Annotated in this window: 54 protein-coding genes and 2 tRNA genes; 31 read left to right on the plus strand and 25 right to left on the minus strand. The window is 51.4% G+C overall.

The window, feature by feature from the left end; genetic code table 11:
- Positions 1-55: 55 nt before the first annotated feature.
- The 3 genes from ACIDE9_RS00005 to ACIDE9_RS00015 all read right to left on the minus strand — a co-directional run bounded on the left by ACIDE9_RS00005 (position 56) and on the right by ACIDE9_RS00015 (position 2,071).
- Positions 56-484, minus strand: coding sequence for a hypothetical protein (locus ACIDE9_RS00005; RefSeq protein WP_411991832.1), 429 nt, complete (start codon positions 482-484; stop codon positions 56-58).
- A 150-nt stretch (positions 485-634) separates the two neighbouring features.
- Complete coding sequence (locus tag ACIDE9_RS00010; RefSeq protein ID WP_411991833.1) at positions 635-1,837, minus strand: MFS transporter; 1,203 nt, start codon at positions 1,835-1,837, stop codon at positions 635-637.
- Positions 1,838-1,994: 157 nt separating this feature from the next.
- Positions 1,995-2,071: transfer RNA gene (locus ACIDE9_RS00015), tRNA-Met, on the minus strand.
- Between the two features lie 161 nt (positions 2,072-2,232).
- Here ACIDE9_RS00015 and ACIDE9_RS00020 point away from each other — a divergent pair.
- Positions 2,233-2,850 (plus strand): HD-GYP domain-containing protein, encoded by a 618-nt coding sequence (locus tag ACIDE9_RS00020; protein WP_411991834.1) that lies wholly within the window; start codon positions 2,233-2,235, stop codon positions 2,848-2,850.
- 54 nt (positions 2,851-2,904) lie between these two features.
- Here the strand turns inward: ACIDE9_RS00020 and ychF are convergent, their stop codons facing one another.
- Positions 2,905-3,990 carry a redox-regulated ATPase YchF gene (ychF, locus tag ACIDE9_RS00025; protein WP_411991836.1) on the minus strand — a complete coding sequence of 362 codons (1,086 nt, stop codon included), beginning with the start codon at positions 3,988-3,990 and terminating at the stop codon, positions 2,905-2,907.
- A 217-nt stretch (positions 3,991-4,207) separates the two neighbouring features.
- Here ychF and ACIDE9_RS00030 point away from each other — a divergent pair, with 217 nt between their 5' ends.
- Positions 4,208-6,976 (plus strand): EAL domain-containing protein, encoded by a 2,769-nt coding sequence (locus ACIDE9_RS00030; protein ID WP_411991838.1) that lies wholly within the window; start codon positions 4,208-4,210, stop codon positions 6,974-6,976.
- Between the two features lie 3 nt (positions 6,977-6,979).
- Here the strand turns inward: ACIDE9_RS00030 and pth are convergent, their stop codons facing one another.
- The 8 genes from pth to ACIDE9_RS00070 form a co-directional block, all read right to left on the minus strand.
- Entirely contained in the window at positions 6,980-7,552 is a 573-nt protein-coding gene (gene pth / locus ACIDE9_RS00035) for an aminoacyl-tRNA hydrolase (RefSeq protein WP_411991840.1), read from the minus strand.
- Between the two features lie 80 nt (positions 7,553-7,632).
- Entirely contained in the window at positions 7,633-8,241 is a 609-nt protein-coding gene (locus tag ACIDE9_RS00040) for a 50S ribosomal protein L25/general stress protein Ctc (protein WP_194740646.1), read from the minus strand.
- A 111-nt stretch (positions 8,242-8,352) separates the two neighbouring features.
- On the minus strand, positions 8,353-9,288 hold the full coding sequence (locus ACIDE9_RS00045; RefSeq protein ID WP_411992383.1) for a ribose-phosphate pyrophosphokinase: 936 nt from the start codon (positions 9,286-9,288) through the stop codon (positions 8,353-8,355).
- A gap of 126 nt (positions 9,289-9,414) precedes the next feature.
- A tRNA-Gln gene (locus ACIDE9_RS00050) sits at positions 9,415-9,491 on the minus strand.
- Positions 9,492-9,505: 14 nt separating this feature from the next.
- A complete protein-coding gene (gene ispE, locus ACIDE9_RS00055) occupies positions 9,506-10,405 on the minus strand; it encodes a 4-(cytidine 5'-diphospho)-2-C-methyl-D-erythritol kinase (RefSeq protein ID WP_411991842.1) in 900 nt (299 codons plus the stop codon).
- A gap of 40 nt (positions 10,406-10,445) precedes the next feature.
- Positions 10,446-11,849, minus strand: coding sequence for a carbonic anhydrase (locus ACIDE9_RS00060; RefSeq protein ID WP_411991844.1), 1,404 nt, complete (start codon positions 11,847-11,849; stop codon positions 10,446-10,448).
- Between the two features lie 73 nt (positions 11,850-11,922).
- Positions 11,923-12,564: a lipoprotein insertase outer membrane protein LolB gene (gene lolB / locus ACIDE9_RS00065; protein ID WP_411991845.1), complete on the minus strand. Its 642-nt coding sequence runs from the start codon at positions 12,562-12,564 to the stop codon at positions 11,923-11,925.
- Positions 12,564-14,270, minus strand: coding sequence for a tetratricopeptide repeat protein (locus tag ACIDE9_RS00070; RefSeq protein ID WP_411991846.1), 1,707 nt, complete (start codon positions 14,268-14,270; stop codon positions 12,564-12,566). The genes lolB and ACIDE9_RS00070 overlap by 1 nt, the downstream gene beginning before the upstream one ends.
- A gap of 297 nt (positions 14,271-14,567) precedes the next feature.
- Here ACIDE9_RS00070 and ACIDE9_RS00075 point away from each other — a divergent pair, with 297 nt between their 5' ends.
- The 5 genes from ACIDE9_RS00075 to mutM are packed head-to-tail and all read left to right on the plus strand — an operon-like array spanning position 14,568 to position 19,520.
- Positions 14,568-15,518: an ATP-binding cassette domain-containing protein gene (locus ACIDE9_RS00075; RefSeq protein WP_194753000.1), complete on the plus strand. Its 951-nt coding sequence runs from the start codon at positions 14,568-14,570 to the stop codon at positions 15,516-15,518.
- Positions 15,519-15,554: 36 nt separating this feature from the next.
- Positions 15,555-16,298: an ABC transporter permease gene (locus ACIDE9_RS00080; protein WP_194753001.1), complete on the plus strand. Its 744-nt coding sequence runs from the start codon at positions 15,555-15,557 to the stop codon at positions 16,296-16,298.
- Between the two features lie 30 nt (positions 16,299-16,328).
- Positions 16,329-17,723: a GldG family protein gene (locus ACIDE9_RS00085; RefSeq protein ID WP_411991849.1), complete on the plus strand. Its 1,395-nt coding sequence runs from the start codon at positions 16,329-16,331 to the stop codon at positions 17,721-17,723.
- A 31-nt stretch (positions 17,724-17,754) separates the two neighbouring features.
- Entirely contained in the window at positions 17,755-18,663 is a 909-nt protein-coding gene (locus ACIDE9_RS00090) for a DUF4340 domain-containing protein (protein ID WP_411991851.1), read from the plus strand.
- A 5-nt stretch (positions 18,664-18,668) separates the two neighbouring features.
- Complete coding sequence (gene mutM / locus ACIDE9_RS00095; protein ID WP_411991853.1) at positions 18,669-19,520, plus strand: bifunctional DNA-formamidopyrimidine glycosylase/DNA-(apurinic or apyrimidinic site) lyase; 852 nt, start codon at positions 18,669-18,671, stop codon at positions 19,518-19,520.
- 20 nt (positions 19,521-19,540) lie between these two features.
- Here mutM and ACIDE9_RS00100 read toward each other — a convergent pair whose 3' ends face one another.
- The 7 genes from ACIDE9_RS00100 to ACIDE9_RS00130 all read right to left on the minus strand — a co-directional run bounded on the left by ACIDE9_RS00100 (position 19,541) and on the right by ACIDE9_RS00130 (position 26,475).
- Positions 19,541-20,998: a sensor domain-containing diguanylate cyclase gene (locus ACIDE9_RS00100; protein ID WP_194740655.1), complete on the minus strand. Its 1,458-nt coding sequence runs from the start codon at positions 20,996-20,998 to the stop codon at positions 19,541-19,543.
- Between the two features lie 117 nt (positions 20,999-21,115).
- The gene (locus ACIDE9_RS00105; RefSeq protein WP_411991854.1) at positions 21,116-22,585 is read right to left on the minus strand and encodes a sodium:solute symporter family protein; all 1,470 of its coding nucleotides are present in this window, start codon (positions 22,583-22,585) and stop codon (positions 21,116-21,118) included.
- Positions 22,586-22,712: 127 nt separating this feature from the next.
- Positions 22,713-23,156 (minus strand): DUF2147 domain-containing protein, encoded by a 444-nt coding sequence (locus ACIDE9_RS00110; RefSeq protein WP_411991856.1) that lies wholly within the window; start codon positions 23,154-23,156, stop codon positions 22,713-22,715.
- A 26-nt stretch (positions 23,157-23,182) separates the two neighbouring features.
- A complete protein-coding gene (gene ubiB / locus ACIDE9_RS00115) occupies positions 23,183-24,730 on the minus strand; it encodes a ubiquinone biosynthesis regulatory protein kinase UbiB (RefSeq protein ID WP_411991858.1) in 1,548 nt (515 codons plus the stop codon).
- Between the two features lie 3 nt (positions 24,731-24,733).
- Complete coding sequence (locus ACIDE9_RS00120; RefSeq protein WP_411991860.1) at positions 24,734-25,324, minus strand: SCP2 domain-containing protein; 591 nt, start codon at positions 25,322-25,324, stop codon at positions 24,734-24,736.
- A gap of 4 nt (positions 25,325-25,328) precedes the next feature.
- Positions 25,329-26,096 carry a bifunctional demethylmenaquinone methyltransferase/2-methoxy-6-polyprenyl-1,4-benzoquinol methylase UbiE gene (gene ubiE, locus ACIDE9_RS00125; RefSeq protein ID WP_411991862.1) on the minus strand — a complete coding sequence of 256 codons (768 nt, stop codon included), beginning with the start codon at positions 26,094-26,096 and terminating at the stop codon, positions 25,329-25,331.
- On the minus strand, positions 26,080-26,475 hold the full coding sequence (locus ACIDE9_RS00130) for a gamma-butyrobetaine hydroxylase-like domain-containing protein (RefSeq protein WP_194740661.1): 396 nt from the start codon (positions 26,473-26,475) through the stop codon (positions 26,080-26,082). The genes ubiE and ACIDE9_RS00130 overlap by 17 nt, the downstream gene beginning before the upstream one ends.
- Before the next feature lie 234 nt (positions 26,476-26,709).
- Here ACIDE9_RS00130 and ACIDE9_RS00135 point away from each other — a divergent pair, with 234 nt between their 5' ends.
- Entirely contained in the window at positions 26,710-28,665 is a 1,956-nt protein-coding gene (locus ACIDE9_RS00135) for a dynamin family protein (protein ID WP_411991863.1), read from the plus strand.
- Positions 28,666-28,727: 62 nt separating this feature from the next.
- Here the strand turns inward: ACIDE9_RS00135 and rpoH are convergent, their stop codons facing one another.
- Complete coding sequence (rpoH, locus tag ACIDE9_RS00140) at positions 28,728-29,585, minus strand: RNA polymerase sigma factor RpoH (RefSeq protein WP_194753848.1); 858 nt, start codon at positions 29,583-29,585, stop codon at positions 28,728-28,730.
- 198 nt (positions 29,586-29,783) lie between these two features.
- On the opposite strand from rpoH, the gene ACIDE9_RS00145 reads away from it, so the two are divergent.
- On the plus strand, positions 29,784-30,473 hold the full coding sequence (locus ACIDE9_RS00145) for a hypothetical protein (protein ID WP_411991865.1): 690 nt from the start codon (positions 29,784-29,786) through the stop codon (positions 30,471-30,473).
- A 216-nt stretch (positions 30,474-30,689) separates the two neighbouring features.
- Positions 30,690-31,283, plus strand: a complete 594-nt coding sequence (locus tag ACIDE9_RS00150; protein WP_411991867.1) for a hypothetical protein — start codon at positions 30,690-30,692, stop codon at positions 31,281-31,283.
- A gap of 108 nt (positions 31,284-31,391) precedes the next feature.
- On the opposite strand, the gene ACIDE9_RS00155 is transcribed toward ACIDE9_RS00150, so the two are convergent.
- On the minus strand, positions 31,392-32,048 hold the full coding sequence (locus tag ACIDE9_RS00155; RefSeq protein WP_411991869.1) for an SDR family NAD(P)-dependent oxidoreductase: 657 nt from the start codon (positions 32,046-32,048) through the stop codon (positions 31,392-31,394).
- 160 nt (positions 32,049-32,208) lie between these two features.
- Between ACIDE9_RS00155 and ACIDE9_RS00160 the strand changes: the two genes are divergently transcribed.
- Entirely contained in the window at positions 32,209-33,090 is an 882-nt protein-coding gene (locus tag ACIDE9_RS00160; RefSeq protein WP_411991871.1) for a LysR family transcriptional regulator, read from the plus strand.
- Between the two features lie 464 nt (positions 33,091-33,554).
- On the opposite strand, the gene ACIDE9_RS00165 is transcribed toward ACIDE9_RS00160, so the two are convergent.
- Together ACIDE9_RS00165 and ACIDE9_RS00170 are read right to left on the minus strand one after the other, a co-directional pair.
- Complete coding sequence (locus ACIDE9_RS00165; protein WP_194753849.1) at positions 33,555-34,004, minus strand: hypothetical protein; 450 nt, start codon at positions 34,002-34,004, stop codon at positions 33,555-33,557.
- A 168-nt stretch (positions 34,005-34,172) separates the two neighbouring features.
- The gene (locus ACIDE9_RS00170) at positions 34,173-34,781 is read right to left on the minus strand and encodes a hypothetical protein (RefSeq protein ID WP_194753016.1); all 609 of its coding nucleotides are present in this window, start codon (positions 34,779-34,781) and stop codon (positions 34,173-34,175) included.
- A gap of 162 nt (positions 34,782-34,943) precedes the next feature.
- Between ACIDE9_RS00170 and ACIDE9_RS00175 the strand changes: the two genes are divergently transcribed.
- The 19 genes from ACIDE9_RS00175 to ACIDE9_RS00265 all read left to right on the plus strand — a co-directional run bounded on the left by ACIDE9_RS00175 (position 34,944) and on the right by ACIDE9_RS00265 (position 54,301).
- Positions 34,944-36,119, plus strand: a complete 1,176-nt coding sequence (locus tag ACIDE9_RS00175; protein WP_194753017.1) for a porin — start codon at positions 34,944-34,946, stop codon at positions 36,117-36,119.
- Positions 36,120-36,160: 41 nt separating this feature from the next.
- Positions 36,161-37,384, plus strand: coding sequence for a formamidase (fmdA, locus tag ACIDE9_RS00180; protein WP_194740674.1), 1,224 nt, complete (start codon positions 36,161-36,163; stop codon positions 37,382-37,384).
- A 62-nt stretch (positions 37,385-37,446) separates the two neighbouring features.
- A complete protein-coding gene (locus ACIDE9_RS00185) occupies positions 37,447-37,785 on the plus strand; it encodes an FmdB family zinc ribbon protein (RefSeq protein ID WP_194740675.1) in 339 nt (112 codons plus the stop codon).
- Positions 37,786-37,854: 69 nt separating this feature from the next.
- Positions 37,855-39,093, plus strand: a complete 1,239-nt coding sequence (gene urtA, locus ACIDE9_RS00190) for an urea ABC transporter substrate-binding protein (protein WP_194740676.1) — start codon at positions 37,855-37,857, stop codon at positions 39,091-39,093.
- A 117-nt stretch (positions 39,094-39,210) separates the two neighbouring features.
- Positions 39,211-40,128, plus strand: a complete 918-nt coding sequence (gene urtB / locus ACIDE9_RS00195; RefSeq protein ID WP_194753019.1) for an urea ABC transporter permease subunit UrtB — start codon at positions 39,211-39,213, stop codon at positions 40,126-40,128.
- A gap of 112 nt (positions 40,129-40,240) precedes the next feature.
- Positions 40,241-41,527: an urea ABC transporter permease subunit UrtC gene (gene urtC, locus ACIDE9_RS00200; protein WP_411991873.1), complete on the plus strand. Its 1,287-nt coding sequence runs from the start codon at positions 40,241-40,243 to the stop codon at positions 41,525-41,527.
- Entirely contained in the window at positions 41,524-42,267 is a 744-nt protein-coding gene (gene urtD, locus ACIDE9_RS00205; RefSeq protein ID WP_194753021.1) for an urea ABC transporter ATP-binding protein UrtD, read from the plus strand. Before urtC ends, urtD begins: the two co-directional genes overlap by 4 nt.
- Positions 42,268-42,296: 29 nt before the next feature.
- Entirely contained in the window at positions 42,297-42,986 is a 690-nt protein-coding gene (gene urtE, locus ACIDE9_RS00210; RefSeq protein ID WP_024929619.1) for an urea ABC transporter ATP-binding subunit UrtE, read from the plus strand.
- Positions 42,987-43,100: 114 nt separating this feature from the next.
- Positions 43,101-43,970 (plus strand): urease accessory protein UreD, encoded by an 870-nt coding sequence (locus ACIDE9_RS00215; RefSeq protein ID WP_411991876.1) that lies wholly within the window; start codon positions 43,101-43,103, stop codon positions 43,968-43,970.
- 27 nt (positions 43,971-43,997) lie between these two features.
- Complete coding sequence (gene ureA, locus ACIDE9_RS00220; protein WP_194753023.1) at positions 43,998-44,300, plus strand: urease subunit gamma; 303 nt, start codon at positions 43,998-44,000, stop codon at positions 44,298-44,300.
- Positions 44,301-44,472: 172 nt separating this feature from the next.
- Entirely contained in the window at positions 44,473-44,781 is a 309-nt protein-coding gene (locus ACIDE9_RS00225) for an urease subunit beta (protein ID WP_194753024.1), read from the plus strand.
- The gene (gene ureC / locus ACIDE9_RS00230; protein ID WP_411991878.1) at positions 44,778-46,481 is read left to right on the plus strand and encodes an urease subunit alpha; all 1,704 of its coding nucleotides are present in this window, start codon (positions 44,778-44,780) and stop codon (positions 46,479-46,481) included. Before ACIDE9_RS00225 ends, ureC begins: the two co-directional genes overlap by 4 nt.
- A 2-nt stretch (positions 46,482-46,483) precedes the next feature.
- Entirely contained in the window at positions 46,484-46,966 is a 483-nt protein-coding gene (gene ureE / locus ACIDE9_RS00235) for an urease accessory protein UreE (protein WP_411991880.1), read from the plus strand.
- On the plus strand, positions 46,959-47,642 hold the full coding sequence (locus ACIDE9_RS00240; protein WP_411991882.1) for an urease accessory protein UreF: 684 nt from the start codon (positions 46,959-46,961) through the stop codon (positions 47,640-47,642). Before ureE ends, ACIDE9_RS00240 begins: the two co-directional genes overlap by 8 nt.
- Positions 47,639-48,292, plus strand: coding sequence for an urease accessory protein UreG (gene ureG, locus ACIDE9_RS00245; protein WP_194753026.1), 654 nt, complete (start codon positions 47,639-47,641; stop codon positions 48,290-48,292). Before ACIDE9_RS00240 ends, ureG begins: the two co-directional genes overlap by 4 nt.
- A 62-nt stretch (positions 48,293-48,354) precedes the next feature.
- On the plus strand, positions 48,355-48,918 hold the full coding sequence (locus ACIDE9_RS00250; protein WP_411991884.1) for a HupE/UreJ family protein: 564 nt from the start codon (positions 48,355-48,357) through the stop codon (positions 48,916-48,918).
- A 199-nt stretch (positions 48,919-49,117) separates the two neighbouring features.
- Positions 49,118-52,558, plus strand: a complete 3,441-nt coding sequence (locus ACIDE9_RS00255) for an ATP-binding protein (RefSeq protein ID WP_411991886.1) — start codon at positions 49,118-49,120, stop codon at positions 52,556-52,558.
- Positions 52,545-53,477, plus strand: a complete 933-nt coding sequence (locus tag ACIDE9_RS00260; RefSeq protein ID WP_411991888.1) for a response regulator — start codon at positions 52,545-52,547, stop codon at positions 53,475-53,477. The genes ACIDE9_RS00255 and ACIDE9_RS00260 overlap by 14 nt, the downstream gene beginning before the upstream one ends.
- Positions 53,478-53,509: 32 nt before the next feature.
- The gene (locus ACIDE9_RS00265) at positions 53,510-54,301 is read left to right on the plus strand and encodes an SDR family NAD(P)-dependent oxidoreductase (RefSeq protein ID WP_411991890.1); all 792 of its coding nucleotides are present in this window, start codon (positions 53,510-53,512) and stop codon (positions 54,299-54,301) included.
- Between the two features lie 75 nt (positions 54,302-54,376).
- Here ACIDE9_RS00265 and ACIDE9_RS00270 read toward each other — a convergent pair whose 3' ends face one another.
- A complete protein-coding gene (locus ACIDE9_RS00270; RefSeq protein WP_411991892.1) occupies positions 54,377-54,931 on the minus strand; it encodes an outer membrane protein in 555 nt (184 codons plus the stop codon).
- 27 nt (positions 54,932-54,958) lie between these two features.
- Positions 54,959-55,609, minus strand: a complete 651-nt coding sequence (locus ACIDE9_RS00275; protein ID WP_411991894.1) for a hypothetical protein — start codon at positions 55,607-55,609, stop codon at positions 54,959-54,961.
- Positions 55,610-55,864: 255 nt separating this feature from the next.
- Here ACIDE9_RS00275 and ACIDE9_RS00280 point away from each other — a divergent pair, with 255 nt between their 5' ends.
- Positions 55,865-57,286 (plus strand): DHA2 family efflux MFS transporter permease subunit, encoded by a 1,422-nt coding sequence (locus ACIDE9_RS00280; RefSeq protein WP_411991896.1) that lies wholly within the window; start codon positions 55,865-55,867, stop codon positions 57,284-57,286.
- Positions 57,287-57,301: the final 15 nt, after the last annotated feature.

Genomic DNA, 57,301 nt, shown 5'->3' on the forward strand with positions numbered 1-57,301 from the left:
TTTACCACTCATACTGCACCTTTCTTTTATTGCCATTATTACGGCTTAAAGGTGTCTAGTAAATTAGTGGCGATTCAGTGAGCCAATCCTCAGCAGTTTGAATGTAATAAACACGTTCACTAAGACCATGAAGTTTTGCTTTTCGATGAATGCCATGATCTTCAGTTAATAGAGCATGGGCAGCATCAGAGAATATTGCATAAAGAATTTCATTATCCGCGATTTCATTAGGACTGGCTTCGGGAGTATTCCATATGCAGACTGGCCTTGACTCTAATTCGGTATATTGTTTGAGTCTTTGTAGAGTTTGTTTTTTGCGTTCAAGGTTTGTATCTCGGTTTATGTCATCAATAGTGGCTGGGTGATATAGTAATTGATGCCCATTTTCGTTGGCTAGACGTACAAAATTTGCGAGAGATGGTTCTAAAACTTGTTGTGATTGTTCTAGAGGAATAATGATATTTGTATCTAAGATAAATCGCATTTATTAAGCAATCTTTATAGTTAGAAGACAATCACAAGTGCTGCTGAAATTAATGTAAATGTATATTATATTTTAAATAAAAATGTATCCTTTTACGAATTAATTTATTTGCATGAGCTGTATCAAAACAGGAGTAATTTCTCTAGTTAACTATTTATTCTGATGCATGTTTGCCTGAGCCAATTTGAAAGAGACCATCCAAATCATCAATCCAATCATTGAAGTAGCTGCACCAATCGTACCAAATACGTTGTAACCTAATCCATGGTCAATCGCCATCCCTCCCAACCAGGGGCCTAAAGCATTCGCGGTATTTAAAGCGGCTTGAATGGCGGCGGCAGATAATACTTGTGCGTCGCCAGCTATTTCCATCAAATGCGTTTGCAGTGTGACTGGTAATGCCATCATGGTACCTACTGCGACGGCTGCGATGATAATGCCTGGCAGTGAGCCGGAAATGAATGGAATCATCGCCAACACAAATATCGACCACACAATAAGTAGGCATGCGCCTTTGAATTTCATGGCGTCTGCAATTTTGCCACCTAACAACATGCCGATGATTGAGCCTATGCCGAAGGCGACAACGAGCCAAGGCATATATGACTCAGAAACCTTGGTGACATTGACCAGCACCGGTGCCATGTAGCTAAACACCGTAAACATGCCGGCAAAACCGAATACGCCGATCAACAGCACTAGCCAAATCTGTAGCCGATTAAAGGCTGCCAGCTCTTCCATCGGGCTGGATTTTTTCTCTTTGGGGTCTAAAGGCAGTGACCAGTTAACCATCAATACGGTGATGAATGCCAGCACGCCGACTAAGGCAAAGGCTAATCGCCATGTAAATTGTTGCCCTAACCAAACTGCAAGCGGGTTGCCCACCAAGATTGCGACGGCCAGGCCGAGCATGACTTTGGTGACGGCCATGCCTTTTTGTGAAGGTGGGCTGATAGACGCTGCCACTAGCGAGGCAATGCCGAAATATGCGCCATGTGGCAGGCCTGAAATAAATCTGGCGACCAGCATCGTGCCGTAAGTCGGGGCGAGCGCACTGGCAATGTTGGCGATGGCGTACATCATGGCGAGGGCAAGCAATAGGTTTTTTCTTTTGAGCCCAGCGCCAAAAATCGCCAGCAAGGGGGCGCCCACCACCACGCCTAAGGCATAAACGCTGATAGAAACGCCAACCTGGGATTCTGATACGCCTAATCCACGGCTAATCTCAAGCAGCAAACCCATGCTTGAGAATTCGCTCAGCCCGATTGCAAATGCGCCGATTGAGAGCGCGAAGATAATCAGGTTTTGCCTGGCTTTAGAGAGTTGGATTGGGGTGATGATGTAATTCGACATGGGCTTGCTTGAAGATTTATATGAAATACGATTTCGGGTGAGCTCAGTCTTTATGACTGTGGTTGGGAGACATAATTTGCAGCTACTTGAAAACCATTGTCGCGTTGAGGCAAAAAAATAAGCCATTGACGTTAAATCAATGGCTTATTTAAATTTTTGGTGGTGAAAGAGGGACTTGAACCCTCGACCCCAGGATTATGAATCCTGTGCTCTAACCAGCTGAGCTACATCACCATATTTGAAAGACGGCGATTATAGCAGTTGTATCATGGGTCGACAACATGATACTGCGACCTTTTTGACTAAGTATTTTCTGCTTTTTTGATTTTTGTCATTCCTGCCTTGTGATTCTGGCGTATTCTTGCCAACTTTTAAATTTGGAGCACAATAACAGCATGACTCGGGAAGCAAATGATCACAGTGGCGTACTCAAGTTAAGCGCGGTGTTGGCGGATGCTTTGCGTCAGCGCGATGCGTATACACGCCTGCATAGTGACCGCGTGATGGCGCTGGCAAATGGTATTGGAGTGGCGCTTGGCCTGAGTCGCAACGAGTTGCATGTGCTGGAGCTGGGTGCGAGTTTGCATGATATTGGCAAGATTGTGGTGCCGGATGTGGTGCTGATGAAGCCGGGCAAGCTGGATGATGCTGAAATGAGCGTGATGCAGTCGCACCCTTCGGTAGGCGGCGATTTGATGGCGGCTTACGAGCATCCACGGTCTGAGCTGGTTTCCAAGGTGATACGCCATCATCATGAGTGGTTCGATGGTTCTGGTTATCCGGACAAACTCGCGGGCGATGGCATCCCCTTATTGGCGCGCATTGTGACGCTGGTGGATAACTATGATGCGATGGCAGTGCGGCGGGTGTATCAGGGCGCGCGGCCACATACGGAGATTATGCAGATTATGGACCTGGAGTCGGGCACCAAGCTGGATCCTGACCTGTTTGCGTGTTTCACGCGGGTGATTGAAAAGCCTGAGTACGCTGAATTTAAAGCAACAGGCAATTAGGTGGGCAATAAAAAAGCCGGGACAACCCAGCTTTTTTATTGGTGTGTTAAATCGTTAGACGTTAAATCTAAAATGCATCACATCGCCATCTTGCACAATGTATTCTTTGCCTTCGAGGCGCATTTTGCCTGCTTCTTGTGAGCCTTTTTCGCCTTTGTTTTTCACGTATTCGTCGTAAGCGATCACTTCGGCACGGATAAAGCCGCGTTCGAAGTCAGTGTGGATGACACCTGCTGCTTGCGGGGCCGTGGCGCCTTTTTTCACGGTCCAGGCACGCACTTCTTGTACACCAGCGGTGAAGTAGGTTTGCAGGCCTAGCAAATCGTAAGCAGCACGAATCACGCGGTTCAGGCCTGGCTCTTCCAGGCCCAGCTCTTGCAGGAACAGCAGTTTGTCTTCGTCATCAAGCTCGGAGATTTCGCCTTCGATTTTGGCGCAAATGGTGACCACTGGTGCATTCTCGGTTTTGGCCAGTGCCAGTACTTTGTCCAAATGCGGGTTATTCTCAAAACCGCCTTCAATCACGTTGGTGATGTACATCACTGGTTTGACTGTGATCAGGCACAATGGCTTGAGCAAGTTGAGTTCGTCAGCATCCAGGCCCAGTGTACGCACGGCTTTGGCTTCGTTAAGGCAAGGCACGACTTTTTCGAGTACTTTGATCAGGGCAATGGCATCTTTGTCGCCACTTTTGGCTTTTTTGCCTTCGCGCTGCATGGTTTTTTCCACGGTTTCCATGTCGGCCAGCGCCAGCTCGGTGTTAATCACTTCGATATCGGCCAGCGGATCTACCTTGCCTGATACGTGAATGACGTTGCCATCCTCAAAGCAGCGCACAACGTGGGCAATAGCGTCAGTTTCGCGGATATTGGCCAGGAACTTGTTGCCCAGGCCTTCGCCTTTGGAGGCGCCAGCGACCAAACCGGCAATGTCAACAAACTCGACAATCGCAGGTTGTACTTTTTGCGGTTTAACAATGTCGATTAGCGGTTGCAGGCGTGGGTCTGGTACCTCGACGATGCCAACGTTGGGCTCGATGGTACAGAAAGGATAGTTTTCTGCCGCGATGCCTGCTTTGGTGATGGCGTTAAACAAGGTGGATTTGCCTACATTAGGCAGGCCGACAATACCGCATTTCATAGTGGATGAACCTTAGCGTGAGTGTTGCCGCAGCATTATATTGCGGCAAAGATTGAATAAAACCAATATTTTACCGTTAGTATGAAGATAGAGCCAGAATGAATCTTGATTTGCCGCAAAATGCAAACAAGATTTAAGTTTTATTATAACTAAGAAAATGCATGACTGCGGGGGCATAATCATATGCGTCATGCGCCTTCCTGATAAAGGATGAGAAATGTTTCGTTTCAATATGGCATCATTACAACAAGTGCTGTCGTCGCGATGGATTGCGGCGGCCGTATTATTATTTGCCTTGCAAACCACCTTTTTGCTCTGGATGAGCGAGCGCCATCATGCCGAGGCCTTGCAGGCAGTCAAATTCAAGCAGTCCGCGCAGTCTGCGTCCGAGGCCATCCAGCAACGGCTCAATGCTTACCGGCAGATCCTCAAGGGCGTGGAGCAACTTTATATTTCCTCACAATTTGTCTCGGCCGAAGAGTTTAGGCTTTATGTCGATGACTATCTCAAAAGCACTGAATACAACAGCCTGAACGCGCTGGGCTTTATCAAATATATCCATCTGCAACATCCAGAAACCTTTAAGGACCTGGAGATACCATTACCGCAATTGCTCAAGCATCTGGAGTTTATCAAAGGTGACGAAGAGGTGGCACCGGTGTTGTATGTGGAGCCGCGTAATGATGCGAATCGCGAGACCTTGCTGAAAAACACGTTTTTAGACACACAGTTGCGTGCTGATTTGCTGGAGGCGGGTGATGGAGACCGTTTGGTGCTGTCTGGCCATTATGCGGCCAACACCGTGGTGCAGCCTTATAAAAACTATATTTTTCATGCACCGGTGTACCGTCACCATGATGGCATGCAAACGGGTGATCGCCGTCATTGGCTGAATGGCTGGGTGTTTTTGCGTTTTGATGTGGCGGCTTTGCTGGCAGAGGCCTTGCACCCGATGGAGCAGCGACTGGTGCATTTTGATGTGTTTGACCAGGGCCGTGAAGAAGGGCAGGTGCCTTTGTATCATAGTGGCTCTGATGACGAGCATGTGCATGACAATGAGGCTGAGTTTACGGTTGCGCAGACCTTGAATGTGAGCGGGCAGGTGTGGCGCTTGCGTGCGCGCTCTACGCCTGCGTTTGAAGCGGCGACGGATTACCGCGATGCCAATGATATGGGCGTGTTAGGTGTGGTGATTAGCCTGTTATTGGCCGCGCTGGTGCAATTCGCTGTGGTGCGTAATCGCACACGGAATGCGCTGGAGAAATACAGTCTGGCACTGAACAGTAGCGAGCAGCGCTGGAAGTTTGCCATGGAAAGCACGGGTGACGGCGTGTGGGATTGGAATGTGCTCGAGTCTAAAGTGGTGTTTTCTGATCACTGGAAAAAGATACTCGGTTTTGCTGCCGACGAGCTGGACCATAAACCGGCGACCTGGAACCAGCGCATACACCCGGACGACGCGCCGGTGGCGATGGATTTGCATCAGCAGGTGCTGGATGGTGAGCGCGAGCAATATGCGATTGAGTATCGCATGTTATGCAAAGACGGTAGCTGGAAGTGGGTGTTTGACCGCGGCATGGTGCTGATGCACGACGAGCAGGGCAAGCCGACGCGTATATTAGGCACGCTGGCGGATATTTCCAAGATCAAGCAATCGGAAGAGGTGGTTTGGCAATATGCCAATGTGGACACCCTGACCGGTTTGCCTAACCGTCGCCTGTTTTTTGACCGGCTGGACCATGCCTTGCATGGCATTAAAAATAATAACCAGAAGCTGGCGATTATCTTTTTAGACCTGGACCGGTTTAAAGAGGTGAATGATAGCCAGGGCCATGACCAGGGGGATAAATTATTGTTGCAGGCAGGTAAGCGCCTGACCGGCTGTGTCGGTAATAAAGACCTGGTTGCGCGGCTGGGGGGCGATGAGTTTGTGCTGATGCTGAGCGATGCGCATGCCAGCCATGTTGAGGCGCTGGCGCAGCGTGTGCTGGAAGCCTTGTCACAGCCGTTTCAACTGGATGATACACATGCTTATGTATCGGCCAGCCTTGGGATTGCGATCTTCCCTGATGATGCGGGCAATAAAGAAGACTTGATGAAGCGCGTGGACCAGGCTATGTATGCGTCCAAGCAAAAAGGTGGCAACTGCTTCACTTATTTCACGCCGCGCATGCAGCAAAGTGCCGAGCACCGCATGCGTTTGTCGCATGATTTGCGCCAGGCCATCAATAATGATGAGTTTTTCCTAGAGTATCAGCCGGTGGTGGATTTGCAGACCAATATGGTGGTGAAGGCAGAGGCCTTGTTGCGCTGGCAGCATCCGGTCAAAGGCCTGATTCCACCCATGGAGTTTGTCTGCATTGCCGAGGATAATTTGCTGATTGTGCCAATTGGCGAATGGGTGTTTAAAACCGCGATTGCACAGTGCAGGCAGTGGCGCCAGTCGCTGCATCCGATGTTCCAGGTGGCGGTGAATAAATCGCCGGTGCAGTTTGCCACCGAGCACAGAAAGAATGAAGACTGGCTGTTTGAAATGGCAAAAAACCATCACGAGGGCAATATGGTGGTGGTTGAAATCACCGAGCGCTTGTTGCTGGATGCCAGCTCACATGTCAGTGAGCGTTTGGCGCAATACCAGCAGGCGGGCGTGCAAGTGGCGTTGGACGATTTTGGCACTGGCTATTCAGCCTTGTCTTACCTGAAAAAATTCCCGATTGATTACGTAAAGATTGACCGTTCGTTTGTGCGCGAGCTGGGCACTTCAGGTGAAGACGAAGCGTTGTGCCGCGCGATTATTGTCATGGCGCACAGCCTGGGCATGCAGGTGATTGCCGAAGGCATTGAGAACCAGCGTCAACTGCGCATGTTGCAGGAGATGGGTTGTGATTTCGGCCAGGGCTATTACTTCTCGCCGCCGTTGCGTCCGGAGGCATTTGTGAGCTGGCACCATGAGTGGCATCAGCATCCGGCGATTATTTCACGCTAGCCATTATTTGCTATGCAGTTGCAGCATGGCTTTTTCAAACTGGCCTTGTGCCAGTAAGTCAGTGACAGTGGTAGCCTTGATGATGCTGTCATCAATGGATTGCTGTTCGTCTTTACCCGCCGCCTTCAAGACAAAATTCACCACTTCAGCCTTATTGCCCGGATGGCCGATGCCGATGCGCAAGCGCCAGTAGTCAGGCGTGCCTAGGGCGGCATGAATATCACGCAAGCCATTGTGTCCGCCATGGCCACCGCCAAATTTGAGTTTAGCCTGTCCTGGTGGCAGGTCCAGTTCGTCATGCACCACCAGTACTTCTGCAGGCTGGATTTTGTAGTAGTTGGCAATGGCTGCGACAGACTTGCCGCTGGCGTTCATAAAGGTACTGGGTTTGAGTAGCCATTTATCGCTGTGCGGCTGCCATTTGCCGGCAATGCCAAACAGTTTGGTTTCTGCCGCCAGGCGGCTGCCGGATTGTTGCGCCAGCAAATCTACCAGCCAGAAGCCTGCATTATGCCGGGTCATGGTGTATTTATCGCCGGGATTGCCCAGCCCTACAATCAGTTTGATGCCAGTCATGGTGTGAGTTTCGTTCAGACAAAGAAAAAACGCGCACTGAAGAGTGCGCGTTTATTGTAGCGGATAACCGCCAGGCCTGCTTAGGCTGCTGGAGTTTCTGCAGCAGCTTCGTCGCTACCACCACGTGGTTTAGCGATAGAAACCACGGCAGCGTCATCACCGTGAGCCAGTTGTACGAACTCGATGCCTTTTGGCAGTTTGATTTCGGACAAGTGGATAGAGTGACCAGCTTCCAATTTTGCCAGGTCAACTTCGATAAACTCTGGCAAATCTTTTGCCAGGCAGCTTACGTCAGCTTCAGTCTGGATGTGGGAGATGTTACCACCACCGGTTTTCACGCCAGGTGCCACGTCTTCGTTGATGAAGTGGAAAGGCACTTTCACGTGGATTTTCTCAGTCGCGGATACGCGCTGGAAATCGATGTGTTGAATCGTGTTGCGTACTGGGTGCAGTTGGTAGTCACGCAGCAGAACGCTTTCAGCTTTGCCATCCAGCACCAGGCTCAGGATAGACGCGTGGAAAGCTTCATGGCGGAATTCCATGAACAGTTCTTTGTGGTTCAACTCGATAGATACAGCGGCTTGATCACCACCGTACACAACACCAGGCACGCTGCCAGCGCGACGCAGGCGGCGGCTCGCACCCGTACCTTGAACGTCACGTTTGACTGCTTTAATTTCGATACTCATGTTGAGGCTCCTAAAAACGCCACGAATGGCGGTACTGCACTAAAATCCACCGACCGCGACCAGTAGGTGGGGTAAAACTTAATCCATGCTCTACATTGTATTTATGTACTTTTAGTCCATAAATAAGGAAGAAACGGATTCTTCCTGGCTGATGCGCTTGATGGTTTCTGCCAGCAAGGTAGCCGCGCTCAACTGGCGGATTTTGCTGCAGGCCTGTGCGCCAGCATTTAATGCAATTGTGTTGGTGACCACTAACTCATCCAGCGCGGAAGCTGTGATGCGTTCACCGGCACCACCGGACAATACCGGATGCGTGGCATAAGCCACCACTTTGGTGGCGCCACGGTCTTTCAAGGCGACAGCGGCTTCACACAAGGTGTTCGCTGTATCCACCATGTCATCCATGATGACGCAGGTGCGACCTTCAACTTCACCGATAATATTCATGACCTTGGCAACGTTCGCTTTCGGGCGGCGTTTGTCGATAATGGCCAGGTCGGCATTCAATTGTTTGGCCGCTGCACGCGCACGCACCACGCCACCAACGTCTGGTGAAACAACGACCAGATTTTCGTGACCTTGTTTGGCCAGGTCGTCGAGCAAAATCGGGGTCGCATAAATATTGTCGACCGGGATATCAAAAAAGCCCTGGATCTGGTCTGAGTGCAAGTCCATGGTCAGCAGGCGGTTAACACCGACGCTGGTCAGCATATTGGCCACCACTTTCGCTGTGATCGCGACACGGGCTGAGCGCGGACGTCTGTCCTGGCGCGAATAACCCAGGTAAGGGATGGCTGCGGTAATGCGGCCAGCAGAAGAGCGGCGCAGCGCATCGACCATGACCATGACTTCCATCAGGCTGTCATTGGTCGGGTAGCTGGTAGACTGCAATACAAACACGTCACGGCCGCGGACATTTTCCAGCAGCTCCAACATGATTTCACCGTCTGAAAATCGGCCAACATCGGCACGCCCTAATTCAATACCCAAATGCTTGGCAACTTCTTGTGCCAGTACCGGATTGGCATTGCCGGTAAATACCATCATGTTGGCGTTACTCAACGTTGTACCCTTTTTTAGCGATGACGATGTCTTGAAACCTGGTTCCAGTCACATGGCCGGAACCTATAAAAAATTTAAGCGTGTAAATCGTTAAATCTACACGCTTATGTTTGGCTGAGGAGGAAGGATTCGAACCTTCGCATGCCGGAATCAAAATCCGGTGCCTTAACCAGCTTGGCGACTCCCCAATAACTTGTCTTAATCACACGCTTTTTGTGTTTTGGCCATCATCGGTGACCGAGCCAAAAAGCGGATGGTATTCTAACCCTTTTGACCAAAAACCGAAAGTGTTTTTTGGTCTGTTTTCAATCAATTCGTGCGCTTTTGTTTCACTTTCCACCGCCACAAATACTGAAGCCCCTGAACCACTCATACGGGCATCGCCGTATTGTTTTAACCAGAGTAACGTATTTGCAACGTCGGGATATAACGCACAAACTACCGCTTCCATATCGTTCCTGACTTGCTGCCAGAACGCGCTGGAATTAGCGCCGTTTGAAAAGTCCGCCATTCTCAATGGTTTCGAGTCTCTTGTCAATGCTTGATGTGCAAATATTTTTGCGGTGGGCACCTCTACCTGCGGTGTGATCACCACATAGTATTTGTCCAGCATGCCAGCAGGTAGCGAAACCGCGGCCAATTGTTCACCCACACCTTCCGCCCAGGCGGTTTGACCAAAGATAAACACCGGTACATCTGCCCCCAACGTGAGCCCGATCTGCATCAGTTGTTGCCTGGAATAGCCTAATTGCCATTGTTGATTCAATGCCATCAGCACCGTGGCGGCATCCGAACTGCCACCGCCAAGGCCGCCACCCATGGGGGTGCGCTTGATGCATGCAATGTCTGCACCCAATGTGCACTGGCTGGCCTGTTGCAAGGCGCGCGCGGCGCGTATGGTTAAGTCTTTTTCTGCAGGCACGCCCGGCAAGGGGTTAAGGTGTACGATTTCCCCATCCTCGCGTACGCGTATGCGCAGCTCGTCGCCGTGATCCAACAGCAAGAAAACGCTTTGCAGGTCGTGGTAACCGTCAGTGCGGCGGCCGGTAATATGCAGAAACAGGTTGATTTTACAGGGGGCGGGGTAGGTCAGCAGTTCCATGCCCGCTATTGTAAAGCATGCCTGCGTACTCCTTGCATGCTTATTCCAGGATCATGCGGCCTTGGCCATCCTGCACCGGGCGCTGGTTGGGCTCGCCGATGGCTTGCTGCAGGCTGCCCAGCTGGAATTTGGATATTTTCAACGCTTCTTTCATGATCACCCACTGCACGCCTTCGGTACAGGGCGGCGCCGTTAGCGAGCCACTGTAGCGATAATAGGCAGGCTTGGCTGGCATCAGGTCCGCAGGGGTGACACGTATCGCCAGCGGTTTGCTTTGCTCTTTTTCTTTAGGCAGGCTGCCTAACAACTTCTCCAGTCCGGCATGTGTGCTGCCTTCTTCCAGCATCACAGCAATAATCACACGGTGTCCGGTTTTATCCTCATGCACCATCTGCAATTCCGCGGCATATGATTTTTGCTTGATCTGATGTTCGCCAGGCACATGCACGCTGATATATTTCAACTGATACGGTTTCTGATCCAGCACCATCATATTGCCGGTGCCCGCATCCAGAATCAGGCTGTGGTCCTTGAGCACAATATTTTTGAGCGGGAACTTCTGCAAGCGCTTGATCGGTTTCAGGGCGGCCGTGATCGTGTTGTCGATATTGATCGGCGATTGCTGGCTACCTGCGTTGCACACCGCAAAATCCGGATTGAGGCTGCCCCATTTGTCTGGTCCGCGCGGGCCGCTATAGGCCCAGGACTTATCATTGGCCTTGTCGGTTTTAGCTGCTTTTTCCTTATCCTTAAGGGTATCCGCGCCTTTATCGGTTTTGGTAGCTGCTTGCTTGGCTGTTGCCGCTTTATCTTCAGCAGGTTTGGCCGCTGGCTTGGCATCTGCCGGTTTTAATTCAGCGGCTTTCTCTTCAGCTTTGGGCGCTACAGGTGTTGCTGCTGGCTCGGCAACGCTATCTGGCGCGGCCGGTTTGTCTTTATTGCTGGCAACAGCAGGCACCACCGGGTTGGCGGCGCGTCTGGCAGCGGCTTCCACGCGCTGCTTTTCCTTGGCTTGCCATTTGCACACATATTGTTGTGCGACTTCTACTTCGGATTCCGGCAGTGGTTCAATAAAGTCGGCTTGCTTGGATGTGGTGCCCGCTGAGTAGACCAACTCTTCGTCATCGTATTGAAAGACCTGGATGGTCGCGGCTTTGCGTTTGTCGCAATCAAAATACCACAGGGCTTTGGCATGGTTGTAGACGCGGTCTACCGACTCCACGTTTTTCTGTGGATTGCGGTAATCGACTTTTACCCAAGCCTTGATATAAGGTTTTTCTTCCAGCAGGGATTGCTTGTCTATCATGAGCTGGTTGTCGTCGGTTTTTTTGATCGATAACCACTGTGAGGCATGGCCGTGGCCAGGCATCATGCCCAGCACTAGCCACAAGCTAAATGCCAGCCAAAGTCGGTAATAAGTGGGGGTGAGAAGATAACAGCTCATAGTGCCATTATCGACGCCTTGCGCTGAATCTTTAATCAGCGCAAGGTCGGGTGATGCGTGTGTGAGTGACTGCTTACCAGTGTTGAATGACCAGTTTTAGACGCACGTCCTGCTGTTGCAGGCGCGTGGTGTAAGGCAGTTGTTCCAGTGCGCCGTTGAGGGCGGTTTGCTGATAATCATCATAGGTGATTTGCCATTGATCCTGGGTCAGGCTGGCCGGTGCGCCATTTTCCAGATAGGCGGCCTGGAACGGGCTGTCGCGGTGTGGGATACCTAGTATCCATTGGCTGAGCCCGGCGAGTGGCAGGCGCCAGCCGAGCAGCCGCTCGGTCAGGCTGGCAACATCGGTGGCAGTGTGTTGTTTGCCACTTTGGTCGGTCAGCGTCACGGATTGCTGGGTGCGGTGGATTAAGGCTACTTGTTGACCTAGCGGACTGAAAATGCGCATGGTGTCTGCTTGCACATCATGCTGCCATTCCAGGCGCGCGGTATAGCCTTTGCCCGCATATTGCACAGCCAGTTTGGCCTCTAGCGCAAATGGCTGGTTGGCTTGCAAGCGCTGTATACGTTGCTGGGCCGTGTTGCTGGCGGTGGTCTGGGTCGGTGGTGCGGGCAAGGTGGAGCAGCCCGCCAGCGCTACGCCCAGCAGGCCAACCAGGATTCGGCGGCCCGCGTGTGACTTCCAGCGCGCAAGCGTAGGCAGTGCGACCTGCATTACAGGGCAGATTTCAGTTTTTGCGCCGTGGCGACCAGCACTTCGTTGTCAGGGTTGGCTGACAATGCCTGATCCAGGATTCTTTGTGCTTCGTCACGCTGGCCTTGTTTCCACAACACTTCCGCCAGGTGGGCAGCAATTTCAGGGTCTTGCTGAATGGTGTACGCGCGACGCAACTCCTCGGTGGCGTGGCCCAGGTCACCCAGGCGGTAATACACCCAGCCCAGGCTATCCATGATGTAGTGGTCTTCTGGCGACAGCTTGGTCGCGGTTTCAATCAGGCTCTTGGCTTCCATCAGCTTGATATTGCGGTCAGCATAAGAATAGCCCAGCGCATTATAGGCGGCGGCCATATCAGGTTTCATTTTAATGACTTTAGATAAAGTCTCTTCCATGATGTCGAATTTGCCTTTGCGTTCTGCATTCAAGGCATAGTCGTACAATAACTCTGGGCTCTCAGGAAAGCTTTGTACGGCTTTTTCGAGCAGGGTGTAGGCTTCATCGTTACGTTTGGCCTGGTTAAGCATCAAGGCTTCATTCTGCACCACTAATGCTTGTTGCTCCGGCGTTAAGCCATCGACATTGTCGAGCATGGTAATGGCGGCGTCGATGCCATCGCGACGCGCGATGATGGCGGCAGATGCCAGGCGGCCCGCCAGAAACTGCTCGCCTTCGCCGATTTTGTCAAACCAGTGTAAGGCGCGTGCATCATCTTTTTGCTCGGCGGCCGAACGGCCCAGATTGAAATAGAGTTTATTCGGCTCTTTAAAGCCGACCTCCAGCCCGTGTTCCAGGTAGCGGTCAGCAAAGCTGTACTCTTTTGCATCCAGCGCTAGCAAGCCGACGATAACATTCATTTCCGGGTTGTTTTTATGACGCTCCAGCAATTTGGTGAATTCTATCTTGGCGTCTGTGGTGTTTTTCTGCACCAATAAGGCGCGTGCCAGTGCCAGGCGGATCTGGTCAGCTTCCGGGTAGGTGTTCAAGAACTCACGGTAGAACGCAATGCCTTCTTGCGGGTCTTGCTCGCTCAGCATCTGGCCGCGGATTTGCGCAGGCGGCTCCCAGCCCGGACGCAGTTTGGACGCTTCTTTGAGTTCAGCCACCATCAGGCTTTCGTTATGGGCAAAATAGGCCGCCTGTGAAACGGCAAAATGGGCTTCTGGCAATTTGGGGTAAGGCTTGGCCAGTTGCTGGATCGCCTCCAGCACGCTGGTTTTGTCCGTGACGCGCATCATCAGGCTGTTCAGTTCCATAAAGGCATTCGGCCGAATGTTGTCGTTAGCAAGTACTTTCTGGATTTGCGGAATGGCTTTTTTCAGGTTGCCGTTGGCAATAAATAGCTGGCTGGCGGTTTGTGCAGCAGGAATCGAGTCCGGCGCTAACTCTGACCATAGTTCGGCAGAAGGCAAGGCCAGTTGTGGCGTACGTGCGATCGTAGCGGCCTGGGTCGCACGTTCAGCCAGTAAAGGGGCGCGTGTTTGTTTGGCTAAGTCCAGGAACAGCTGGCCTGCCAGTACAAATTCGCCACGCTGGGCAGCCACTTCTCCCAGCAGGTATTTGTAAACGAATTCCGCCGTGGGGGTGGTAATGGTGGGGGAGCTGCTGGCTGACCAGGCCGGGGTTGTCAGCAATGCCAGGCAAAGTGCCAGGGTTGTGCGGCGCTTTGCAGTGGGTTTAAGCGTGAAACGGCTGGTTTGGGGCATACTGAATTCCTGTTTGGTTGGTCTGTCGGTGAACAGTGTCATGGCTGTGATTTAAGTGGTCGCTGTGTGATGCTGAATTGTTGTTTAGTCCGTGACAGTTGCGGCAAGTTCATCCATAATGTGCGATTTGTAACTGAATTGTAATTGACGGTTTGGCCCGGGCTAAAACCGCATGCTACAACAGTAGTATTGGCACTATAACTTTTTGATGAAATCTTTGTCTAGGGATTTGCTGGTTGGCGTTTGGATTGCCAGCAGTGAACAATCATCCTTAGTCGGTAGGTGTGTGAAAGAATCATGGCAAATTTGACAGTTGAAGCAATCGAATTGACCCGTTTGTATGGTGGCCGTGCGGCGGTCAGTGATGTAACGTTTAGTTTGCAACAAGGGCAGGTGCTAGGCTTTTTAGGGCCTAACGGTGCCGGTAAATCGACCACTATGAAAATGTTGACTGGTAACCTGGCGCCCAGTGCCGGTAGCGTCAAGATCTGTGGCATCGATATGATAGAACATCCGAAAGAGGCCAAGGCATTGATTGGTTACTTGCCGGAGATGCGTCCTTTATATAAAGAATTCACGGTCGATGAATACCTGACCATCGCAGCCCGTTTGCACAATGTCTCGGGCAAGCATATTAAAAAAGCGGTAGAGCATGCCAAAGAGCGTTGCGGTTTGACGCACATGAGCAAGCGCCTGATTGAAAACCTGTCTAACGGCTACCAGCAGCGTGTGGGCATTGCCCAGGCAATTATCCATAACCCGATGGTGGTGATCCTGGATGAACCGACGGTGGGCCTGGATCCGATCCAGATCCGTGATATCCGTGCCCTGATTAAAGAAATCGGCCAGGCACACAGCGTGATTGTATCTACACACATTCTGCCAGAGGTGGAAATGGTGTGTGACCATGTGCAGATTATCGATAAAGGTAAGCTGGTGTTTAACGGCGGCATTGATGTGCTTAAACAGCAACGCATTGGCAATAAATTGCTGGTCGGTTTGCGCAATGCACCAGCGGCTGCACAACTGGCTGCGATTGCTGGTGTGGCTGAAGTCGAACCGGCAGATGGTATGTGGCGCATCCGCTTCCAGGATGGCACGCAGCCACATGAAGCGATTGTGCAGGCAGCCGTGCAAAACGGCTGGGGCCTGTATCATATCGCCCCTGACCAGACCAGCCTTGAAGATGTGTTTGTGCAACTGACTTACCACGAGACCGCGAGCGCGGATGAAGCCAAGGCGGCTTAAGCAGGCAGATCAAGTCTAGACGGAAAGATTTTAAGAATGTTGAATATTGCAAGAAAAGAACTCAAGAGTATGTTCGCCTCACCAATGGGGTGGATTATTCTGGCGCTGCTAACCTTCTCGTTTGGCACCTATTACCTCAACGGGGTAAACAATTATTTTGAAGTCATGTCTGGTTCCATCCGCCCGGCCGAGCGTATTGGCGTGACGCAGTTTGTCGGCCAGACTGTATATGGCCTGGCGTCATTTATTATGCTGTTTGCTGTGCCTTTGCTCTCCATGCGCCTGATCTCTGAAGAGCGCCGCAGCCAGACCATGCCATTTTTGTTCAGTGCGCCGCTGTCTATCAGTGAAATTGTGGTCGGCAAGTTTCTGGGCCTGGTGGTGTTTCTGAGCATTCTGGTGGTGTATATCGCCGCCATGCTGTCTACACTCAATATTTGGGCAGACATTGATTTCGGCTATATTTTTGCCAACTCGCTGGGCTTGCTGTTGCTAGTGTCCAGTTTCGCGGCACTGGGCCTGTATTTCTCCAGCCTGACTGCGCAACCGATTATTGCTGGTATCCTGAGCTTTATTGCCTTGTTTGTGCTCATGATCCTGGACCGCTTTTTTGCCGGTGACCCGACCAGCACCATGCTCAAGTTTTCACTCATGCGTCATTTTCAGTCGTTTGCCGGTGGCTTGATTGATACGGCAGACCTGGCTTACTTCGGCCTGTTTATCCTCACTTTTATTACCCTGACGATTCGTCGTCTGGATGCGGATCGTTTACGCGGTTAGTCGCGACATTGTTTTTGAGCTGAATGCATTATGAAAATTAACCGTAAATTTAGATGGCAGTTATTGGCGCAAAACTGGATGTTTGTGCTGGTGTTTTTGGCGCTGGTCGTCATGCTGGGTTATTTGTCTGCCCAATATCGCTGGGCCAAGGACATTACCCAGGCCAACCGTAATATCCTGACCCAGGGCAGTGTCAATGTGCTCAAACAAATGGATGGCGACGTCAATATCACCGTGTTTGCCACTAACGATGACGCGAACAATGGCGATACCTTCCGTAAAGGCATGCTGGACTTTGTCGCCCGCTACCAGCGCGAAAAGAAAAACGTCTTTATCAAGTTTATCAACCCGTCCGAAGAGCCAAAACTGGCGCAAGAAGCCGGGGTGAAGGTGGATGGTGAGACCATTGTTGAATACAACAAACGTTCCGAGCACATCACGCCACCATTTGCCGAGCAGGAAATGACTAATTTGCTGGTGCGTTTATCTCGCACCAACAACCAGCCGGTGATGTATCTGGATGGTCATGGCGAGCGTTTGCTGCAAGGCCTGAAGAACCACGACCTCGGCGAGTTTGGCAAGCAACTGGAAAGCAAAGGCTTTAAGTTTGCCAACCCTGACCTGACGATTGCACAACAGGTGCCTGCCAATGGCGCGATGCTGGTGATTGCGGCACCGCAAGTCGATATCAGCGCTGTTGAAGCGAAGAAAATCAAGGCCTATATTGAAGCGGGTGGCAACGTGTTGTGGCTGCTGGATGACGATAATCTACATGGTTTGCAGGAAGTGGCTGAGTACCTGGGCATTAAAGTGTCGCCCGGTATCGTGGTGGATCGTGCAGCTGAACAATACGGCGCAGACCCCAAAATGGCCTTTGCCAGCCTGTATGGTGATCATGCAATCACGCGTAACTTCATGCTGCGCACTGTGTTCCCAGAGGCGCATCAGGTCGATGGCCAGGCTTCGGATGACCTGGGCTGGAAAGTGGGCCGCCTGATAGATGTGGCACCCAATGGCTGGCTGGAGTCTGACAAGATCCCGGCAGGCGCACAAAACCTCAAAGTCAGTTTTGACCAAGGCAAAGACAAGGCAGGTCCGATTAACGTCGGCGTGGCTTTGGAACGCGAATACGGTAAAAAAGGCCAGCGCGTGGTGGTGATCGGTAATGCCAACTTCCTGGCCAATACCTTTATTACTAACGGCGGTAACCTGGACCTGGGCATTAATATCATTAACTGGCTGGCTGGTGATGACCGTCTGATTACCATACAGCCGATGCCACTGAAGGATATCAACGTCACGATTCCAGCCACTGATCAGGGTCGCCTGGTGGCCTGGATTGTATTCCATGCGTTCCAGTACCTGATTCCAGTCGGTTTGTTTGTGGCAGGCCTGTTGCTGTGGTGGAAGCGCCGCAAGGCTTAATGTCTAACGGTCTGGTTGTCGGAGTGGCGTCATGAAAAAAAGATGGTTATTGAACCTGTTGTTGGCGGCGGTCGTCGTAGGGATTGCCGTGTTCCTGCATTTGCAGCCCAAGGAGCAGGCGCAGTCCGCCAGGTTTGAAGTCTCCAGCCTCAAAATGGCTGATTTTAATAGTGTTAAAGCCGAGTTCCCGGCTAAAGCGCCGACCATTTTTGAAAAGCAAGAAGGTTACTGGATGATGCGCAAGCCGTATGCGGCACGTGCGGACCAGCCCTCTGTGCAGCGCGTCATGTCTATCATCGCGGCGACCACCGCGACCAAGCTGCCTTTGCAGGATGCGGCTAAATACGGGCTGGACCAGCCGGTATTGAAGCTCACGCTGTCTGGCACCAAAGGCGACCAGGTATTTACGTTTGGCACGTTTAATCCGGTGTCAGAAGAGCAGTATGTAGCTTATGCCGGGCAAGTGTATTTGTTGCCCGGGCAATATAGTGAAGCGGCTTCTACACAGCCGATAGAAATGGTGGATAAAACACCGTTGTCGCCGGTTGAGCGCAAACAGCTGGCCGGTTTTGACCTCGCGCATCTGGAACAATGGGAAGAGAATGCACTCAAGGTTGAGCTGTCTACCGAAGGCAAATGGTCAGCCAATGATCCTAAAGCCAAGCCGACCCAGAATGATATGAATGAGTGGACTGATTTTAGCTGGGTGCAGGCGCAAGCGACGTCGGTTGAGTTTTACACGCCAGACCGCAAACAAACTTATCCTTCTTTTGAAGTATTGCTGCGCAATGGCAAGAAAGTCCATTTCGATAAACTGCAGGAGTCGCCAGAGTATCTGCTGGCACGTCCGGATGAAGGCATTATTTACCACTTCACCAATGACACCGGTTTTACCATGGTCAACCCGCCGGTGAATATCCAGGCGCCCAAGAGCCAGTAATCACCATGCCTGAATTACCCGAGGTTGAGGTCACGCGGCGTGGTTTGCTGCCTGTAGAAGGCGCGCAGATCGCGCAAGTGACCATCCGCCATCATGGCTTGCGTTGGCCGATTCCGGCCGATTTGCCACAACATTTGCAGGGCCGCCGCGTGCTCAAACTCACGCGCCGCGCCAAATATATCCTGGCCGAAATTGGCACCACTGAAACAGAGGGTGTGTTGCTGCTGCATCTGGGCATGTCTGGCCGTCTGTGTCTGCTGGAGCGTGATTTCCCCGCCGAGAAGCATGACCACTTTGATATCCGCTTTGAAGATGGCCGTGTGATCCGCCTGCGCGATCCACGCCGGTTCGGGGCGGTTTTGTGGCTGGATAAGCAGCCATTGCAGCATGCGCTGCTCAGCAGTCTTGGACCGGAGCCGCTAGAAGCGGGGTTTAACGCTGATTATTTATACCAGCATATACGCACACGCAGCGCTCCTATCAAGACCACCATCATGGATGCGCACCTAGTGGTGGGCGTGGGGAATATTTATGCCAGTGAGTCTCTGTTCCGTGCCCGCATACATCCTGAAACGCCCGCCAAGACCTTAACGCTGGCGCAATGTGCATTGCTGGTAGCAGAGATTAAATTGACCTTGCAGGCAGCGCTGGACGCTGGTGGCAGCAGTTTACGTGATTTCTTTGGTGCGGATGGGAATCCTGGGTATTTCCAGCAAACCTATTTCGTCTATGGCCGCACAGGTGAGCCTTGCCGCGCGTGTAGCAGGCCGATCCTGAATATCCGGCTGGGTCAGCGATCAACCTTCTATTGTGAGCACTGCCAGCCGCGCGCGACTGCACGCATACGCAAAAAGTAGGCGTACTCGCATAACGCTCGTTATACCGTTTCGTCGTCGATGTCTGGCTGGATGCAGTTACGCCCGGCACGCTTGGCGGCATACAGGTGATGATCTGCGCGCTCAACTACCTGGCCCAGTTTTTCGTCCGCCTGCATTTCGGCGATCCCGGCGCTGACCGTGATTTGCACCACTTTATTGCTAAAGTGGAACTGCAAGCCTGCCACTGCCGAGCGTATAAGCTCGGTGATATCTCTGGCATGTTGCAAATTGCAGCCAGAAAGCAGAATTAAAAACTCTTCCCCGCCCCAGCGGCAAACCACATCTTCTTCGCGTACGTGCGACTTGATCAGTTGCGCCACGCGCGCGAGCACGCGGTCACCGGCTTCATGGCCATACGTATCGTTGACCAGTTTAAACAGGTCGATATCCAGCAGCACCAGTGATAATGACTCGTCGCGGCGTTTGCCGCGCGCAACCGCTTGCTTGAAGTAGAACTCGAATACCTGGCGGCTGGCGACACCGGTCAGCTTGTCCTGCGTGGCCATCATCTCCAGTTTGTCGTGGTAGCCGCGCACGGCAAAGTGCGCCAGGGCCAGCACGATCATGCTGATCACCACGGCCACCGCCAGGTTGATCAGGAAGGCGGTTTCGATACGCTCTGAGCTCGGGTCGTTGACCTGCTCGACGATCAGATACCAGTCAAATTCAGGCACCAGGCGGCTATTGAGGTAGAGCATATTGCCGCTGCGGGTTTTAAACGACAGTGAGGTGCTTGGCGATGTCAGCACTTGCAGGAAAGCCTTATCCAGCCCGGACTTGTTCTGTAAATGCAGCTCAGAACGGTAATGGCTGCTTTGCAGCATGACTTCGCCCTGGCGGTTCACAAAATAGATTTCGCGGCCATAGCGTTTCTGGTAGTTTTCAATCAGCTCAACGACAGTTTGCAGTGACAGACCGACGCCAATCACGCCAATAAACTTGCCGGATTTGTCTTCAATGCGGTAGTTGACAAAAATGCTCAGGCGCCGTTTGTCGGCAGTATCGCGGTCAATGTTGATGACATAGGGGTTGGGTGAGTTTTTGGCTTCAAAATACCAGTGATCTTCTGGGTTGTTTGCTGATACGCGTTTTAAGACACCTGACGGATGGTAGTAATTGCCCGAACTCTCGGACACGAAAAAAGCGGTGATGGTGTTATATTTTTTCTGGATTTGTGCCAGGTAACTGGTCATTTTGTTGGCGTCTTGTTCGCCATTATTAATCCAGTCAAACACAAAAACATCATTGGCCATCAGTGATGAAATCAATAGCGGTTGCAGCAGGTCGCGCTGGATTTCAGAGTAGATATTGTCGCTGGTCAGCGGCAGCATTTCCTGTTGCAAGCGGTCAGTCAGCGAGTCTTTGGCCACAAAGTAACCAATCAGGCTGGTCGCCACAAAACCAATGAGCACGATGGCGCTTAGGAGTAGGGTGTAGTAACGCTTGTTAACGACCATAAATGTTCAATTACCTAGAGGCAGATCATGCTCAAAAAAGCATTATCACCAATATAAAGCGACTTTGTTTATTTGAATAGTCGCTGTTTTAAAGAGGTATTCCCGCATTAACCAGGATTAATGCGGGTGATTGCTTGCTGCGTGTTCATGTAAATAACCGGCAGGGCTGTGCGGTGTGCCGCCAATTTTTTGCGGTAGTAATGAGCCTGCCACCATGGCTACCGCACTGATCAGCAGGCCGGCCAATTGTGCGGGGACCAGGCTATTTTCGCCTATCAGTATCTCAATCAGTACCCAACTGCCGATGCCGAAAATAATCGCCGCCAGCGCGCCCTGGCTGGTCGCACGCTTCCAGAAGGCACCAAAGAACAATGGCACAAACGCGCCTGCCAGCGTCACTTTATAGGCACTTTCTACCATGCCGAAAATCGATAGTTCGGAGTTGAGTGCATAAAACAGCACCATGGCGGCAAAGCCGACCAGGCACAATCGCATCACGCGCAAAAATGCATGGTCGTTCATGTGCGGCATAAAGCCTTTGACCACGTTTTCAGCAAAGGTGACAGAAGGGGCCAGCAGGGTCGCTGAGGAACAACTCATGATGGCCGATAGCACCGCGCCAAAGAAGATGGCTTGCGCGATCAAGGGCGTGTGCGTCAGTACCAATGTCGGTAATACCCGCTGTGAGTCTGTTTCCACCAGGGTGCCAAAGACTGCCGGGTCTATCAGCGTCGCGGCATAGGCGATAAACATGGGCACAAAGGTAAAGCAAAAGTAGATGCTGGCGCCAAGGATAGACCCCCACAAGGCAATGTTGGCTGTTTTGGCTGAGGTGATGCGCTGGAACACATCCTGCTGTGGGATGGAGCCCAGCATCATGGTCAGCCAGCCGCCGAGGAAGGTCAGCCACAGGCTCCAGTCAGCCGATTGTGGGAAGAAATGCAGTTTGCCTGCGTTGCGGGCGTGTTCTATCACTGGCGCCACGCCGCCGGTTTGGCCAGACACGATGTTGGCGATATACAGCAGGCCGCCGATGACAACGATCATTTGTACAAAGTCGAGGATGGCCACAGAAAGCATGCCGCCCAGCGTGGTGTAGGTGAGCACGATGGCGGTACCGACGATCATGCCGGTTTGCTCTGAAATGGCGCCATGGCTGATCAGGTTGAAAATCAGGCCCAGTGCCTTAATTTGCGCGGCGACCCAGCCCATGTAAGAGATGACGATGGCAATGGTGGTGAGCACTTCGACCGAACGGTTATAGCGCATGCGGTAGAAGTCGCCCAGCGTCAGGATGTTGAGTTTATACAGGCGGCTGGAGAAGAAAATGCCCGCGATAATCAGGCACATGCTGGAGCCAAACGGATCAGCTGCGACGCCGGTCAGGCCTTCACGCACAAAGGTGGCGGAGACGCCAAACACGGCTTCGGCGCCAAACCAGGTAGCAAACACAGTTGCCATGACCACAGGCAGCGGCAGGTGGCGGCCTGCCACGGCATAATCTTTGGTGCTGTGCACGTTTCTGGCCGCAATCAGGCCAATGCCGATTGAAACCAGTAAATACGCCACGACAAACCAGATCAGCACAGCTTGTTTCCCTTGAGTTGATTACAAAAGGGCGATTTTAAAACAAAACCATGCCTAAACAGGGTTTTGTGCGGTGCGCAAAAGCTAAAAAGACCTGAAAATCAGGTCTTTTTACAATTCTGCACAATTACTCGACCCGCTTCCAGGTTTGTGAGCGCCCCAGCAGTGAGAAGCCGATAAATCCACGTACTTCAAGCTCATTGCCATTCGGGCTCAGCGTCATTTTGCATTTGTAGGTTTTGCCATTTTCCGGGTCAAGAATCTCGCCGCTATCGTAGATATTGCTGTTAGTGCTTTTCTTTAAGTGTTTGGCAATGGTCATGCCGATAATTTTCTGGCCTTTGCGCTCGTCGGTGCATTTGTCGCACACGGCATCGCCGGTATCGGTGGCAAGCAGGCCTTTTTCGACGATGGCGCTGTATTCCCCGGCAGTTTCAACAATGCGCACCAGTGATCTGGGCTTGCCGGTTTTATCATCCGTGGTTTGCCAAACGCCACTTAAATCTGCGGCATGCGCTGCGTAGGGCAGCATGAGTAAGGTAATGGCCAGCAGTTGCTTGAGGGATTGCATGGTTGATCTCCTTTAACGGCGACAGCTTAGTGGTTAAACAGCAGGAACAAACTTGCAAATTGCAGCAGCACCAGCACGATAATGGCCGTGGTGGCCCATTTCTGCCAGGTGGTTTGTTGGTGCTGCGAGGTAAGCAAAGCATCGATAAGGCTTTGCTGTTTGCCCAGCTCGGTCTGGTTGCGCAGGTATTGTTCAAACAGGCGCGGCATGTCTGCTGCGTGGGTGAGAATATAAGGTAATTCGCGTTTGGCGGATTTGAGTAGGCTGCGCCAGCCGATTTGCTCGCTCATCCAGCGCTTGAGGAAAGGTTTTGCGCTGTGCCATAAATCAATATTTGGGTCGAGTTCGCGCCCCAGGCCTTCAATATTCAGCAGGGTTTTTTGCAGCATGATCAGTTGCGGCTGGATATTCACCCCGAAGCGACGTGACATCTGGAACAGGCTGAGCAGGGTGCGGCCAAACGAAATATCTTTCAGTGGTTTTTCAAAGATCGGCTCGCAAATCGCGCGCACCGCAGTTTCCAGTGCTTCGACATTTGTGTCGGCGGGCACCCAGCCGGATTCAATATGTGCCACGGCCACATCGCGGTAATCGCGATTAAAGAAAGCCAGGAAATTGCGCGCCAGGTAGTATTGGTCGGTGGATGACAGGCTGCCCATAATGCCAAAATCAAGCGCGATAAACTTGCCTTTGTCTGGCCCTTCAGTCACTACCTGGATATTGCCCGGGTGCATATCGGCATGGAAAAAACCATCACGGAATACTTGCGTGAAGAAGATTTCCACGCCTTCGTGCGCCAGTTGCGTCAGGTTGATGCCATGTGCTGTGAGGGTGGCGGTGTCTCGCACCGGGGTGCCAAACATGCGCTGCATGGTCATGACGTGTTTGTGTGAGTAGTCCCAGTACACGCTAGGCACCAACAAGCGGCGGTCGCTGAAGTTGCGGCCCAGTTGCGCACATTGCGCTGCCTCCAGCGTTAAGTCGAGTTCATGCTCGGTATGGCGGGAGAATTCGTCCACCATTTCATCTGGTTTCAGGCGGCGTGCTTCGCCGGAGAGTTTTTTCACCCACCACGCCAGTGTGCGCAACAAGGCAATGTCGCGGTGGATAATCGCTGCAATGCCCGGGCGCAACACTTTGACGGCTACTTGCTCGCCACTATGTAGTTTGGCGAAATGGACTTGCGCCACCGACGCGCTGGCGACAGGCGTGGTATTGAATTCTGCGTATACCGTGCTCAGGGGGGCTGCGAATGCTTCTTGAATAATGGCTTCGACTTGCGCATAAGCAAATGGCGGCACCTGGTCTTGCAATTTTGTGAGCTCGTCGGCCACGTCTGTTGGCAGTAAATCGCGGCGCGTCGATAGCATTTGGCCGAATTTAACGAAAATTGGACCTAGTCTCTCAAGTGCGAGGCGTAAGCGTACTGCACGTTGCTCGGGCGCATGCCGCCAGAACAGCAGTACGTTTAGCAGGCGGTAGGCCAGGCCTGGTTGTTCATTGCGGACAAAAAAAATGTCGAGGCGGTACCAGATCAGTACGCCGATAATATGGAAAAAACGTAACCAATGCATGTATTACTGGCTTTCAGGAGAGGCAGTTGCAAGTAGTTTATTGACACGCTGTTGCAGGCGGTCAGTATCTTCGCGCAGTTGGTCAACCGCCTGGTTGAATTGCTCAACGCGGGTCTTTTTGGCAATGATGGGTTGCTCTTCTTGCCAGTATTCCACCAGCATTTCTCCCAGGTTTTTGGCCTGGCTTTGCCAGCGCTGTAATTTCTCCTGCCCGATTTGCACGACCTGATAGGCGGCAATGTCGCCGACGACTTTGCTTAAGTCATCTTCAATATCCCAGCGGATGGCAGACAGTATTTTGCCGACCTCTATGCCAAGTGCAGTGTCGCCATCGATTTTAATCAGGCTGTGTGCAAGCGGGTCTTGCCGGAGCAGGCGCATGGCCAGGCTAGGTGGCAAGTGTATGGTGGCATCCGCCTCGGCTGAGTCGCCGGCGACGGCCAGCTCACCATTATTTAAAATGGTGAGTGTAGCTTGGGCGACTTTAAAGTCCAGGCGCAGGTTTTTATGGGCGTAAGGCTGTAGCAGCGGTGCCGTCCAGCTGTTTTGCTGCATCAGGTGTTGCAGCACAAATTGAATCAGGGGTTTAAACATGTGTTTAGATCTTGATGCCTTTGTGCAGCGCCACCACGCCAGCGGTCAGGTTGTAATAATCCACTTTGCCAAATCCGGCGTCGTACATCATTTGCTTGAGGGTTTCCTGGTCAGGGTGCATGCGTATGCTTTCTGCCAGGTAGCGGTAACTGGGCTCGTCGTTGGCAATCCATTTACCAAACTTGGGCAGCAATTTAAATGAATAGGTGTCGTAGAGTTTTTCCAGTGGTTGCCACACTTTTGAAAACTCCAGTACCAGCAGGCGACCACCTGGTTTGAGCACCCGTTGCATTTCACGCAAGGCAACATCTTTATGTGTCATGTTGCGCAAGCCAAAGGCAACGATGACACAGTTAAATGTTTCGTCGGCAAACGGCAGTACTTCTGCATTGCACTGCGTAGCCGGAATGCTCAGCCCTGCATCTATCATGCGATCGCGGCCGACACCCAGCATGGAGGCATTAATGTCGGTCAAAATCACCGTGCCCGGGTTGACGGCAGATTGCGTGCCCACTTTTTTGGCAAACAGGCGTGACAAATCACCACTGCCTCCGGCAATATCCAGCACTTTGTCACCCTGGCCCACGCCGCTAACATCGACCGCAAAGCGCTTCCACAAACGGTGCATGCCTGCAGACATCACATCGTTCATGATGTCATATTTTTGCGCGACCGAATGAAACACCTCACCGACTTTTTTCTGCTTGTCAGCTTCGGCCACGGTATCAAAGCCAAAGTGGGTGGTTTTTTCCTGATCAGTGTTTTGCTGCATGTGTGGGTTCCTTGCGGGTATGGCCAGCCATGGATAGTTTAGTCACATAGTCTTGCCACAGGCTTTCATAATGTTGTGCCAGATAATAGAGATAATCCCATGAATACAGGCCGGTATTATGACCATCGTCAAAGATCAGTTTGATGGCGTATCTGCCAACCGGTTCAATATCGCTAATATTGACGTTTTCTTTGTCCAGTTGCAGCACCTCCTGCCCGGCGCCATGTCCGCGTACTTCGGCCGAGGGAGAATACACACGCAAAAATTCGCAAGACAGCATGCACTCGGTATGGTTGTCGAAGTGTATTTCAAGCAGGTGTGAGGCCTGATGCAGTTGTATCAGGGTCGGGGTCGGACAATCAGGGTGTAGACCGCTCATAAGATTGAAGAAAGTGGTGGATTGGGTCGTTAACTTTAATTATGCGCATGATAGCAGATGCATGATTGCCGCGCATGGATAGTCTTTGTTGTATCTTATGGTTGATAATTCATTTTATTTGTGAATTAATAGCTATACCTACATGATTTATTTGAACTTTTATTATTTCATGATAGATTACTAAAAAAACAAACCATCATGAATAGGTTACCTAACAATTCTTAAGCAGGTCCTATGGAAAATAACAGACTGGCACAACAATTGGATTTGTACACGCGATGGCGTCAATCGATTGCTGATGTTTTGGGGGAGTATCGGCGCTGGTTGGCCGATAAACAGCTCAGCGATGTGCAAATAGAAGAGCGGATACAGCAGCAACTAAACCGTTTGCGTGAGGACAAGTTAAATGTCGCATTTGTCGCCGAATTTTCGCGCGGCAAATCCGAGTTGATTAATGCGATTTTCTTCTCCGGTTACGGCCACCGTTTGCTGCCATCCGGCGCAGGACGCACCACCATGTGCCCCACCGAATTGCGTTATGACACCGGCAAGCCGGTCAGTTTGTCATTGTTGCCGATTGAAACCAACAGCCACCAGATTTCCATTAGTGAATACCGCCGTATGCCACAAGCCTGGTCTGCGGTCGAATTTGATGCACATTCCCGCGAAAGCATGGTCGAGGCCTTTAAAGAGGTCAGCCGTACCCGCCGCGTGACTGTCGATGAAGCGCAATCCCTGGGGCTATATAACCCTGACCAGCCCGATGATGCCATGCTGATTGGTAACGATGGCCTGCTTGAAATTCCCTGCTGGCGTTATGCCGTGATCAATTTCCCGCACCCCTTGCTCAAGCAAGGCCTGGTGATTCTGGATACGCCAGGATTGAATGCGATAGGTGCCGAGCCCGAGCTCACCATGAGCATGCTGCCGAATGCGCATGCGGTGCTGTTTATTTTAGGCGCCGATACTGGCGTGACTAAATCTGAAATGGAAGTCTGGCGCCGTTATATCAGTGGTGCGCGCTGGAAGCAAAAAGGCCGTATGGCCGTGCTCAACAAGATTGACGGTTTGTGGGATCCACTGAAAACTGATGACGAAGTGGAAACAGAACTTTATCGCCAGTTACAAAACACGGCCGAGTTATTAGGTTTGCCGCGCGACCAGATTTTACCGACTTCGGCACAAAAAGGCTTGTTGGCCAAAGTGAAAGGCGACCAGCAGTTGTTGCTCAAAAGCCGTTTGCTGCAACTGGAAAGAAACCTGTCTGATGAGCTGATCCCTGCCAAGCAGGAGATTGTGCGCGAGAGCATACAGGGTGAAATTGAAGACATGGTGCATCAGACGCGCATCACGCTGGAAACGCGTTTGCAAAGTGTGCTCGATCAAGCCGATGAATTACGGTGTTTGCAGGGCAAGAACGAAGATGTGATTGCGCAGATGATGCGCAAGGTCAAGCAAGACAAGGTTAATTTCGAAGTCGGTTTGCAGCGTTACCAAGCCTTGCGTAGCGTATTTTCAGTGCAGTCTAATCAGGTATTCCATCATCTGGGCATGCCTGCGCTCAAAAACAAAGTACGCGAAACGCGCGATACCATGATGAAAGCGGCGTTTACCAAAACCATGCGGCAAGCCATGGATGATTTTTTCAGTGAGCTCAAGCGCCGCATGATGGATGCCGATGTGCATGTGCATGAAATCAAGAAAATGATGGAAGCCATGTATGAAAAGTTTTCCAAAGAGCACGGTTTACTGCAAAAAGCACCACCACCATTTTCTACCTCACGCTATTTAAAAGCACTCAATAAACTGGAAGCGATTTACCGAGACCAGTTCAATACCACCTTCAACATGATTGCCCACGAAAAACTGACGCTGACCAGCAAGTTTTTTGAAACCCTGGCCAGTCATGTGATTCTCGAATATGAAGCGGCCAACCGCGATACCGAAAGCTGGCTCAAAGCCGTGATCGCGCCGATGGAAAGCCAGATGCGTGAGCATCATGTGCAACTCAAGCGCCGTGTGGAAAGCATCAAGCGTATTTACCAGGCGACTGATACCCTGGAAGAGCGTATTGCCGACTTGGAACAGGTAGAGTTGTCGATACGCCAGCAACTGGCAGAGCTGGATCAGCTCAATAGTAAGGCCTTGTTTGCCTTGGCGCACGAAGAGGTCATCGTACAAGCTGCCTAAAAATAGCAGTTATAGAATAGCTGTCATGAAAACAAAAACGGGAGCCTAGGCTCCCGTTTTTGTTATTTGCTTTCCAGCATATAGGTTTTGATTTTCTGCATCGCCTTCTGTTCAATCTGGCGGATACGTTCTGCTGACACATTAAACTCAGCAGCCAGTTCATGCAGCGTGGAGGCATTACCCTCCGTCAACCAGCGCGCTTGCAGCACACGGCGGCTGCGCTCATCCAGTTGTTGTAAGGCCATGCTCAAGCCTTCGGTTTGCAAATGTTCGTCTTGCAGGTTTTCCAGCAAAGTAGATGGCTCAGGACCTTCATCTTCCAAAAACGCAATCGGGCTGTATACTTCTTCGCCATCGTCATCTACTTGCGCATCCAGAGAAATTTCCTGACCGTTCAGGCGGTATTCCATCTCGGTCACTTCTTCCGGTTTCACGTTCAGCTCGGTGGCGATACGGTGCACATCATCCTGGCTAAGTGTTTCAAAGCCTTGTTTCATGCTACGCAAGTTAAAAAACAGCTTGCGTTGTGCTTTAGTGGTCGCGGTTTTCACCAGGCGCCAGTTACGCACGATGTATTCGTGAATCTCGGCCTTAATCCAGTGCATGGCAAATGAGACCAGGCGCACGCCACGGTCAGGGTCAAAGCGTTTCACCGCTTTCATCAAGCCAATATTGCCTTCCTGAATCAGGTCAGACTGTGGCAAACCATAACCGCTGTAGCCACGGGCAATGCTCGCGACCAAACGCAGATGCGACACAATCAGTGCGCGCGCAGCCTCCAGGTCACCACTTTTTTTCAACTCAGTCGCATAGCTGTATTCTTCTTCAGCCGTGAGCACTGGAAACTGCTTGATGGTACGCAGATATTGATCCAGGCTGTCAGCCGAGGAAACGACAGGTAAAGTTAACGCGTTGATAATAAACTCCTTATTGAAAGAAGATGTTTAAAATGATTTTAGCACTCAAAGCTTGAGAGTGCTAGCCCATTTAAAAGTTCAACGCGATTGCACGCGTTTGTGTGACGAGCTATTAAAGTTTGGAATTGATACATAGACTAGCTGATGCGTTCTATATACTAAGAAGTTGAGTAGACTCTTCAACCTAGAAAGGGATTGGGAATGAAACTATTGATGCCAAGTGCGACCGGGGTGGAAGTAGTAAGAGCATTCGTCGCAATGTACAGAGGAAAGATGATACAAAGTACAAGTGCTGATGTAATTGACTATCCGGGCGTTCTCTACAATGTCACAGGGAGTACAAAAGACCCCAAAGCAGTCAAAGGATATAAAGGTCTCGCATGGAAAGCCCTGTTAAAAGAATACCCAGATTTTTATGAAACCAGTTGCTACGTTACCAACCCTATACTATCCAAAAGGGCGACAAGTCACCCTGGATTCGATGTCGGTGGCCATATGACCCCCAACCCATCTGGTGTTGTGCAACGTGGGGCAGATTCGTACCTGATGCCTCTTTGCAAATGGCATAACAGTACTCGTCGTAACGGGACGGCTTTCAGCCACAGCAAGACCAAGGTGCTAAAGCTAAGGGGGTACATGGAGGGCGACTCGGCTATCACCTTTGCCATGAGAATGGGAAATAATCATGCTCATACACTTTTGTTCCTAGCTCCCGGCAGTAAAAAATGGGATTTCATAGCGTTGAGTGATGCGGTGAAGCAAGGCTTTGATAGAGTGCCCCTCAAGGCGATACTCACCAGTCCAATTCAGGAATACGCAATATTTGAAAAACGAGATGACGGCTTCTATATTGTAAGCTCGAACATTTCGGAAGGTGGCTCTAAGGATTAACTCGCAGCTCTTACTGGCTACCGCCTTCAGTTTGTAGCCTTGCGGTTTCGAGAATCCAAATCCACATTTTTATTCAGAAAACCCAGAAATGCCCAAACCCTTAGTGGCGTCTCTTCCAAGCCCATGGCGATTCTGTTCTCTATAATTCAATGTTTGGAATCATAACTGCAAGGTTGATGGAAGTGACCTTAATAACAACCTATAGAGGGAGTATGAATGCTAGATTACGCTAACATTGCAACAGTGATAAGCGCTTTTATTGCCACAGTTTCTGCTGTGATTGCGGCTTTTGCAATATTTAAGCAGTCTGAAACTCAGCAAAATGAAAGATACCTAGATCAGGCTAATTTAACGCTCAAGAATGCCTACGAGGCTTTAACAATGGATCGAAAAGTCAGTGCTGAGAGATTGGACTGGTTAACTTGTGCTAGACATTTAGAGAGATACAAAACGATTAAAAAATTGATCACTCTAAAGGCACATCAATTAATTTGTGAAGAGCAGGAAGAGTTTTGGCGGCACCAGTTTTATCTATCTTTGAAATCAGGGATTTTAAATCAGTCAAGTTTTTATGCTGAAAATAGGGATATTTCTAAAGAGAAAATTGAGCCTAAATCGGCGTTAGTCATTCATGATTTTGCAATTTGGCCTGAAGGCAAAGAGGATCCAATTGACTTGGTAGACGAGCAGGCAATTCTGATGCGAGGAAAGGTCTTAAACGGTAATATTGGCTTGAGGCATTATCTTGAGGAAATGCCGAAATATCAGAACACTTTTGAACGCATGAAACAACTAGGATTGATTAGGTAAACAGTTTCAGTTGAGTGGGTTTATACAGTGTGTTCACCTACGTGACTCACTTGTCGTGCATTCTTGATGGAGGATGGTTCCTCCATCTCAAGGTTCAACCTACTTTAGTTAGCTGGCTGGATACATGGTTTCTGCTGTCCACTGGTCAGCAGGTTGCGCATGCAATGTCCAGAATTGCTCGGCAACATCGTGAGACTCTTTTGAGTCTGGATTCACAAAAGTGGCTACGGTGACCGTGGCAATATGGATGTTTTGTTGTTTGAGGTGTTCAAACAGCCCCAGAGTTAACGCGCGAATGCCTGCTTTGCCAATACTTAGCGAGAGATAATCTGGGCTTGGATACAAAGCAAACCCGCCGCCTGTGAGCAGGATAGAACCTGATTTGGCTTCGGTCATTAACGGTACCACTGCTTTAACCGCCGATAAGGCACCGCCAATATTAACTGCCAGATCACTGTTAAACGTGTCGTTGGCTTGACTGGCGATAGTGGCCTGACGGAGATTCGCCGCGTTGTAGTGCAGGACATCAATGTTACCTTCCTGATTTTTAACGGCAGTAATGAGCGCGGCTACCTGGTTTGCATCAGACGCATCCACCACCTTGGCCTCGGCCTGGTAACCCTTGCTATTCAATTTCGCGATCAACTTGTTCGTGTTTTGGGCGTTACGACTCGCCAGAATGATTTTGAACCCTTCTTTGGCGAAGCGTTCTGCTGTGGCGACGCCCATACCTGGGCCGGAACCAATACCTAAAAATACTTTCATGTGAAATCTCCTCAATAATGACATTCAATGTTTGCCTATCAACATGGCATAGAAGCGCTTTTTAATAGGCAGTGCTTTACTGCATGAACGCTATTCTGATGATTGCAATCACTTTGATAAATAGCATAATATTAAAAATATTATTTACCGAGAGTGATGAATGGATAGATTCACCAGTATGCAGGTGTATACATCAGTTGTGGAGTTAGGCAGTTTTACAGCCGCAGCGAATGTGTTTCGAATGTCTCCTGGCATGGTGACCAAACACATCAACGCTATTGAAAAGAGGTTGGATGCAACGCTTATCAAGCGCACCACACGCAGGCTGCAAGTCACCGAAGTTGGAAAAGCCTATTACGAAAGCTGTAAGGAGATTTTGAAGAAAGTCGAAGATGCGGAAGCCGGTACGGCCATTTTAAGCGGTAAACCCAAGGGCTTGCTGAAAGTCACCGCTTCGCTCTGGTTTGGATCTATTACTCTGACGCCCATTGTGTGTGATTATTTAAATCAGTTTCCGGATGTCAGCGTGGAGTTATCCCTTTCCGACAGGTTTGTAGACATTATTGATGAACACTTTGATGTGGCCATCAGGATCGGCGAGTTGTCGGACTCGTCCCTAATTGCCCGTAAATTGGCGACTGTTGAGTTGTCGATATGTGCCTCGCCTGCCTATCTGAATAAGCGTGGGACGCCCACTAAGCCTGAGGAATTGAAAAACCATGAGTGTTTGGGCTTTACCAATTGGCGGAGCCAAAGCGGCTGGAAAGTGGTCGAAAAAGCCCTGACCAACCAGGGGCTGAGTCGCTCCAGGTTTGATTCCAATAATGGGCAAGCATTGAGGCAGGCCGCATTGAAAGGCATTGGGATTATCATGATGCCAAAAGTGCTGCTGGCACCTGACATCCAAGCCGGGCGGCTTGTGGAAGTGCTCAAGGAATTTACGCCACCCTCCAGGCCAGTGAATGCGGTGTATCCCAAAGAGCGGCAAACAACGCCCAAGCTGGCTTCGTTTGTGGACTATCTGGCCGAACACTTAAAGTAGGCAGGGTTTCTATTCCACAATTACTGTGGATAACACCGTGGATTGGTTCTTGGTAACGCGCCTAACTATATGATTTTCTGAATTTTTGCGACGTCGAGTAAACTTTGACCAATCTGCGCCCCTGTATGGCTTAAAACGATTATTTCAGCGGCGGCGCCGGGAAGGGGTTCGGGAATACAGGCGGGTATTCATAAGGCGGACATGAAATCTCGCTGACTGTGGTGGTCAATGATGGTTTCAATAAAAAATGCTGCAAAGTCCTGTTCCTTGGTTAAAACAACGTGCTGAACAAGGCAGGAAATGCTTTTCAATCAGTTGTAGCGTTTAAATCTGGTGGAGCCAGCTCTGTACCCCAGCTTGATCGCTGGATGAGGTACGATAACAATAATAGCTGACTCCTCCCTTACATTTCCAAAGAATCCGGTTGGTCGTACGACATGCCTGCCTGTGCAGGCAGGCGTTATTTAGTCGCGTCCACGGCCGTGACCATTACCGTGTCCTTTGCCATGCCCGTGTCCGCGGTCGTCATCCCAGTCGCCGTGATCATGGTCATGTCTGCCGCCAGGGCCACCGCCGTAGGCATTGTAGCGTGGCGCATAAACGTTCTGATACCAGTTGTCCTGCACAAAATATACTTGTCGGCCACAGGCACCATAGTTGCCACAATAGCGACCCCATTTTTTCATTTGGCCCGGTGGCACGCGCAAATACATCGGCGGTTGCACCACGGCCACGGGTGGCGGCTGGATAATCACAGGTTGGGGATAGATAACTTGCGGTGCGGGATAGGCGTTCCCCAACACAATCTGTCCATAAAATCCCGGTTGACCAACGCTCACGGCCACACCAACATCTGCTGCGAAGGCTGTGACTGCGCTAGCCATTAATACTGCACCCATCGCTAATTTTTTCATCATCATTCATCCCTCTAATTAAGGCATCTTTGCCTATACATACGCATGAAGTGTCACGCGTATGCGCATCTTAGAAAATCGGACAATTTGATGACAGTCTCATGATTCTGATAGTCATGTCAGAAAGCGCTGACGACGATGAAAGGTCAAAAATAGGCTGGCGACCACTTATTTCAGATTGCGAATCGCCATCCAGCCCAGGTCATGCATACAGGCCACAAATGCGCGCTTGTAGGTTTGTGTTTTGTAGTCCGGCAAATAGTCCGGCCCCAGTTTTTTCTCACAAGCGCCTTGATCCTGTTTGAGCTGATTCGGGAAGGCGCCCATTTTCCACCATGAGTTAATCGAGTATTGCACATCCGGGCCATCGTTGGCTGTAGAGCGGCTGGCGGCTGTCGGTGTTTCTGCAACGGCGACTGGTGCTGCTGGCTGCTTGGCCGACTCAGCTGCTTGTGAGGCTGGTTGTGGTGTTTTTGCAACAGCTGCGGCCACTGGTTTTTGCGGGGTCTCTGCGGATAACTCTATAAAAGGACTGGGCTTGGCCTGGCTGACTTGTTTGTTATCGGTCACTTCTATGGTCGCGAATAATGGGTCAAAGGCATCGACAGTGGGTTTCTGCCAGCCATGTTCGGCCAGGCACTTGGCCAACTGATCACCACTGCCGCGGCAAGCCTGGTGCGCGCGGTCTATGTCTTGCTGTGAGCCTCCGCGTTTATATGAGACCTCGCCGCAGCCTGCTAATAAAGTGCTGAATAGGATGTAAGTCAAAAGACGCATTGCGAGCCCTGTTCTCAATTTGTTATGTGCAGTCTAGCGGTGTTTACCCACCGTCGCCACTACGCAAATTGACGTATTTGTCCTACATGCCCCTCTCGTTAAGCTGAGCGCAAGTTTTGATTAACTGTGTTGGTTTGAATTTAACGAGAAAGGGAGTTTTAGATGATGAACTTGAAAAAATGTGCCTTGCATACAGCAGTAGCAATGGCTTGCGGCCTGGGTGCACAAATGGCGAATGCCGGTGCCACGATTACTTTTGGTGAAGACAAGTATATCAGTGCTGGCTTCGGTTTTATTGGTGGTTATTCTTCAGTAGAAGATGCTGCTGCCAACGGCAAGGATCGCTCTAACGACTTTTCTTTAGATAGTGCCCGTATTTACTTATCTGGTTCGTTCAACAAATACATCAAAGGCATGTTGAACACAGAGAAAAACATTGCCGCACCAGGCGGTGGTAGCAGCGACACGATTCAAGTGATTGATGCCAACGTGCAGTTCCAGTTGACGCCAGAAGTGGCCATCTGGGCAGGTCGTTTCCTGTCCCCAAGTGATCGCGCCAACATGGCGGGTCCTTACTACTCTATGGGTGGCGGTTACTGGAGCGGCATTGCTTCACGTTATGGCTTTAACGGTGGTGTGATTGGCCGTGATGAAGGTGTGGCGGTGGTGACCAGCTTTCTGGAAGACCATCTTGCCGTGTCATTCGGTGCCTTTGAAGGCGACAACATCTTCCGCTTGAGCGGTGTGGGTGCGCAATCAGAAACTGCTGGTACTAAAGACAAATTAATGTATGCAGGCCGTGTGCAATACAACTTCTGGGACGCAGAACCAGGTTATTACGGCACAGGCAGCTACTTTGGTGCCAAAGACATTCTGTCTATTGGTGTGGCCGGTCGTGTGAAAAAAGACGGCGTGGTCAGCGGCTTGGGCGCGGTAGGTGACTACAGCTCTTACAGCGTTGACTTCTTGTTAGAGAAGAAAGATGTCGGTCCTGGCACCTTCTCTACTGAAGCGGCTTATTACTACTACGACACCGACAATGCCATTCTGGGTGAACAAGGTAAAGCCTATTCAGCCGCTGTGGCCTATTTGTTCCAGGACGAAATCGGCTGGGGCAAGTTCAAGCCTTTTATCCGTTATCAAAAGTTTGACGCGGATGGCGTGACGACGGCGACCTCAAACGTACGCACTGGCGCAGATACCAAGCGTGTTGAGATCGGTACCAGCTACGTGATCGCGCCTTACAACGCCATGATTACTGCCAGCTACGGTAAGACTGACTTTTCAAACGCCTCTGATACCAACGACTTCAAAGTCGCGTTGCAGATGCAATTCTAATCAACACCTTATAACCCTTTTCCACAAAGGAGATGAGCGTAATGAAAACAATAGTTAAGCTGGATTTTGATAAAAAGCCATGGGAACAGGACGGTCAGATTCATAACCGTTGGCACCCTGACTTGCCAATGATTGCAATGGTTAAACCGGGCGATGAATTCCGCGTCGAGTGTATGGACTGGACCGGTGGCCAGATTGGTAACAATGACAGCGCTGACGATATCCGTGATGTGGATTTGACGCAGGTGCACTATCTGAGCGGCCCGATCGGCGTCGAAGGCGCTGAGCCAGGTGACCTGATGGTGGTGGAAATTCTGGATGTCGGCACCTTTGATGACCAGCAATGGGGCTTCAACGGCCTGTTTGCCAAGGAGAATGGCGGCGGTTTTTTAACTGACCATTTCCCTAAAGCCAGCAAATCCATCTGGGATTTCCACGGTGTCTATACCAGTTCCCGCCATGTGCCAAAAGTACGTTATGCCGGCATCATGCACCCGGGGTTGATCGGCTGCCTGCCATCCCGTGAGTTGCTGGATACCTGGAATGAGCGTGAAGCTGCGCTGATTGCAACGGATCCAGACCGCGTGCCAGCATTGGGGCTGCCGCCAGAGCCAAAATCTGCAGTGATGGGTCGTCTGTCTGGTGAAGCGGCCAAACAAGCCGCTGCTGAAGGTGCACGTACGGTGCCGCCACGCGATCACGGTGGTAACTGCGACATCAAGAACCTGACCAAAGGCTCCAAAATCTTCTTCCCGGTGTATGTGAAGGATGGCGGTCTCTCCATGGGGGATTTGCACTTCTCCCAAGGTGACGGCGAAATCACTTTCTGTGGTGCGATTGAGATGGCAGGTTACCTCGACATTAAAGTCAGCCTGATCAAAGACGGCGTGAAGAAATACGCGATTAAAAACCCGATTTTCCAACCAAGCCCGATTACACCGACATATCGTGACTACGTGATTTTTGAAGGTATTTCAGTGGATGAAGCTGGTAAGCAACATTACCTGGATGTCCATGTGGCGTACCGTCAGGCTTGCCTGAACGCGATTGAGTACCTGAAAAAGTTTGGCTACAGCGGCGAACAGGCGGTGGCGATTCTTGGGACTGCACCGGTAGAAGGGCATATCAGCGGCATTGTCGATATTCCTAACGCATGTGCGACCTTGTGGATTCCGACTGAGATTTTTGAGTTCGACATTCGTCCGAATGCCGATGGACCGAAAATCATGGTGCCGCCAGGCATAGACGTCGCCCCATCAACTTAACTGTAGACAACGTTTTCATCCAGTCAGGTTTGCTCAGGTAAACCTGCCAAGAAAGGGTACAGATGCCTCTTTACGAATATGAATGTGATTGCTGTGGTGTGTTTACGGCACTGCGCAAAATGAGTGAATCCAGTTTGCCAGCCGATTGTGAATACTGTGGTGCAGAAAGCCCACGCATCCTGTCGGTGCCCAAACTGGCCATCATGGACAAACATCAGCGGTCCGCGCATGAACGTAACGAGAAATCTGCGCACGAGCCGCGCAGTGCCCGCCGCTCCAGTTGTGGTTGCACAGGATCACATACCTGTAAAACCACCACCAAGGTGAATGAGGAGACCGGCAAGCTGCCGATGCAAATGCAAACCAAGAAAACAGCAAGACCCTGGATGATCGGACACTAGTCCGATCCTCTCAAAAAACATTATTCAATATTTGTATTTAATTGATTTATCCATAAAGGAGAAGATGTAATGAGTACCTTAAACAGACGAGGTTTTATGAAAGGCGCATTGCTGGGAGCTATGATGGCCGCAGGCCTCATCAGCGGTCATGCTCTGGCAGCAGATTATCCGACAGCCAAAGTAAACACGACAGGGTTGGCTGTGACCGACACCACCGTGAAAGTAGGTATTCTGCATTCCGCCACTGGTACTATGGCGATCAGTGAAACCGGCTCTATCCAGGCTGAAAAACTGGCGATTGAGCAAATCAACGCCATGGGCGGTATCCTGGGTCGCAAGATCGAAATCGTGCAAGAAGACGGTGCGTCTGACTGGCCAACCTTTGCTGAAAAAGCGAAGAAACTGCTGGAAAAAGACAAAGTGGCTTCTGTGATGGGTTGCTGGACATCTGCTTCACGTAAAGCGGCGCTGCCTGTGTTTGAAAAAGACAACGGCTTGCTGTTCTACCCAACCTTCTATGAAGGCCTGGAACAATCCAAAAACGTATTCTATACAGGCCAAGAGGCTACACAACAAATCCTGGCAGGTCTGGACTGGATCGCTAAAGAGAAGAAAGCTAAAACTTTCTACCTGATCGGTTCTGACTACATCTGGCCACGTACTTCTATGAAGATTGCCCGTAAACACATCGAGCAACATCTGGGCGGTAAAGTGGTAGGTGAAGAGTACATCGCTTTGGGTGATACGCAATTTGGTTCTGTGATCAACAAAATCAAACTGAAAAAACCTGACGTAATCTATGCAGCGGTAGTGGGCGGCAGTAATGTGGCCTGGTTCAAACAGTTGAACGCAGCTGGTTTGAACTCCAGCAAGCAAACCATGTTGACCATCTCAGTGACTGAAGATGAAGTATTGGGTATCGGCGGTGAGAACCTGGCTGGTTTCTACTCAGCAATGAAATACTTCCAGTCTCAAGACAATGATTCAAACAAGAAATTTGTTGAAGCATTCAAAAAACGCTGGGGTAAAGATGCTGTGATCGGCGACGTGACACAAGCGGCTTACCTGGGCCCATGGTTGTACAAAGCTGCAGTTGAACGCGCAGGTAGCTTCGATGTAGATAAGGTACAAGCTGCATTGCCTGGCTACGAGTTCAAAGATGCACCAGAAGGTCCTGTGACTGTTGAAGCTAACCATCACCTGACAACCAAACTGCGTATTGGTCAGTGGGGTAAAGATGGCCAGGCCAAAGTGGTATACACCTCCGGCTACATCAAACCAGATCCATTTCCAAAAGGCTACCAATAATTCCCGGCTAGTCATTACGTAGTGTCTTAACGCATGAACGGTAGCCGGGAAACCCGGCTACCGTTTAGCGCAAGTAGTAAACAAATTTCAGAGAAGTTGTATTTTAAGGAGACCGATATGTTTGGTTATTCGATGGCAGATATAGGCAATATTGTGGTGATGCAGGGCTTTTCGGGCCTGAGCATGTTTACAGTGTTGCTGCTGATGGCTCTGGGTCTCGCGATTATTTTCGGGCAGATGGGGGTGATTAATATGGCGCATGGTGAGTTTATGACCATAGGCGCATACACCACGGTGCTTATTTCCAAAGTGGCTGCTAATTATGGTTTCACGGATTATTACTTCGTGTTCGCCATTGCAATTGCCTTTGTGCTGGCATTTGCGGTTGGTTACTTTATTGAATTCATTATGATCAGGCATCTCTACAAGCGGCCGCTGGATACCTTGCTGGCGACCTGGGGCTTGAGTCTGGTCATGCAACAAATTTTCCGTTCTTCATTTGGCGCCAAAGAAGTCAGTGCCGAACTGCCTGAATGGATGCTGGGTTCGTTCCAGCCAACCCCGGACATTGATATCCCGATTAACGGCGTGTTTGTGATGGTGCTGGCTGCGCTGGTGACCTTTGGTGTCTATATGTTCATGTTCAAGTCACGCTGGGGCCTGCGTGTGCGTGCCACCGTGCAAAACCGCACCATGGCTGGCGCTGTGGGCATTAACACTGCCAAAGTTGACCGTGTGACCTTTGCCTTGGGTTGCGGCATTGCCGGCATCGCCGGTGCGGCATTTACCACCATTGCTTCTACCGGCCCGACCACAGGTACCTTGTACATCGTCGACAGCTTTATGGTGGTGGTGTTTGGTGGTGCAGCCAGCATTGTCGGTACGATTGCTTCTGCCTTCGGTATCGCCCAGGCACAGTCTGTCCTGCAATTCTTTATGACCAGCTCGATGGGCAAGGTCTCTACCTTGCTGGTGATCGTCACCATTCTGATGATGAAACCAGAAGGCTTGTTTGCCTCCAAACTGCGTAAATAACAGATCTGGCGACGTGTGAACCAAGTGCTCACACGTCGCCATAAGTAAATAGACGTATTAATACTTTATATCTGTCGCAATAGAATTAACGCATCAACAGAGGAGAATCTTGATGACATTATGGGAAAAAATAACAGCCAGCCCGATGCTGGGTGGCAAAGAAGGAGTGATCAGCCTGGCTGTACTGGCTGCGGTCATCTTCGTCGTGTTGCCATTAGGGGTGGATATTTTCCGCCTTAACCTGATTGGCAAATACCTGACTTACGCATTCGTCGCCGTGGGCCTGGTGTTGTTGTGGGGGCACGGCGGTATCCTGAGTTTGGGCCAGGGTATTTTCTTTGGCCTCGGTGGTTACGCCATGGCGATGTTCCTCAAACTGGAAGCCTCTGACCCATTGAGCACCAAAATTCAGTCTACGCCAGGGATTCCTGACTTTATGGACTGGAACCAGCTCACGGCATTGCCATGGTTCTGGGAGCCGTTCAAGAGCTTACCGTTTACCATCTTTGCCGTGTTGACTATCCCAGCACTGTTTGCTTACATCATCGGTTACGCCATGTTTAAGCGCCGTGTGGGCGGGGTGTACTTCTCCATCATTACGCAAGCGGTTGCCTTGATCCTGAGTATCCTGATTGTCGGTCAACAAGGTTACACCGGCGGTGTGAACGGCATGACAGACTTGCGCACCATGCTGGGCTGGGACATCCGTACTGACTCTGCCAAATACATCCTGTACTTTGTGAATGGCCTGTTGTTATTTGGCGCGATTTTCCTGTCCAAATATGTGATGAGCAGCAAGTTCGGTATGTTGTTGTTGGCCATGCGTGACAAAGAAGAACGCGTCCGCTTCTCCGGTTATGACGTCTCCAATTTCAAGATCTTTATCTTCTGCCTGGCGGCCATGATGTCTGCCGTCGGTGGTGCCATGTTTACCTTGCAAGTCGGCTTTATGTCACCTTCTTTCGTCGGTATCGTGCCTTCGATTGAAATGGTGATCTTCTGTGCCGTGGGTGGTCGTGCGTCACTGGTGGGCGCGGTATATGGCACCCTGTTGGTCAATTACGGCAAAACAGTGTTCTCTGAAACCTATCCGGAAATGTGGTTGTTCCTGATGGGCGGGCTGTTTATCTCTGTGGTGATGTTCTTCCCAAGCGGCCTGGCTGGTATCTGGGATAAATATGCGACCAAATATGGTTGGTTCAAAGAAAAAGCCAAGCCTGTAAAAAAGCCTGAGGTAAGTACTTCTGAGGGTGAAGCACAAGCAGTACTTACCGAGACAAGCCCTGAAACAATCTTGGCCGCTGACGCTACCGGGGTGGCCGCCAAGAAAGCAACACGCAAGAAAGCAGACGCGACGCCTGCAATCGAAAGCAACAAAATGAGAGGAGCAGAAGCATGAGTAATACAGACTTCGTCTTGGCTGTAGAAGATTTAACCGTCTCCTTCGATGGCTTTAAAGCGGTGGATAGCCTCACCATGTATATCGATAAAAATGAGCTGCGTGTGCTGGTGGGCCCGAATGGTGCTGGCAAGACGACCGTGCTGGACTTGATTTGCGGCAAAACCAAATCGACCTCTGGTTCGATCAAGTTTAATAATACCGAGCTGACCAAGCTGTCCGAGCACGAGATCGTACGCTCCGGGGTGGGTCGTAAATTCCAGAACCCGTCGATTTACGAAAACCTGTCGGTGTACCAAAACCTGGAAGTATCCTATCCAAAAGGCCGTGGTGTGTTTGGTAGCCTCACCTTCAAACGCACTAAAGAGGTTGAGGACCGTGTGCGTAAAGTGGCGGCAGACATCATGCTGACCGAGTTTCTCGATATGGAATCTGCCTTGCTCAGCCATGGCCAGAAACAATGGCTGGAAATCGGCATGTTGTTGATGCAAGAGCCTGAGTTACTCATGCTGGACGAACCGGTGGCGGGCATGAGTGCAAAAGAACGCGACCAGACGGCGGAGTTACTCAACCGTATCTGCCAGAACCGTTCAGTGATCGTGATTGAACACGACATGGAGTTTGTGAAGAAAATTGCGCACAAAGTCACCGTGTTGCACCAGGGCAAGATCCTGGCCGAAGGGCCGATGGAAAAGGTGCAGGCTGACGAAAAAGTCATTGAAGTTTACCTGGGTCATTAATTGAATTAGGCCAATATTAGGAGCACAGCATGTTTGAAATTGAGAATTTGCAGGTGAGTTATGGCCAAAGTCAGGTGATTCATGGCCTGAACTTCAAAGCCAATAAAAACGAAACCCTGGCGATTATGGGTCGCAACGGTATGGGTAAAACCACCTTGTTTAAATCGCTGATGGGCATTTTGCCAAGCAAAGCGACCAAGGCGACTGTTGACGGCGTTGACTTGCAGGGTGCTGCCACGCATGACCGTGTCATGAAAGGCCTGGCCTACGTGCCGCAAGGGCGCTGGATTTTCCCCAATATGACGGTGCAGGAAAATATCGAAACCGGGCTGGAGAAGTCTTCCTCTGGCGAAATTCCGGAGGATATTTTTGCCTTGTTCCCAGTCTTGCATGAAATGCGCAAACGCAAGGGTGGTAACTTGTCCGGCGGGCAACAACAGCAACTGGCCATCGCCCGTGCGCTGGTGACTAACCCTAAGGTGTTGTTACTGGATGAGCCTACCGAGGGTATTCAACCGTCTATTATCAAAGACATTGCCAAAGTGTTGAATGAAATCCGCAAAATGCGTGAAATCACCATCATTGTCTCCGAGCAGGTATTGAGCTTCACCATGGAAGTTGCCGACCGCATTATCGTGATTGATAAAGGCCGCTTTATTCATGAGGATACGCGCGACAATGTCGATGCAGCTAAGGTGAAAAGTTATCTGTCTGTTTAGATTCGGATAGTTTTAGCCACAGAGAGCACAGGGATGACTAAAAATTGGTTTTTCTCTGTGCTCTCTGTGGCAAGTAGTAAAAAACAATAATCTAGATTGTGGCATGATGCCGTTATGGATGATATTAACTCGGCAACGCCTTTGCCTTCCCTGAGCAGGTTTCAACACAAACGCTGGCAGGCGCGACTCGAATTAGGTTTCGCCTTGCGCGAGCAACGATCTTACCTGGCACATCGCCTGCACAACGGGCCGCTGGTGGTTCAAAAATCCCTGCATCCCGAAGGTGACGCCATTTGCCATGCTGTGATTGTGCACCCGCCTGGTGGCGTGGCGGGCGGTGACGCCTTGCATTTACAGGTCAATGTGGAGGAGGGTGCGCAAGCCTTGTTGACGACACCTGGTGCCGGTAAATGGTATAAAGCCAATGGTACATTGGCTACACAGGATTTAAAATTTACGCTGGGAGCGGGTAGCGGGCTGGAGTGGTTGCCGCAGGAGAATATCTTGTTTGACGCGGCTGAAGTGCGCTTTGGTGCCGAGATAGACTTGGCTGCTGATGCCAGATTTGCTGCCTGGGATATTGCCTGCCTGGGCCGTCAGGCGCAGCAAGAGGCCTGGCAAACCGGCGTTTATCAGTTAAAGCAACAGATACGTCGCGATGGCAGGCTGATCTGGAACGAGCGTGCGCATATGCGTGCTGCTGATCTGCTGACGAGTAGCCGTGTCGGTTTAGGTGGCGCGGTGGTCTTTGGTACTTTTTTAGTTTGCGCGGGAGCGGTGCCTGCGGATGTGGTGCAGGCTTGCCGGGCGCTCGCGCCAGCCGGTGCCAAAACCGGTATCACAGCCTTGCCGGAGGTGCTGGCGATCCGCTACGTCGGGCAGGCTTCACAACAGGCCAGGCAATACTTCGAACAATGCTGGCAACTGTTGCGCCCTTGGTATTATGGCCGCGCAGCGACCAGGCCGCGCATTTGGAACACTTAAAACAATCATAATTAAAGAGACTCAGCGATGGAACTCACGCCCAGAGAAAAAGACAAGCTACTGATATTTACTGCCGCCCTCCTGGCTGAACGGCGCAAGGCGCGTGGCTTAAAGCTCAATTATCCTGAATCCATTGCCTATATTTCGGCCGCCATTATGGAAGGTGCGCGTGATGGTAAAACGGTGGCTGAACTCATGAGCTACGGCACCACCTTGCTTACGCGGGATGAGGTGATGGAAGGCGTGCCGGAAATGATTCCGGATATACAGATTGAGGCGACTTTTCCGGATGGGACTAAGCTAGTCACCGTCCACCACCCGATCCCATAGTGATTGAATGATGAAAATGGCGAATTGCGGCGTTGCGCGGTACTCGAAATCCTCATGTACTAGCTGTACATTCCGGTTTCTGCGTTCCGTGCGTCTTGCACTTCATCCATTTTGATCATTCACTGAATATATGGCGCAGTAAAAACAAAATAAAGTCATAGGAGCAAAATTAATGATTCCTGGCGAAATGCAAATAGCTGAAGGCACCATAGAGTTAAATGTCGGCCGCGAAACGGTAACGCTCGATGTGGCAAATACCGGCGATCGCCCGATCCAAGTCGGTTCACATTACCATTTTTATGAAACCAATGATGCCTTGGCGTTTGACCGTGCGCTGGCTTATGGCTGCCGGTTAAATATTGCTGCAGGCACAGCGGTACGCTTTGAGCCGGGGCAAACGCGCACCGTGCAACTGGTGAAATTGGCAGGGGATAGAAAAGTGTATGGTTTTGCTGCACGGGTGATGGGGAGCCTGAAATGACCATTAAGATGGATAAACGTGCTTATGCCGAAATGTTCGGTCCCACCGTGGGCGACAAGGTGCGCCTGGCTGATACCGAGCTGTGGGTAGAAGTGGAGAAAGACTTCACCATTTATGGTGAAGAGGTCAAGTTTGGTGGCGGCAAGGTCATTCGTGATGGTATGGGCCAAGGCCAGGGCCTGGCGGCGGAAGTAGCGGATACGGTGATTACCAATGCTTTGATTATCGACCACTGGGGCATCGTCAAAGCGGATATCGGCATCAAAGGTGGTTATATTTCTGCCATTGGCAAAGCCGGTAATCCGGATATCCAGCCCGGCGTGACGATTGCGATTGGCGCGGGCACTGAAGTGATTGCCGGTGAAGGCATGATTATCACTGCAGGTGGCATTGATACGCATATCCACTTTATTTGTCCGCAACAGATTGAAGAAGCGTTGATGTCTGGCGTCACCACCATGATAGGTGGCGGTACTGGCCCGGCGACGGGAACGTTTGCTACCACCTGTACACCCGGGCCGTGGCATATCCACCGCATGTTGCAATCTGCGGATGCCTTCCCCATGAACTTGGGCTTTTTGGGCAAAGGTAACGCCAGCTTGCCTGAGCCCTTACGCGAGCAGGTGCGTGCAGGCGTCATCGGCCTCAAACTGCACGAAGACTGGGGCACCACGCCAGCGGCGATTGATAATTGCCTGACGGTGGCTGACGAGATGGATATTCAAGTCGCCATTCACTCAGATACCTTGAACGAATCAGGCTTTGTCGAAACCACCATAGGTGCCTTTAAAGGCCGCACCATTCATACCTTTCACACCGAGGGGGCGGGTGGCGGTCATGCGCCGGATATTATCAAGGCGGCCAGCCACCCCAATGTGTTGCCGTCTTCGACCAATCCGACGCGGCCATTTACCGTGAATACGATTGATGAGCATTTGGATATGCTCATGGTTTGCCATCACCTGGACCCAGCGATTGCCGAGGATATTGCGTTTGCCGAGAGCCGTATCCGCCGCGAAACCATTGCCGCTGAAGATATTTTTCATGATCTTGGTGCGTTCTCCATGATGTCGTCAGACTCGCAGGCCATGGGCCGTGTCGGTGAGGTGATTATCCGTACCTGGCAGACAGCCCATAAAATGAAAATCCAGCGTGGTCCGCTGGCAGAAGATAGTCCTGGCAACGATAACTTCCGCATCAAACGCTATATCGCCAAATACACCATTAACCCGGCGCTGACACATGGTATTTCGCATGTAGTGGGTTCCGTGGAAGTTGGTAAATTGGCTGATTTAGTCGTCTGGAAACCCGCATTCTTTGGCGTGAAACCATTTACCATTATCAAAGGTGGCATGATTGCCGCAGCGGCCATGGGCGACCCGAATGCGTCTATCCCGACACCGCAGCCGGTGCATTACCGCCCCATGTTTGGCGCCTATGGTGGTGGTCTGAAAACCGCAGTGACCTTTATTTCACAAGCCGGGCTGGATAATCCTGAAGTGCATGCACTAGGCCTGCAAAAGCCACTCATTGCGGTCAAAGGCACACGTGGTGTGAAGAAGTCGGACATGGTGCATAACACCTGGATGCCCAAAATTGAGGTTGATCCGGAAACCTATGAAGTGTTGGCGGATGGCATGCCTTTAGTGTGCGAACCAGCTGAAGTGCTGCCGATGGCGCAACGTTATTTCCTGTTTTAATCATGATTCATTTAACCGAACGTATCACTGTCAGTGGCCATATCGACGATCAATTAGAGTTACCTTTTGATCAACGCCAGAAAAGCCGTTTGAGGGTGACATTGGCGTCTGGCAACGAGGCCGCCTTGTTTTTAACGCGTGGCATTATCCTGCGTGGCGGCGATTTGCTCCGCTCTGAAGATGGGGTGGTCATCCAGGTTGTGGCTGCACAAGAGCCTGTGTATAACGTGATTGCGCCCACACCACGTGACCTCATGTGTGCGGCTTACCATTTAGGCAATCGCCATGTGCCCTTGCAGATTGGCGATGGCTGGTTGCGGCTGGAGCAGGATTATGTGCTCAGGGATATGTTGCTGGGCTTAGGCATGCAGGTGAGCGAGGTGCGGGCCCCGTTTGAACCGGAAGCCGGCGCTTATGGTGGCGGGCACAGACACGGTGATGAGGCTGCGCATTCACTGCGGCCACGGGGTCATGGCCATGGCTGATGCATTGGCACTCAGCCGCCTGTTGCAACTGGCCAGCCCTTTATTGCCGGTGGGCGCCTATTGCTACTCGCAGGGCCTGGAGTGGGCGATTGAGTCGGGCGAAGTCACGGACGTGGCGACTGCACAAGCCTGGATAGGCGACAGCTTACAGGTCTACCAGGCGCGTTTTGAGTTACCAGTGTTATACCGCTTGTATCAGGCCTGGCAGGCGCAAGATATGCAACAGGTGCAGGTCTGGGACAGTTTTTACCAGGCGGGTAGAGACACCGCCGAAGGCTGGGCAGAGACGCGGCAGATGGGCTATTCTTTGCGGCGGTTGTTGAATGACTTAAAGCCAATGTCAGCTGAACTAGTTGCACAGGTCAACACACTGGAAACGCCTGCCTTCCCGACTTTATATGCCGCGATCGCCCAGCATTGGCAGATTGCCCCGGCGCAGATGATGCAGGGGTATGCCTGGGGCTGGTTGGAAAACCAGGCCAGTGCCGCCATGAAAGCCGTGCCATTGGGGCAAGTTGCTGGCCAGACCATTTTGCTTGCCTTGGGTGAGCAGTTGCCACCAGTGATACAAGCTGCCATGCAGCTGCCGGATGATGAAATGAGTAACTTTAATCCTTTGCTCAGCATCGCCGGATGCCAACACGAAACACAATATAGTAGGTTATTCAGATCATGAAAATACATACCCAGTTTGACACGCCCACCCCCGCCGTCACTGATTACAAAGAACCTTTGCGCGTCGGTATCGGCGGCCCTGTTGGCTCTGGTAAAACCGCCTTAACCCTGGCGCTGTGCCAGCGCTTGCGCGAGGTGTATAACATTGCTGTTGTCACCAATGATATTTATACCAAGGAAGACGCTGAGTTTTTGACGCGTAACGAAGCCCTGGTGCCTGAGCGCATTATTGGCGTCGAAACCGGTGGTTGCCCGCATACGGCGATCCGCGAAGATGCTTCCATGAACCTGGAGGCCGTAGACCAGTTAAGCAAGCGCTTCCAGACGCTGGATATCGTGTTTGTCGAAAGCGGTGGCGACAATCTGGCGGCAACCTTCAGCCCGGAATTGTCAGACCTGACCATCTACGTCATCGACGTGGCAGCCGGTGAAAAAATCCCGCGCAAAGGCGGCCCCGGCATTACCAAGTCTGACCTGCTGGTGATTAACAAGATTGACCTGGCGCCCATGGTGGGCGCTTCGCTCGAAGTCATGGATCAGGATGCCAAACGCATGCGTGGCGAAAAGCCATTTGTGTTCAGCAACCTCAAAAGCGGCCAGGGCTTGGAAGAGATTGTGAGATTTATAGAAAAACAAGGGCTGATGTTATAGCGAGACGGCTACCTCTATGAGGCTATGCGCATGGATCACTTAATTCTGTTGGAGAAGGTTGAATGAAAAAAAGTATTGTTTGGGGTATCGCAGCTAGCCTGGTGTCTGGTGCCGCTTGGGCGCATCCAGGGCATGGACTGACAGCAGGTTTTGCAGCTGGTTTTCTGCACCCGCTGACCGGTTGGGATCATTTGCTGGTGATGTTGTCATTGGGCATCTGGGCGGCGCGGCGCCCGCAGGGGCAGGGCTGGCAGTTGCCCGTATTGTTTGTGGTGGCGATGACCGTCGCTGCATTGATGGCCATGTCATGGATGTCTGTATCCTTGGCCGAGCTACTCGTGGCGGCCAGCCTGATGGTGATGGGAGGGTTGCTGATGACTGAGGTGAGTCTGTCACGCGGTGTACAGTTGGCCGGGGTGACGGTGATTGCGGCGGCGCATGGCTATCTGCACGGCCTGGAGCTGGGGAGTCAATGGACTGCACTACTTGGCATGGTGCTGGCGACAGTTGCATTACATGGCCTGGGCTGGTGGCTGGGCAAACAGCAGCAAGCATGGTCGATGCCAGCGTCTAAGGTGCTGGGTGGGGTGATGCTGGTATTCGGCGCAAGCTTGCTCTGGGCTTAGCCGCGGATAGGCGTACGTTAACGCCTGCACGAGGCGACAAAAGTAAAATGCGGATAAGTTTGTTATCCGCATTTTTTATTTGTGGCATGCTTTAGCTATGCTACGTCAATTAACGTAGTGATTGATTTCATCTCACGCTCTAGCATAAGCTGGGGCGCTTATTTTCCTCTTACGGTCCCGTCTTTTTAAGGATTGTTGATTGTCTAACCCTTCCGAGCTATCACAGGCACCGCATGCCGAGCCGATACAGCGTATCGTCAAGATTCGTCGCGACTATAACAATTGGGTCGCCAACGAAACCATAGAAGATTACGCGCTGCGCTATACCCCACGGGCTTTCCGTAAGTGGTCGATTTTGCGTGTCTCGAATACGGCGCTGGGGGCGATTTCTTTCCTGGTGCTGGAGGCGATTGGGGGCACGATTACCATCAATTATGGGTTCCCCAATGCCTTGTGGGCGATTCTGGCCGTCGGCCTGATTATCTTTTTGACCGGTTTGCCCATCAGCTACTACGCCGCCAAATATGGCCTGGATATGGACTTGCTGACGCGTGGCGCGGGCTTTGGCTATATCGGTTCGACCATTTCCTCGTTTATTTACGCTTCATTCACCTTTATCCTGTTTTCGCTCGAAGCGGCGATTATGGGCTATGCGCTGGAGTTGTATTTTCATTTGCCGCTCTATCTCGGCTACCTGGTCAGTGCGCTGATTGTCATTCCGCTGGTCACGCATGGTGTGACCTTGATTAGCCGTATCCAGATGATTACGCAGCCGATCTGGATCGCGCTGATGTTCCTACCGTTTTTTGCGATTATCCAGATGGATCCGGATGTATTGCATCGCTTGAGTACCTTTGCTGGTGTGTCTACCGATGGTGGTCATTTTAACTGGGTCATGTTTGGCACGGCGACGGCGGTGGGTGTGGCACTGATTCCACAGATCGGCGAGCAGGTCGACTTTTTGCGCTTTATGCCCATGCGTAACAAGGAGAATTACTGGCGCTGGAACCTGGGTGTGCTGATGGCCGGGCCGGGCTGGGTGATTCTGGGTATGCTCAAAATGCTGGCGGGTGCCTTGCTGGCTTACCTGGTATTTAACCGCGATATGCCATTGAGCTCAGCGGTCAACCCTACGCATATGTACTGGGTCGGTTTTGAGCACGTATTCAGTAACCACCAAGTGGCACTGGCGGTGACGGCGCTGTTTGTCTGTGTGTCGCAAATCAAGGTCAATATGACCAATGCCTACGCAGGCTCGCTGGCCTGGTCTAATTTTTTCGCCCGCCTCACACATAGCCATCCGGGACGTATTGTGTGGGTGGCGTTCAACGTCATGATTGCTATTGTGCTGATGGAGCTCAATGTATTCCAGGCGCTGGAAGAAATCCTGGGTTTGTACGCCAATATCGCCATTGCCTGGATTGCCGCGGTGGTGGCCGACCTGGTGATCAATAAGCCACTGGGTTTAAGCCCCAAAGGCATTGAGTTCCGCCGTGCTTATTTATACGACATCAATCCGGTGGGTGTAGGCGCCATGTTTATTGCCTCGGCAATTTCAATTGCGGCCTATACCGGCATCATGGGCGTGCTGGCGCAATCATTTTCGACGTTTATTTCGCTGTTTACGGCCTTGCTCATGTCGCCGCTGATCGCCTGGTATACCAAAGGGAAGTATTACCTGGCCAGGCAGCGCCCCACTTATTTGCAGCCGTCTACCACCAAGCAATGCGTGATTTGTGAGCGCGAGTATGAGGTGAACGACATGGCGCATTGCCCCGCTTATGGCGGTGCAATCTGCTCCTTGTGCTGCTGCCTGGATGCGCGTTGCCATGACGCCTGCAAACCGCAGGCGCGGCTGAGTGCGCAGTGGGAAGCGCTGAACAGAAAGTTTTTGCCACAGCGCTTGTGGCCACATCTCAATGGCGGGGTGGCGCATTTCTTATTGCTCATGCTGATCGCGATGATTTTGTTTGGCGCCACGATCGGCCTGATTTACCTGCATGATGCCCTGACTGTTGGCCGTGAGTATCCCGGGCTGATGCAGCATTTCCGTTCTGGTTATTTAAAGGTGTTTGTCGCTTTGCTGTTTTTGGGCGGGATTGTGGCCTGGTGGCTGGTACTGACTTCGGCCAGCCGACGGGTGGCACAAGAAGAGTCTAACCGGCAAACCGGCCTGTTGCTGGAAGAAATTGAGTCACACAAAAAAACCGATACGCAGTTGCAAAAAGCACGCCGTCTGGCTGAAGAGGCGAACCAGGCCAAGAGCCGCTACATCACCGGCATCAGCCATGAGTTACGTACACCGCTCAACAGTATCCTGGGTTATGCGCAACTGCTGACCAATGACGACAGCATCCCTGAGCACCGCAAACAGGCGATTAAAACCATCAGCCGTGGCGGCGAACACTTGCTGTCATTGATTGAAAGCACGCTGGATATCGCGCGGATTGAAAGCGGCAAAATGACCTTTGACGTCAAGCCGCTGCATTTCCCGGAATTTATCAGCCAGATGGTGAGCATGTTTGAAATCCAGGCGCAAAACAAAGGCCTGGCATTTTATTTTGAGCAGTCCGGCAACTTGCCGGAGTATGTGCGTGCTGACCACAAGCGACTCATGCAGATTCTGGTCAATATCCTGGGTAATGCGGTCAAGTTTACCACCAAGGGTAGCGTGACCTTCCGTGTCAGTTACGCGCGGGAAATTGCCCAAATTGATATTGAGGATACTGGTCCCGGTATTGCACCAAATGAGGTAGAGAAGATTTTTGAGCCGTTTGAGCGTGGCAGTGCGGCCGATGTCGTCGGGATTGGTGGCACTGGTTTAGGCTTAACTATCAGCAAGCTGTTGACGCAACTCATGGGCGGCGAAATGCAGTTTGACAGCGTGCTGGGACGTGGCACGCGTTTTGAGATTCGCCTATTTTTGCCGCAGATTCGCGAAACGGCACATTTATCGAAAAAAGCCGTGCGGCAGCGTATTGGTTACGAAGGGCCGATCAAGACTGTGCTGGTGGTGGATAATGAAGAGGTCGACCGTGAGTTATTGCGTGATGCCTTGCAGCCGCTGGGCTTTATTGTGCATGAAGCAGGTAACGGCCAGGCTTGCGTGAACCAGTACCAGATGGTGCATGCGGACTTGATCCTGATGGATTTGGCCATGCCGGTGATGGATGGCTGGGAGGCGGCTTATATCATCCGCCAGGTGCATCAATCCAAACTGCCGATAGCGATTATCTCTGCCAATGCCTACGACCGCAGCCTGGACAACCAGGCCAAGATTCCGGCACAAGACTTTTTTGTCAAACCGGTTAACCTGGACGAGGTGCTGGACTGGATAGGCAATCAGCTCGGCCTGACCTGGCGTTATGTAGATAGCGCTGCAGCTCAGTCGGCGCTTGCCCTGGAGTCAGCTGAGCCTGCGAGTGATGTTGACCCTATCCCGGCGATCTTGCTGGAAAATATGGCACAGTTCGCCCGTATGGGGTACGTCAAAGGGGTACGCGAAGTATTAGCCACCCTGAACAGAGAGCATGCACAACATCAAACATTTATTAACGCCTTGCAGCAGTCCATGGAACGCTTTGATTTTGCTAAACTGCAACGCTTGATTGAGGAGTACACCAAAAATGACCAGCCATAGCCATACCGTGTTAATTGTGGATGATGTGCCAGAAAACCTGGCCTATCTGCATGATGCACTGGATGAGTCCGGCTACCAGGTCTATGTGGCCAACTCCGGTGAGATGGCGTTGCAAGTGGCGCATCTGATGCAGCCGCATGTGATCTTAATGGATGCCATGATGCCCGGTCTGGACGGTTTTGCTACTTGCCGACGCATTAAGGCTGCGGCAGAAACCCAGCATATCCCGGTGATTTTTATGACCGGCCTGACTGAGATTGAACATGTCACCATGGCGTTTGATGCCGGTGGTGTGGACTATGTGACCAAGCCAGTGCGCCCGGCAGAAGTGCTGGCACGCCTGAAAGCCCATGTGCAGAATGCCACCAAAATGCACCAGGCCACTTCTGCACTGGATGCCTTTGGCCAGGCCACGATTGCGATTTTGCCTACGGATAAACGCCTGGTATGGCAAACGCCGCTGGCCAAGCAATACCTGGAACAGTATTTTGCCGAGTGGGCAGCCAGAGAATCCTATAGCGCCGTGCAAACTTTGCCGCCCATGATTTACCAGTGGTTGGAAAGCTCCATCCAGCAATTCTCTAGCGGACAGTCCATGCAAACACTCAGTGTGAATCAGGGCAATGCGCGTCTGAGCCTGACGGTGGCCAATACCAGTGAGGAGCAATGGGTGGTGGTGTTGCGTGAGCATTCAGACGAAGCACAAATTGAGTCGCTGGGTAAGTTGTTCCAACTGACCAAGCGCGAGTCAGAAGTATTGTATTGGACGGTCAAAGGCAAAACCAACAAGGATGTGGGCGAGATTCTGGGCACCAGTCCGCGTACCATTAACAAACACCTGGAGCATGTGTTCCAGAAGCTGGGTGTAGAAACCAGGACGGCTGCTGCCTCACTAGTGGCTTCAAAAATCAAGTTCTAGACGAATCAACTTCACCACTAAAAGGAATCTCCATGGACCTACAACTGGCAGGCAAGAAAGCGCTCATTTCAGGGTCAACGGCGGGTATCGGCCTGGCAATTGCCACGCAACTGGCGCAGGAAGGCGCGCAGGTGATTATCAACGGCCGCTCGCAGGCTTCGGTGACACAGGTCGTCGATGCATTGACCCGGCAAACGGGTGGCCAAATACGGGGCTTTGCCGGGGATTTGAGTCAGGCAGCCGTGGCACAAGCCCTGTTTGAGGCGCATGCGGAAGTGGATATTCTGGTAAACAATCTTGGCATTTTTGAGCCTAAGGCGTTTGAGGACATTCCTGACGAAGACTGGCTACGCTTCTTTGAGGTCAATGTATTGAGTGGTGTGCGCCTGTCCAGGTTGTATCTGCCCTATATGAAACAGCAGGACTGGGGCCGGATTGTATTTATTTCCAGTGAGAGCGGTGTGCAGATTCCGCCGGAAATGATTCACTACGGCATGACCAAGTCGGCGCAGATCGCTGTGGCGCGCGGCCTAGCAGAGTCGCTGGCGGGTACACAAATTACGGTCAACAGCATTTTGCCCGGCCCCACCCGTTCCAGAGGTGTGGGTGACTTTGTGGAGGCGATGGCGCAAGCGGAGCAGAAGTCAGTAGAAAGTTTCGAAAAGGAATTCTTTGCGCAGGTGCGGCCAACTTCGCTGATTAAACGCTTTGCAACCACCGAAGAGGTGGCCAGCCTGGTGACTTATATCGCCAGCCCTTTATCTTCGGCCACCAATGGCGCGGCCTTGCGGGTGGATGGCGGCGTGATAAAAAGCGCTTTTTAAAGAGAAACGGCCTGTCAGGGCGATCAATCCCCGACAGGCCGGTATCTGCTGTTGAGAGAGGAAAACACCAGATACCTAAAAGTGGTAAACAACGCCTACCGTCGTCACGTTGGAATCAAAAGATTTACTGCCACCGCCATTAACATCGACCTCGGCGCGATAGTGATCCCAGCCCACGCGCATCGAAATCGCTTTGTCAAAATGGTACTCCGCACCCAGGCCATAGGTGGCACCCATGTGTGTCGCATCGTCATAAGCACTGATGCCTGACACTTTGCTGCTGGTGGCGGCAACGCCTAATTTTCCATACACATCAAAAGCATCGTTGAGGGGCAATATGCCGACGGCAGTCAAGCTGAGTGCATCTGCCTTGACGCTGCCATGCACATTGTCGGTGACTTTGCCGATGCCGGTATATTGGCCTTCGACAGCAAAATACGGGTTGAATTGATAGCCAGCGACCACCCCGGCCACCGCCTGGCTGTCTTTGTCTACACCATTCGGTGTTTTTAAATTGGGCATGCCCATCCCCAGATTCGCGCTGGCATAAAAGCCTTCTGCGCTGGCACAGAAAGGTGTCGCTAAGGTCAGGCTGCTGATTAAAAATAAGAGGGCGTGTTTACGCATCATGATGACTCCAATGGATATTGATCAATTTTATTTAAGTTTGGCCTGTGCCAGTTTCAGGCCTTCTTCGATATCCTGTCTGCGGCCAGCATCTGCATCTTCTCGGCCAGGGCGGGCAGGTGCCTGCAAGGCTTTTTGGTAATACGTCACGGCCTGGCTGTAATCGCCCTGGGCGCGTAGGTAGTCTGCGTAGAAATAGTTACTGTCTATGCCTGCCGGATTAAGTTGCAGGGCTTTTTCCAGATATTCACGGCCTTTTTTCTTGTCGCCAAAACCAATCGGCCAGCCTGGTACGCGAAAGTACAATGACCCAAGTGTGGTGTAGGCGGAACCATTGAGTGCCTGTGGATTGGTTTTGATGCTGGCGAGTAATAAGTCGCGTGCCTGCTCGGCGGCTTTCAGGGCATTGACCGGATGTAAAGGCCCCATGCTTTTGGCGTAACCACTGAGGACGATGGCTTCCCAGATCTGCGCTTCGTTCGCTTCAGGGTTTTTCGCCGTTAGCTGGTGCGCCTGTTCAGTCAGGGTTTTAAACGCTGCTTCTTGCTGGTCTTTGCTGGTTTGGTAGGTGGCTTTTGCCCAGGCATGTTGCAGGCTGGCAAGTTCGTTATCCAGGGCTTCATCAGCAAAAGCGGCGCGCGTCAGCAAGGCCAGGCAGGTGTATATGATTAAACGTTTCACAATGGCTCCCAGTTCAAATAAGTTCTTTTTTGCAATAAGAGTGCCAGTCTGCATGGTGTGTGTGGGATGGAATATTGTTTAAATAAATCATAGGCTTGCGCTTGATTTTTTGTAGCACTGAAGGGTGCTGGGGTTGAGGGGCGAGATGAACCCTGCTTTTTTTGCACAGTCTCAGCAGGTGACTCTGCAAAAAATGCATGCTATGGTCAGCGTGATAGCAGATAAAAATAATCCATCAAGAAATCGTGAGTCATCATGCACGCTAATACACAAGTTCTTTCGTTTGAGGCGCTGTCGCAGCGCTATGGTGACCGTTATAAATGGATGGTGCTGATTATTATCGGCGTCGGCACCATCGCAGGGGTGTTGTGTACCTCCAGCTTTAATGTGGCAGTGCCCGCGCTGACACATACCTTTCACCTGGGGCAAGACCACGTACAGTGGGCGATGACGGCATTTCTGGCGGCCATGACCATAGGCATGCTGCCTGCGGCCTGGTGGCTGGAGCGTTTCGGTCTGCGTCGCGTATTTATCACTACGTTGTGGCTGCTGATTGCTGCCAGCGTCGGTGGTTTTTATGCGCACTCATTTGTAGAGGTTGTGATTGCGCGCTTGCTGCAAGGCCTGGCGGCGGGGGTGTTACAGCCGTTGGGGGTGATGGCGCTGATGCGATTATTTCCGCCCAATATCCAGGGCCGTGCTTCGGGTATTTTGATTGTGGGCATTGCCTTTACGCCCGCGATTGCGCCATCTATCAGCGGCTGGCTGCTCGACCAGTTTGGCTGGCATGCCATTTTTCTGCTTGGCGTGCCGTTTGCGTTGATTGCACTATTGTGTGCCTGGCGCTGGCTGCCAGCGCCGCGCAATAATCCCATCAAGCCGTTTGACTGGCCAGGCCTGGGCTGGCTGTCGGCCGCCACCATCGGCCTGGTCGAATTTGTCTCCAGTTTGCACCATAGCGGGCTGGCATCCACCTGGACCTGGGGGCAGGCAACGCTGACTGTGGTGTCCATGATCTGCTACCTGCGTCATGCCCATCAATTGCCGCACGCCATTATCCAATTGCATTTGTTTAACCGGCCGACGTTTAGCCGGGGCACCTTGGTGGCATTTGCTTATGGCTTTGGCTTGTATGCGTCGACTTACCTGATTCCAGTCTTTCTGCAAAACGCCATGGCTTATTCAGCCACAGATGCGGGTTTGTTATTGCTGCCTTCCGGATTGGCCCTAGTGCTGACGATTCCGTTTGCCGGACGCATGGCAGACCGTTTCTCGCCTAAGCGCATCACGCTGGCTGGTCTAATGGTGTTCGGTGCTTCGTTCCTGGTATTCGCGATGGCGGCCAGGCAGGTGCAGTACTGGGATATTGTGGCCGCAACAGTGGTTGGCCGCATTGGCCTGGGCCTGATCTTACCTGCACTCAATCTGGCGACCTTGCATGAAATGGAGCCGCATCAGTTAGGCCAGTCTTCTGTCGTGGTGAGTTACGCCAGGCAGTTGGGCGGCGTGGTCGGTGTGACCATGATGGCGGTGTTTATGGAGTGGCGCGAACGTGTGTTTGGCATGGTGACGCCAGGGATTTTTGAAGCCTATGCACAAGGCTTTTTGCTGTTATCGGCGGTGTTTGCGCTGGCAATCATAGCAGCACTAGGAATGAAGGACGCAAAACGCGAATAGTGAAAAAATGGCTGT

This window comes from Methylophilus sp. 'Pure River' (genome assembly GCF_046765995.1).
Lineage (GTDB): Bacteria > Pseudomonadota > Gammaproteobacteria > Burkholderiales > Methylophilaceae > Methylophilus.

Bases quoted from the DNA above. Each gene is read 5' to 3' on its own strand.
- ACIDE9_RS00005 (WP_411991832.1), bottom strand. From the start codon at position 484: ATGCGATTTATCTTAGATACAAATATCATTATTCCTCTAGAACAATCA.
- ACIDE9_RS00010 (WP_411991833.1), bottom strand. From the start codon at position 1,837: ATGTCGAATTACATCATCACCCCAATCCAACTCTCTAAAGCCAGGCAA.
- ACIDE9_RS00020 (WP_411991834.1), top strand. From the start codon at position 2,233: ATGACTCGGGAAGCAAATGATCACAGTGGCGTACTCAAGTTAAGCGCG.
- ychF (WP_411991836.1), bottom strand. From the start codon at position 3,990: ATGAAATGCGGTATTGTCGGCCTGCCTAATGTAGGCAAATCCACCTTG.
- ACIDE9_RS00030 (WP_411991838.1), top strand. From the start codon at position 4,208: ATGTTTCGTTTCAATATGGCATCATTACAACAAGTGCTGTCGTCGCGA.
- pth (WP_411991840.1), bottom strand. From the start codon at position 7,552: ATGACTGGCATCAAACTGATTGTAGGGCTGGGCAATCCCGGCGATAAA.
- ACIDE9_RS00040 (WP_194740646.1), bottom strand. From the start codon at position 8,241: ATGAGTATCGAAATTAAAGCAGTCAAACGTGACGTTCAAGGTACGGGT.
- ACIDE9_RS00045 (WP_411992383.1), bottom strand. From the start codon at position 9,288: ATGATGGTATTTACCGGCAATGCCAATCCGGTACTGGCACAAGAAGTT.
- ispE (WP_411991842.1), bottom strand. From the start codon at position 10,405: ATGGAACTGCTGACCTACCCCGCCCCCTGTAAAATCAACCTGTTTCTG.
- ACIDE9_RS00060 (WP_411991844.1), bottom strand. From the start codon at position 11,849: ATGAGCTGTTATCTTCTCACCCCCACTTATTACCGACTTTGGCTGGCA.
- lolB (WP_411991845.1), bottom strand. From the start codon at position 12,564: ATGCAGGTCGCACTGCCTACGCTTGCGCGCTGGAAGTCACACGCGGGC.
- ACIDE9_RS00070 (WP_411991846.1), bottom strand. From the start codon at position 14,270: ATGCCCCAAACCAGCCGTTTCACGCTTAAACCCACTGCAAAGCGCCGC.
- ACIDE9_RS00075 (WP_194753000.1), top strand. From the start codon at position 14,568: ATGGCAAATTTGACAGTTGAAGCAATCGAATTGACCCGTTTGTATGGT.
- ACIDE9_RS00080 (WP_194753001.1), top strand. From the start codon at position 15,555: ATGTTGAATATTGCAAGAAAAGAACTCAAGAGTATGTTCGCCTCACCA.
- ACIDE9_RS00085 (WP_411991849.1), top strand. From the start codon at position 16,329: ATGAAAATTAACCGTAAATTTAGATGGCAGTTATTGGCGCAAAACTGG.
- ACIDE9_RS00090 (WP_411991851.1), top strand. From the start codon at position 17,755: ATGAAAAAAAGATGGTTATTGAACCTGTTGTTGGCGGCGGTCGTCGTA.
- mutM (WP_411991853.1), top strand. From the start codon at position 18,669: ATGCCTGAATTACCCGAGGTTGAGGTCACGCGGCGTGGTTTGCTGCCT.
- ACIDE9_RS00100 (WP_194740655.1), bottom strand. From the start codon at position 20,998: ATGGTCGTTAACAAGCGTTACTACACCCTACTCCTAAGCGCCATCGTG.
- ACIDE9_RS00110 (WP_411991856.1), bottom strand. From the start codon at position 23,156: ATGCAATCCCTCAAGCAACTGCTGGCCATTACCTTACTCATGCTGCCC.
- ubiB (WP_411991858.1), bottom strand. From the start codon at position 24,730: ATGCATTGGTTACGTTTTTTCCATATTATCGGCGTACTGATCTGGTAC.
- ACIDE9_RS00120 (WP_411991860.1), bottom strand. From the start codon at position 25,324: ATGTTTAAACCCCTGATTCAATTTGTGCTGCAACACCTGATGCAGCAA.
- ubiE (WP_411991862.1), bottom strand. From the start codon at position 26,096: ATGCAGCAAAACACTGATCAGGAAAAAACCACCCACTTTGGCTTTGAT.
- ACIDE9_RS00130 (WP_194740661.1), bottom strand. From the start codon at position 26,475: ATGAGCGGTCTACACCCTGATTGTCCGACCCCGACCCTGATACAACTG.
- ACIDE9_RS00135 (WP_411991863.1), top strand. From the start codon at position 26,710: ATGGAAAATAACAGACTGGCACAACAATTGGATTTGTACACGCGATGG.
- ACIDE9_RS00145 (WP_411991865.1), top strand. From the start codon at position 29,784: ATGAAACTATTGATGCCAAGTGCGACCGGGGTGGAAGTAGTAAGAGCA.
- ACIDE9_RS00150 (WP_411991867.1), top strand. From the start codon at position 30,690: ATGCTAGATTACGCTAACATTGCAACAGTGATAAGCGCTTTTATTGCC.
- ACIDE9_RS00155 (WP_411991869.1), bottom strand. From the start codon at position 32,048: ATGAAAGTATTTTTAGGTATTGGTTCCGGCCCAGGTATGGGCGTCGCC.
- ACIDE9_RS00160 (WP_411991871.1), top strand. From the start codon at position 32,209: ATGGATAGATTCACCAGTATGCAGGTGTATACATCAGTTGTGGAGTTA.
- ACIDE9_RS00165 (WP_194753849.1), bottom strand. From the start codon at position 34,004: ATGAAAAAATTAGCGATGGGTGCAGTATTAATGGCTAGCGCAGTCACA.
- ACIDE9_RS00170 (WP_194753016.1), bottom strand. From the start codon at position 34,781: ATGCGTCTTTTGACTTACATCCTATTCAGCACTTTATTAGCAGGCTGC.
- ACIDE9_RS00175 (WP_194753017.1), top strand. From the start codon at position 34,944: ATGATGAACTTGAAAAAATGTGCCTTGCATACAGCAGTAGCAATGGCT.
- fmdA (WP_194740674.1), top strand. From the start codon at position 36,161: ATGAAAACAATAGTTAAGCTGGATTTTGATAAAAAGCCATGGGAACAG.
- ACIDE9_RS00185 (WP_194740675.1), top strand. From the start codon at position 37,447: ATGCCTCTTTACGAATATGAATGTGATTGCTGTGGTGTGTTTACGGCA.
- urtA (WP_194740676.1), top strand. From the start codon at position 37,855: ATGAGTACCTTAAACAGACGAGGTTTTATGAAAGGCGCATTGCTGGGA.
- urtB (WP_194753019.1), top strand. From the start codon at position 39,211: ATGTTTGGTTATTCGATGGCAGATATAGGCAATATTGTGGTGATGCAG.
- urtC (WP_411991873.1), top strand. From the start codon at position 40,241: ATGACATTATGGGAAAAAATAACAGCCAGCCCGATGCTGGGTGGCAAA.
- urtD (WP_194753021.1), top strand. From the start codon at position 41,524: ATGAGTAATACAGACTTCGTCTTGGCTGTAGAAGATTTAACCGTCTCC.
- urtE (WP_024929619.1), top strand. From the start codon at position 42,297: ATGTTTGAAATTGAGAATTTGCAGGTGAGTTATGGCCAAAGTCAGGTG.
- ACIDE9_RS00215 (WP_411991876.1), top strand. From the start codon at position 43,101: ATGGATGATATTAACTCGGCAACGCCTTTGCCTTCCCTGAGCAGGTTT.
- ureA (WP_194753023.1), top strand. From the start codon at position 43,998: ATGGAACTCACGCCCAGAGAAAAAGACAAGCTACTGATATTTACTGCC.
- ACIDE9_RS00225 (WP_194753024.1), top strand. From the start codon at position 44,473: ATGATTCCTGGCGAAATGCAAATAGCTGAAGGCACCATAGAGTTAAAT.
- ureC (WP_411991878.1), top strand. From the start codon at position 44,778: ATGACCATTAAGATGGATAAACGTGCTTATGCCGAAATGTTCGGTCCC.
- ureE (WP_411991880.1), top strand. From the start codon at position 46,484: ATGATTCATTTAACCGAACGTATCACTGTCAGTGGCCATATCGACGAT.
- ACIDE9_RS00240 (WP_411991882.1), top strand. From the start codon at position 46,959: ATGGCTGATGCATTGGCACTCAGCCGCCTGTTGCAACTGGCCAGCCCT.
- ureG (WP_194753026.1), top strand. From the start codon at position 47,639: ATGAAAATACATACCCAGTTTGACACGCCCACCCCCGCCGTCACTGAT.
- ACIDE9_RS00250 (WP_411991884.1), top strand. From the start codon at position 48,355: ATGAAAAAAAGTATTGTTTGGGGTATCGCAGCTAGCCTGGTGTCTGGT.
- ACIDE9_RS00260 (WP_411991888.1), top strand. From the start codon at position 52,545: ATGACCAGCCATAGCCATACCGTGTTAATTGTGGATGATGTGCCAGAA.
- ACIDE9_RS00265 (WP_411991890.1), top strand. From the start codon at position 53,510: ATGGACCTACAACTGGCAGGCAAGAAAGCGCTCATTTCAGGGTCAACG.
- ACIDE9_RS00270 (WP_411991892.1), bottom strand. From the start codon at position 54,931: ATGATGCGTAAACACGCCCTCTTATTTTTAATCAGCAGCCTGACCTTA.
- ACIDE9_RS00280 (WP_411991896.1), top strand. From the start codon at position 55,865: ATGCACGCTAATACACAAGTTCTTTCGTTTGAGGCGCTGTCGCAGCGC.